The sequence below is a fragment of the Microbacterium sp. NPDC058269 genome (genome assembly GCF_042881445.1).
Taxonomy (GTDB): domain Bacteria; phylum Actinomycetota; class Actinomycetes; order Actinomycetales; family Microbacteriaceae; genus Microbacterium.
Genome location: NZ_JBHVXT010000002.1, coordinates 289,593 through 347,263, shown reverse-complemented (window position 1 = coordinate 347,263; position 57,671 = coordinate 289,593). Strand labels below are relative to the sequence as shown.

Here is a 57,671-nt window from a genome sequence, read left to right as displayed (position 1 = left end):
CACCTCGGGATTCACGGCATCCGCCAGCAGCACCTTGACGGCGGCCACCCGACGCGGCATGTCCTGTTCGTAGAGGAACACGTCGGCGAAGCCACCGGAACCGAGCGGGCGCACATAGCTGTAACCGGCCAGCGTCGGCGGTGTCGCTGCCATGCGCGTTGCCACTCATGCTCCTCACGGTCGGCGGGGAGACCGTGCCCTGCACTCCTCCGGCACACGGCGCCAGAAGATCCCCCCGGTCACCGATTATATCGAGGGCCTCGACGATCCCGATGACGTCTCTTCGGCGGCCGGCCGTTCAGGCCCGCCAGCACCCCGCGATGTGATCGTCGACCATCCCGCCCGACTGCATCAGCGCATACATGGTGGTGGGCCCCACGAACCGGAACCCTCGACGACGCAGTTCCTTGCTCAGCGCCGTCGATTCCGGCGTGACGGCGGGGACGTCGGCGAAGGACGCGGGACGAGCGCCGGACGCTGCCGGAGCGAACGACCACATCAGCTCGTCGAACTCCCCCTCGGCCATACCGCGCACGATGCGGGCGTTGCCGATGGTCGCCTCGATCTTCGCGCGGTTGCGGATGATGCCGACGTCAGCCATCAGACGCTCGACGTCGGACTCGTCGAACTCCGAGACGACCTCGGGCTCGAATCCCGCGAACACCTCTCTGAACCGCGGCCGCTTGCGCAGGACCGTGATCCACGAGAGGCCGGCCTGGAACCCCTCGAGCGCCATCTTCTCGAACAGCGCCCTGTCGCCGTGCAACGGCGTGCCCCACTCCTCGTCGTGATAGCGACGGTACTCGTCGTCGTCGCCCACCCAGGCGCAGCGGTCGCGGGCATCGGGGCCCGTGAGAAGAGAAGTCATGCGCTCAGGCTATCCGCGACGGCCGACACCGAGCGCGGGTCCGGAGGCGGACGCCTCCCACCGGAATGCTGTGCGCGCGAAAGCTGGTGTCATCGGATCAGTTCCACCAGACTGTGCGCATGAATCCTGTGAACGAGTGGCTGCTGACGTGGGGCGACAACCTGTGGACGTGGATCGTCCTCCCCCTGGTCGTCCTCCTCGGCCTGTACTTCACGATCCGCTCCGGCGTCGTGCAGTTCCGTTTGATCCCGGAGATGTTTCGCACATTGACGGATCGCACCCCGCGCACCGAGAGCGGCGAGCCGCAATCCGTCTCGGCGTTCCAGGCGTTCACCATCTCCGCGGCCTCGCGCGTCGGCGTCGGCAACATCGCCGGTGTCGGCACGGCGATCGCGATCGGCGGACCCGGTGCGATCTTCTGGATGTGGCTGATGGCGTTCATCGGCGGGGCGTCCTCGTTCATCGAGTCCTCGCTCGCGCAGCTGTACAAGACGCGGGACAAGGACGGATTCCTCGGCGGGCCGGCGTACTACATGCAGCGCGGACTCGGCGCGCGTTGGATGGGGGTGCTGTTCGCCCTCATCCTCATCGTGTGCTTCCCGATCGCGTTCAGCTCGCTGCAGGCCAACACCATCCAGGCGACCATCGCGGGGAGCCTGGGCGGCGGGGCCCCCGCATGGTTGCCGTGGGCCATCGGCGCGGCGCTCGCCGTCCTCATGGGCCTGGTGATCTTCGGAGGTGTGCGCCGCATCGCGTCCGTCACCCAGACCCTGGTCCCGGTCATGGCACTGCTGTACCTGCTCCTCGGGCTCGTCATCGTGGCGATTCACATCGAGCGCCTCCCCGAGGTCTTCGCCATGATCTTCACGCAGGCGTTCGGGCCGAACGAGATCGTGGGCGCCGCGCTCGGCTACATCATCCTCACCGGGGTCAAGCGGGGCATGTTCTCCAACGAGGCAGGGCTCGGTTCGGCACCCAACGCCGGTGCGAGCGCTGCGGTGACGCATCCGGTCAAGCAGGGGCTCGTCCAGACCCTGGGCGTCTACTTCGACACGTTCCTCGTCTGCTCGATCACCGCGTTCATCATCCTCGTCTCGGTCCCCGATCTCGCCAACGCCGAACGCGGCATCGGGTTGACCCAGGGAGCGGTGGTCAGTGCACTCGGCAGCTGGTCGAACATCATCCTGATCGTGATCATCTTCCTGCTCGCGTTCAGCTCGATCCTCGGCAACTACTATTACGGCCAGACCAACATCGAGTTCATCACTTCAAAGCCCGCTGTCCTGCTCGGGTACCGTCTCTTCGCCATCGCCGCAGTCTTCGTCGGTTCGATCGTGTCGGCCGACGTCGTCTGGAACTTCGCCGACGGGGCGATGGGCTTCATGGCGATCGTGAATCTCGTGGCGATCGCTCTGCTCTCCGGCGTGGCCTTCAAGCTGCTCACGGACTACACGCAGCAGCGACGCGAGGGACTGGACCCGGTCTTCACCAAAGCGCGGCTTCCCGGGATCCGGGGAATCGAGGTCTGGGAGGACGAGCTCTCGGTCACCGGCCCGATCGACCTGCCGCCGACGCGCCGCCGGTAGGTCGGGGGCCGGCACTCCACACCGAGCTCAGCCGAAGGTGGCGGCGTCGATCACGAACCGGTACCGCACGTCCGATGCCAGCACGCGCTCGTACGCGGTGTTGATGTCGGCGGCGGAGATCACCTCAATCTCGGCCGCGATGCCGTGCTCGGCACAGAAGTCGAGCATCTCCTGGGTCTCGCGGATGCCGCCGATGTTGCTGCCGGCGAGCGAACGCCGGCCACCGATCAGCGACATCACGCCGACCTCGAGGGGCTCGCCGGGAGCACCCACACACACCATGGCCCCACCGACGTCGAGCAGGCTCAGGTACGAGCGCAGGTCGATCACGGCGCTCACGGTGTTGAGGATCACGTCGAACGACGAGCGCAGTTCGCGGAAGGTCTCGCGGTCGCTCGTGGCGCGATAGTGGTCGGCGCCGAGCCGCAGACCGTCGTCCTTCTTGCTCAGAGTCTGCGAGAGCACGGTCACCTCGGCGCCGAGTGCGTGCGCGATCTGCACGCCCATGTGCCCGAGGCCGCCGAGACCGACGACGGCCACACGGGTGCCCGGTCCGACGTTCCAGTGCCGCAGCGGCGAGTAGGTCGTGATGCCGGCGCACAGCAGGGGAGCTGCGACATCCAGAGCCAGCGCGTCGGGGATCTTCAAGACGAATGCTTCGGTGACCACGACCTGCTCGGAGTAGCCGCCCTGCGTGACGGTGCCGTCGCGATCCGTGCTGCCGTAGGTGAGCACGGCGCCTTCGGTGCAGAACTGCTCCTCGCCGCGCAGACAGTTGCGGCACTCGCCGCACGAGTTCACCAGGCATCCGACGCCGACGCGGTCGCCCACCGCATGCCGGGTGACGGCCTCGCCGACTGCGGCGACCGTGCCGGTGATCTCGTGGCCGGGAGCCAACGGGTACTGCTGCGGGCCCCAGTCGCCGCGCACGGTGTGGATGTCGGAATGGCAGATCCCCGCGAAGGCGATGTCGATCAGCACGTCGAGCGGGCCGAGCTCGCGCCGCTCGATGACGGTCTTCTCCAACGGGGCCGCTTCCCGGGGTGCGGCATAGGCGTTCACGGCAGACATCTCGGACTCCTTCTCGTGGTGACCCGGTCCACACTACGCATCGCCTCGGGGAATCCCTCCACCCGGGAAAGGCACGCCGGTAGTGTGAGGCGCAGGGCTCCGGAGGGGGAAGTCACGATGCATCGATCGAGTACGTCCGCACGGCTGATCACCGTCATCATCGCCGTCGTCGTCGCGCCGTTCGGAGCGGGACTGATCGCGACAGGCGGGAGCAGTTGGGTGTTCGCCTACGGTCAGTACGCGCTGGCGGGCATCGACCTCGGCAGGTTCGCGATACCGATCCTGCTCCAGGCCGTCGGCATCCTGCTCCTTTTGCTCGTCACGATGACCGGCATCTGGAGTTCCGCCGGCCTGATCGCCGTCGGGGTGCTCGCCATCGTTCCGCTCGTCATCTCCCTGTTCCCGTCGCTGCTGCTGGAGGCATACCGCCTCGGTGCGGGCGTCCTTCCCGTCGAGTGGCTCGATGGTCTGGCATACGGACTCCCTCTGATCCTGCTCCCGGTGCTCGGCACGATGGGTCTCGTCCTCGCGATGGTGCGACGCCGCCCCGAGGCCCCGGGCGTCGGTCTCTCCGTCGGTGGACTGGTCGTCGCCCCCGTGCTGCTCCTGGCCGGGGTGCTGCTGCTGTCCTGGGGCGTCGGCCGCACCAGGATCGTGGCGCTCCAGCAGTACCGATTCGATTTCGTCCCCGAAGCCGCCGCAGCCATCCTGATCGGAACGCTGGCGATCATCGCCGGCGTCTTCATCACCCGGTGGTCCCGCTTCGCGCTGGTGCTGCCGGCGCTCGCACTCCTCGTCGTGAGCGCGCTGGTGTTCGCACCCCGCGTGCTCCTCCCGGCGCTCTCGGTCCTGCCGATGGAAGGGAGTCGCCCACTGTCCACGCTCATCCTCGTCGGGGGCGGAACCGCCGCGGCGATCCTCTACCTCGGCTTCACGGCCGTGCTCGCACGAGTGCGCGCGCAGGCCGCGACGACTCCCGCCGTGGTTGCGCCAACCGCGCCGTATCCCCCATCCGCGCCGTATCCCCCGGCACCCGGCGCGTGAGAGGGCTTCTCGCCCGTCGTCAAGCCCCCTCGTGTTCAGGGCGCCGTTCCCTAGGCTCGCGCCATGACGACCTCCGACGACACGATCTCCGAGTACCTCACCCGCTATGCGGACAGTCTGACCGCGTTCGATGCCGAGACCGCGGCGGGTCTGTGGTCGACGCCGGGCATGATCGTGAACGACCGCTCCTCCGGCGTGCTGGACTCCCGCGATGCCATGGTCGAAAGCCTGCGGCAGGCATATCCGATCTATCATCGGCTCGGGCTGGCGTCCGTCGGCTTCGACCTCCTGGAACGGCGTGATCTCTCCGATCGACTCGTGCTGGTGCGCGTGCGGTGGCTGTTCTTCGGCGCCGGCGGCGCACAGCTGACCGATACCGACAGCTACTACCTCCTGCGCGACGAAGACGAGGCGGGATTGCAGGCGTGCGTGTGCGTCGAGACCGACGCCGCCCAGAAGCTCCAGGCCCTCGCCGCCGAGCGCGGAGTGGATCTCACGTCGCTCTGATACCTCGCCGCCCTGACAGCGTCCAGGACTCAGGAGAAACCGGCGCCGGACGCAGAAATCCCGCCCCGATCTGAAAGACGGGGGCGGGATTCCTGAACAGCGAACCGCGGGAGGGTCAGCGCTGCTTCTTCTTCAGCGCCTTCTCCTGGATCGGAGCCTGGCCGGTCGCGGCGAGGTCGGCGTAGTACGCGCGGGCCTCGTCCTGACGCTGCTTCTCCAGACCGCTCGCGATGGGCGCACGCACGTGCTCGGGCTCGTAGCCGAACGCGTTCACGAGGTCGAGCGCGTACGGACGCAGGCGAGCGCACAGGCGGTCGATGTAGCTCGAGACCGCCGCGGCGCGCTGCATCGACAGACGCCCGTGAATCAGGTGCCAGGCGAGGTGCTTCTCGATGAGCTGCAGGCCGAACAGGTCGCGCAGCCAGGTGAGGACCTTCTTGGTGTCGGCGTCTTCGATCTGGTGCACGGCGTCGGTGAACGCCTCCCACTGCAGCAGCTCTCCGTGTGCACGGGCGGCCTCGATGAGCTCGGCCTGGTTCTCGTTGAACAGGCGGGCGCCGAGGGCCTTGTCCTTCGCACCGGGGCGCAGGCGGGAGGCGATGTCGGCCACCATCTGCTGCACGCGTCCGGCGAGGAGGTCGTGCTGCTGCTCCTCGCGCAGCCCCCGCTCGACCGAACGGCTCACCTGCCCGAAGTCGGAGACGGCCTGACCGAGCTGGCGGAGACCGGCGCCGTGGAACAGCTTGCCCGCAGTCATGCCGACGGCGAACTTCGCGAGCGCCGCGGCGTCCTTGCCCTGGAACTGCTTGGCGTAGTCGGTGAGCAGACGCTTGCCGACCAGCTGCAGCAGCACGTTGTTGTCGCCCTCGAAGGTCACGTAGATGTCGAGGTCGGCGCGGAGTCCGACCAGACGGTTCTCGAACATGAAGCCGGCACCGCCGGTGGCCTCGCGGGCCTCCTGCAGCGTGTCGAGCGCGTGCCACGTCGACAGCGGCTTGAGGGCTGCGGCCAGGGTCTCGAGGTCTTCCCTGTCGGCCGGGGTGTCGGTGCGACCGGAGAAGACCCCGTCGAACTTCTGCAGGAACTCGTCGTGCGCGAAGATCTGTGCGTACGTGGTCGCCAGCCGCGGGAGCAGACGGCGCTGGTGCTTGCCGTAGTCCATGAGCACGACCTCCTGCCCGTCCGCACCGTCGAACTGACGGCGCTGGGTGGCGTAGGTGATCGCGATGTGCAGCCCCAGCGCCGAGGCCCAGGATGCCGCGCCGTCGAGCGACACGCGCCCCTGCACCAGGGTGCCGAGCATCGTGAAGAAGCGGCGGCCGGGGCTGTCGATCGCGCTGGAGTACGTGCCGTCCGCCGACACGTCGCCGTAGCGGTTGAGCAGGTTGGTGCGCGGGATACGCACGTGGTCGAAGGAGAGGCGTCCGTTGTCGATGCCGTTGAGTCCACCCTTGAGACCGTCGTCCTCGCGGCCGATGCCGGGGAGGTCGACACCGTCCTCCCCGCGCAGCGGCACATAGAAGCAGTGCACGCCGTGGTTGACGCCGTTGGTGATCAGCTGCGCGAACACGGTCGCCGCGATCCCGTGCAGGGCCGCGTTCCCGAGGTACTCCTTCGTCGCCCCGCGGAACGGGGTGTTGATGACGAACTCCTCCGTCTGCGGGTCGTACGTCGCGGTCGTGCCGACGGCCGCGACGTCGGAGCCGTGGCCGATCTCGGTCATCGCGAAGGCGCCGGGGATGGAGAGGTCCATCACGCCGGGAAGCCACTTCGCGTGATGCTCCTCGGCGCCCAGCTGCAGGATCGCCGAGCCGAAGAGCCCCCACTGCACGCCCGACTTGATCTGCAGACTGGGGTCGGCCACCACGAGCTCCTCGAAGCCCGCGATGTTCGCGCCGTTGTTCTCCTCGCCGCCGAGCGACTTGGGGAACGCGCGGTGCACGGCCTTGTTCTCGACCAGGAGGTGCAGCTGGCTCAGCACGCGTTCACGGTGCTCGTCCTTGCCCAGCTCGTCCTTGCGCCAGAACGCGGAGTCCTTGATCATCTCGCGGGCCTGGCGACGCACGTCACCCCAGGTGCCCATCAGGGCGTCGTTGATGCGGGCGACATCGATGTGCAGGTTCGCATCCGCGGTGTCGGTGGAGGTGCGAGTCGTCTTCGGACGGACGGCGGCGTCGACCATGAGCGTTCCTCTCAGAGGGAAGTGGGAATAGTTCCATGGTAGGTCTGCCACAACCAGAGGCGAACTGCCCTGTCCACTTCCTCCAACACCCGGCGGGGACAGCTCCCCGCCGAGTTGTCGTCAGACCACAGTCCGGACCGACATCGCGTGTTCCGGCGTCGCGGGTGGGGATGCCGCACCCGCCTCCTGCCATCGCCTCTTCGTTCCGGCGCTCAGCCGCCCCCACGTCCGGTCGCGGATGAAGATCGAGTCGATCGCGATCATCGTGAGCGAGAACCAGGGCAACCCCATGAGCACCGCGATGCCGACGTGGAAGGAGAGGATGCCCAGCAGGCCGATCAGCCGTGTCGGACGCGTCAGCAGCATGAGCGGGAACGCGACCTGCAGGATGATCGACCCCCAGCTCGCGATCGTGACCATCGGCCCCCACGTGGTGACGAGGTCGCTCAGCACCGGCCACGTGCCGAACCGTGCGGTCTGCAGCGGGTTGTAGACCGCGTACCCCTCTTCCCACGGCGCACCGCCCGCCTTGAACAGAGCGCCCGAGGCGTAGACGAAGCAGACCTGCGCCGTGAGAGCCACGAGGGTCAGGTTGTGGAACATCGTTCCCAGCAGCGCCGGCTGGCTGTTCGGGGCGAACCACTCCCCCGACTTCGCCCGACGTCGGGCATCCAGCGACCACCGGGCCGCGGGATCGGCGAAGAACAGCAGGAACAGCGCGATGCGGAACATGTTGTCGCCCTGATCGCCCACCATGTCGTTGGCCTCGATGAAGCCCACCCAGAGGCAGAAGAAGATCGGGAGCACGATGCGGAAGCGCCAGCCGAGGACGAACAGCACCGCGAGCACCCCGAGGAACAGGTAGAGCGCCGTGTAGAGCACGTCATTCCCCATCGCGGCATGGAACGCGCTGAACACCCAGATCTTCGGGAAGTCGCTCACCGGCTCCGCGAGCTCCCCGTTCCAGGCCGAGCCGGACCCGAAGGTGTACAGGCGGGTGCTGAAGTTCGACGCCAGGAGGCCGATCGCCGTGACACCGAAGAGGATGCGTGTGACGGCGAGTCCGTAGAGGGCCTTCTTCCCGTTGAAGAGCCAGTCGCCGACGAAGGCCGAGATGCGGTCGATGGCTGAGAGCACCATCGCCCAGAGGCCGCCGATCATCGACGACACGAAGGTCAGCAGCCGGGTGATGAACGACCGCGGCGGCACGGTGGTCGCCCGAGCGGGTGCGGGTTCTCGAGGAGGAGCGGGAGGCGTGGAGACCGGAGCGGGTGCCGTCGTCGTGCTCCGCGGCGCAAGATCCTTCTTCTTCTTCGCGTCGCCCTTCCGCGCCGTGGTCTTGACCGGCGCGCTCACGGCTGGATCCTCTCGAACTGGCTGCGGAAGGTGTTCGCGAAGTTCTCGCGGCTCTGTCCTTCCTCTTCTATAGGGAGTCGCCATCCGGTGGTCGAGAACGTGGGGTCAGGACGCTGCGCGCTCGGGTCGTTGCGGTCCTTGTAGGGGACGACGTTCTGGCGACTCACGCGGTACTGCACCTTGACCACGGCATCGGCTCCCCAGATCGCGTAGGCCACCTGGGTCGCGTACGCGGTGGAGAGGTGCTCCTCGGCCATGTAGGCGTCCGTCGACGGGTTGTCGTCGCCCTGCAGCTCGTCGAAGGAGCGGACCATCCACTCCTCCCCGTCGTCCTCCGCGAAGTCGAGACCGACCACGGCCTGCTGGTCGGCGTTCAGCTTGTTGTAGGCGTTCATCTGCCCGCTCGCCACCTCACTGGACTGGATGCCGGCGCGCGGCGGGAAGAGGTTGTAGCGGATCATCGACAGCTCGACGTCGGTGGCGCTGACCCAGCCGGTCTCGACCTGCTCGCCGTCCTTCTCGATGACGGCGCGGACGTTGAAGTGGTAGTCGCCGTTGATGGGCTCCGGTGCGAAGACGCTCCACGACTGGCCGAACATCGGCAGCATGTAGCCGGCCAGCACCTGCTGCGTGGGGATCTCCCGCAAGGCCGAGTACGGCGCGATCCACAGGAAAGAGGCGCCGATGTGCCACAGGGTCAGCAGGCAGGCGGCGAAGGCGATGAGCTTCACCCACCAGGTCGGACGCGGACGTACCGCGGCCGCTCCCTCCGGCGCAGACGCGGCGGATTCCGGTGAGGACTCGAGTTTCGTGCTCATTCACTTCCCTCCGTACCGCCGAGGGTCGGGACCGCCGTGGGGAAACGGTCCCGACCACTCAGCGTTCCTACCTCGCGATCATTCCGTCTGCACTTGGGGACGTCGGGATCTCGCGAGTCTCATCGCCCCCCAGCCGAGCATGAGGAGCGTGGCGGCCAGAGCGATCCATCCGCTCTGCACCTGTCCGCCGGTCGTGGCCAGACCCGACGCCACCACCTGGAACGACGCCGACACACTGCCCGAGGTCGCCCCGGTCAGTGTCACGGTGTGGGTTCCGAGATCAGTGGCGGTGGGAACGGTCCACGTGAAGGTGACCGTTCCCTGCGAGTTGGCGACCTGGCTTCCCAGCGCCACGGGGGCGGAGGTCATGACGCCCGTCACCGTCTCGCCAGGCGTGAAGCCCGTGCCGACCGCGGTCTGCTGCGTGCCGCGCTCGCGCACCGGGTGCTTGATCGCGATGGCGATGTTCCCGGTCGGGTCGGCCGCCGCGTCTGCGGAAGCGGTGGCGGTGGCGGTGGCGGTGGCGGATGCCGCAGCCGTGGCTTCAGCCGACGCGTCAGCCGCCGCCGAAGCCGAGGCCGTGGCCGACGACGACGCGTTCGCCGCCGCTGCCGCCGAGGCGTTCGGATCCGCATCGGCCGAGGCCGAGGCATCCGCCGCACTCGTGGAGGTCGCATCGTTCTGCGCCGCCGCCTGAGCCGCTGCCGCCGCCGAGGCGTTCGCCGCAGTGGTGGCCGTGGTCGACGCATCCGTGGAGGCGTCGGTGGTCGCCGCGGCCTGGGCTGCGGCATTGGCCGATACGTCTGCCGCGGCGGAGGCTTGGCTCGTCGCATCCGCGAGTGCCGCCGCCACTGCCGCTGCTTCGGCCGAGGCGTTGCTGTCGTCATCCGCCTGTGCGGAAGCCGACGCCGACGCGGAGGCGTTGGTGTTGATCTCCGCCGATGCGTCCGCCGAGGCGACCGCATCCGAGGATGCATCCGTCGAGGCGTTCGCGATGGCTGCCGCGCTCGCATTCGCCGCCGCGCTCGTGCTGGCATCCGACGTGGCCGAGGTGTCGGCCGCGGTGTTCGTCGTCGCGTCGGCCAACGCTGCCGCCTGAGCGGCGATCGCCGCACCGGCGTTCGCCGACGAGGTGGCATCCGCCGTGGCCGCTGTGGACGAGGTCGCGGTCGCCGCTGCCTCCGATGCCGCTTCGGCAGCCGGGTCGGCCGCAGCCGATCCTTCCGCCGTCGCGTCGGCGAAGGCCGCCGCCTGTGCGGACGCTTCGGCGACCGCCGCGGTGGTGGCATCGGCGTTGGCCGAAGCCGAGGCCGAGGCTGCCGCGTTCGTGTTGGCCGAGGCCTCCGACGATGCATCCGTGGACGAATCCGTGGTCGCTGCCGATTCCGACGAGGCCGCGGAGTTCGACTCCGCCGCCGTGGAGGCTGCCGCATTCGCGTCGTCCGAGGCGTCGGCCTGGGCCGCTGCCTGGGCGGCGACGGCCGCGGACGCATTGGCCGTCGACGTCACATCCGTCGTCGCGGTGCTCGACGCATCGGTGGTCGCCGCTGCCTGAGCCGCCGATGTGGCATCCGCTGTCGCTGCCGCCGATGCCGCGGAAGTCGCGTCCGCGAGAGCTGCCGCTTCTGCAGCCGCCTGGGCCGACGGGTCGCCGTCCGCCGTCGCATCAGCCGAGGCCGACGCCGAGGCTGCCGCGTTCGTGTTGACGTCGCCCGGGTCACCCGCGGTCACCTCGGTGGTGTCCGATCCGGTGACCGCGCCCGAGGTCGCCGTGAGCGTGTAACCCGTGCCCGGCGTGGTGCCGATCGGAACCGGATAGTTCACCGTGAAGGCCCCGGAAGCGTCGGTGTTCGCCGTCACCGGGCCACCGACGTTCGCGCCCCCACCGGGAGCCGTCAGCTGCAGCGACACCGAGGAGCTCACGGGCCATCCGGAGCCGGTGACGGCAAGGTTGGTGCCCGCAGGAACCGTGGGTGCCGCGTCGACCACGACGGGAGCGGCCGTGACCTCGGTCGTGTCTGTCGCGGTCTGAGCCCCGACCGACGCCGTCACCGTGTACCCGGTTCCGGCAGGGGTGCCGGCCGGAACCGGGTAGTCGAGCGTGAATCCGCCGAGCCCGCCCGTCGTCACCGTCTGGGGGCTGCCGATGTTCGCGCCGCCGGGTGCGGTCAGCTGCACCGACACCTGCGTGTTCGCCGGCCAGTTCGTGCCGGAGACGGGGAGGTTGCTCCCGGCCTGCACGGTCGCCGCCGCGTCGACGGTGGCCGCCGCGGTCACAGCGGTCGTGTCGGTGGCGGTCTGCGTGCCGACGTTCGCCGTCACCGTGTAGCCCGCTCCGGGCGTCGCCGATGCGGGCACCGGGTAGTCGAGGGTGAAGCCGCCGGTCGCATCCGTCGTCACCGTCGCCGGACCGCCGACGTTTCCGCCGCCGGGTGCCGTCAGCTGCACGGTCACCTGCGTGTTCGCCGGCCAGTTCGTGCCGGTGACGGGGAGGGTCGCGCCGGCCTGGACCGTCGCCGCCGCGTCGATCGCCGCCGCCGCCGTGACCGCCGTCGTGTCGGTCGCGGTCTGCGTGCCGACGTTCGCGGTCACCGTGTAGCCCGCTCCGGGCGTCGCCGATGCAGGCACCGGGTAGTCGAGCGTGAACCCACCCGCCCCATCCGTCGTCACCGTCTCCGGGCCGCCGACGTTCCCCCCACCGGGGGCCGTCAGCTGCACCGACACCTGCGTGTTCGCCGGCCAGTTCGCGCCGGTGATCGGAAGCGAAGTCCCCGCCTGCACGGTCGCGGCCGCATCCACGGTCGCTGCGGCCGTCACCTCGGTGGTGTCGATCGCGGTGACCGCTCCTGCCGTCCCGGTCACGGTGTAGGCCGCGCCCGGGGCCGCAGACGCGGGAACCGGGTAGTCGAGCGAGATCACACCGGAGGCGTTGGAGGTCGCCGTCACCGGGCCGCCGACGTTCGCGCCCCCGCCGGGAGCCGTCAACTGCACCGAGACCACGGTGTTCGCCGGCCAATTCGTGCCGGTGATCGGAAGGCTCGTGCCCGCCTGGACGGTCGCCGCCGCGTCGATCGCCGCGACCGGCGCAGCCGTCACCTCGGTGGTGTCGGTGGCGGTCTGGGTGCCGACGCTCGCCGTGACCGTGTAGCCGGTGGCCGCTGGCGTGCCCGCCGGGACCGGATAGTCCAGCGTGAACGTGCCGGAAGCGTCGGTCGTGGCGAGTTCGGGGCCGCCGATGTTCCCGCCGCCGGGAGCCGTGAGCTGCACCGACACCTGGGTGTTCGCGGGCCAGTTCGTGCCGGAGATGCCGAGATCGGTGCCTGCCTGAACGGCGGGTGCCGCGTCCACCGCGGCTGCTGCCGTGACTTCGGTCGTATCGGTCGCCGTGACCGCTCCGGCCGTCGCCGTGACGGTGTATCCCGTCCCCGGGGTCGCCGAGACGGGCACCGGGTAGGAGAGCGTGAGCCCGCCGGACGCATCGGTGGTCGCCGTCACCGGGCCGCCGACCGCTGCGCCCCCCGGCGCCGTCAGCTGCACGGAGACGTCGGTGCTCGCGGGCCAGCCGGAGCCGGTGAGGGGAAGACTGGTTCCCGCCTGCACCGTGGCCGCCGCATCGATCGCGGCGACTGCGGCGATCGCCGACTTCACCGTCGACGACCCGAGGTCGAGGGAGACTCCGCCACCGACGGCGGGGAGCAGGTTCACTCCGAGTGCACGAACGGTGAAGCTGCCTCCGGGGATATCTCCCGTGGCCGGCTGCTCGTTGATGGTGATGGTCGCGACCTGCGACAGCACACCCTGCAACACAGGGTCGAGCGTCGAGAGCACCGGCCCCGTCAGCGCGGCGAGCGCCGGCTGCACGAGCGGGATCACGCTGTTCAGCGCGGTGTTCACGAGCGGACCCGTCGTTGTGGCGACCGCATTGGTCACGGCCGCGACCACCGGGTTGAGAAGGACCCCGATGTTGAGGCCGGCGAGGCTGATGTCGGTCGCGACCACAGGAACCGGCGTCGCGGTGCCGGCGAACTGCGCCAGCGAGCCCTTGACCGTCACGTCACCCGAGACGAGCGGAGTGCCGGTGAGCGGAACCGTGAGGTCGACGCCGACGGTCAGCGTCACCTGGAGCGCATCGAGCGTCGACTTCAGGATCGTGGAGACCTTGCCGTTGAGGCTGTTCGGGTGCGTGCCGGTGAGTGCGGAGGTGATGCCCTGCTGGATCGCGGAGATCGTCGTGGCCGACAGCACCGGGGTGTTCGCCGGAAGGGAGTTGAGGTCGGCGCCGGCCCCGGTCTCGACGAGGATCTTGGCGAGGTCGACGGAGACCGTCCCGGTGCTCAGGTCGACGAGCACGGAACCCGTGGTGTTCTCGAGCGGAGTCTGCAGCACCTGGGTGGTCACGGTCTGGCCGACGGTGTCGAGACCGGCGATCGCGACGGTTCCCCCGCTCGCAGTGAAGGCCGCGACGAGCGGCACGTCCGGGATCGCGTTGATCGTGTTGACGATGGTCGTGGTGAGCGCGGTGAGCGCCCCGCCGGGACCGGCGAGGTTGCTGACGGGAGTCACGGTGCTCTGGATCGCCGAGGCGAGCGTGCCGGAGAGTCCGGCGACCAGGTTGCTGTGCAGATCGAGGTTCAGATCGGCGATGCGGTACTCGGAGGTGACGGTGCCGGTGTTCGACTCGGCACGTGAGGCGAGCGCGCCGATGCCGACCGAGGCCTGGTCGAGGACGGCGTCGGTGAGCCCGGCCACGGCGAGTTGATCGAACAGGTCGGTGAGTTCGAGGGTGCCGGGGTTGACGCTGCCGTCGATGGCGCCGGTGTCGATCGCTCCACCCGAGGTGATGGTGCCCGAGGATGCGATCGACTGCGTCTGTGTCGGCGACGAGCTGAAGCTCTGCGCCGCCCCCAGGTCACCGAGCTGGAGCAGACCCGGCGAACCGGGCGTACCGTCGGACAGCAGCGGCACGTTCAGGGTGCCGACGTCGATGTTGAGCGCCTCGAGCAGTCCGACATCCAGCCCGCCGAGCTCGGAGCCCGGGGCTGCGGGATTGCTGGTCAGCGTGTGACCGAGCGCCGCGATGTCGAGCCCGCCGAGCAGTGCGGCAGGCAGCTGGATGATCTGCCCCTGCGCGACCGACGGATCGTTCGGATTCGCCGCGTCCAGCGCCGTCGCCGCTGTCGGCACCAGTGCACTCGCGAGGACCACCGCGCCGACGGTGACGCCGGCGATGCCTCCTCCTACAGCTCTGCGTCGCCGCAGAGTCCTCTCCTGCAATTCCATTCGCTACTCCCGTGTGATGCGATCTTCCGCGTCACATGGCCCCCCCACGGGTCGACATCTGTCGGCCGAGCGATGTTGGCTCATTCTTACGGGATCGCGGAGGAGAAGTCCAGCATTTGTCCAGGAATCACCCGGCGACCGCCATCGCGGGAGACATTCCGAAACTCGGAGACGGAATGGCGGAGCGGGGCGCTCCCTGCGAGAGGCGCGGGGAAGACGAAGAACGCCCCGCACGCGAAGGCGTGCAGGGCGTTTTCCGAGCCGGATGACCGCTACAGCGAGAGCCCGTGACCGAACCGGAACAGTGGATCGGCGGTGTCGAACGGCACGTCGGGGCGGGAGGCCTCGACGGCTGCCATCGACCGCGGCAGGTCGAACGGCAACGCGCCGCGCGCGGGGAACGCACCACTGAGCACGTCGAGCAGGGCGGCCCCGGACGCACCCCAGTTCACCGTCACCGCAGCGGCGACGTCGACGATCGGCGTCAGGATCGGCGGGCGGTCGGCGAGCACGTCGACGACGGTCGGCACGGCGGCGGCGACCTCGCGGACATGCGCGATCACGTCTTCCGAGAACGCGAGCGAGCCCGCGTGGAAGAAGTTCTCGAACATCGTCGCGCGCTCCTCGAACGGAGCCTGCAGGCGGATGATCGCCAGGTCGGCCTCGCCCGGCGTCTCGACGATCTCGCCGAAGGACGCGGCCGTGTCGACGTCGACGCCCTCGACGTAGAGCTTCCGGCCGCGTGCGAACGGCAGAGTGCCATCGTTCGCGAGCACCGTGATCGATGCGCGCTGGGCGTCCTCTCCCGCGGTGCGGAACTCGGCGCGACCGACGATGTCATCGGCGGCATCCTCGTCGACGTACGGGTTCTCGAACAGTCCGAGTTCGAACTTCTCGCGCAGGATGCGACGTGCCGAGACGTCGAGTCGGGCCTCGGTCACCTCGCCGTCGGCGATCAGCTCGAGCAGCAGCTCCGGGTTCGCCTCGCCGCCGAACTGGTCGACCCCGGCATCCAGCACCTTCTTCATCCGCTCACGCGGCGTGAGGTCTTCCACACCCCAGGCTCGTGCCGGGAAGGGCTGGCCGAAGATCTCGGAGTCGCTGATCAGGCCCCAGTCGGTGCACACGAGACCATCGAAGCCGTAGCGCTCACGCAGCAGGCCGGTGATCACGGACTTGTTGAACCCGAATCCCACCTCCTCGTACTCGGTGCCGACGGGCATCCCGTAGTACGGCATCATCTGCCTGGTGCCCGCGGCGAGCGCGTCTTCGAACGGCTTCAGGTGAAGCTCGAACTCACCGCCAGGGTAGACCTGCTCCCGGCCGTACGGGAAGTGCGGGTCTTCGCCGTCCTTCTGCGGTCCACCTCCCGGGAAGTGCTTCGTCATGGTCGACACCGATCCGGGGCCGAACGATGCGCCCTGGAACCCGCGGATGTATGCCGCACCGAGCTTTCCCGACAGCTCCGCGTCCTCGCCGAACGTCGCGGTCTGCCGCGCCCAGCGTGGCTCCGTCGCGAGGTCGACCTGGGGGTGCAGGGCCACTCGCAACCCGACCGCCGTGTACTCCTGGCGGGCGATGTCCGCGAAGCGCTCCACGAGGTCTTCGTCACGGGTCGCGGCGAGACCGAGGGTCTCCGGCCACTGCGAGAACGGGCCGGCGAGGATCGACGCGCCGGGGTTCTCGCTGAACGAGTGCCGAGGGTCGGTGGACAGCGTCACCGGGATGCCGAGTCGGGTCGACGCCGCGAGCCGCTGCAGGGCGTTCTGCCATGCCGCGATCTCCCGACCGGTGGGCGCGGCGCCGAGCAGGTTGAAGTGCGTCATGCGCTTGGTCTCGAGGAACTCGCGAGCCGACGGGGTCGCGAAGATCGGGTTCGGCTCTTCGAGATCGCCGATGGCGATCATGGTGTGGAAGAAGAGTCCGGCCTTCTCCTCGATCGTCATGGCGTCGAGCAGCAGCTGCACCCGTTCGTCGACGGAGAGGTCGGTGTCGAGCCAGGGGCGCGCGGTGATGGTGTCGGTCATGGTCACTTGACTCCCTTGATGCGGTAGACGAGAACGGCACCAGCCAGCGCGACGACGGCACCGAAGAGGTACCAGGTGGTGTAGCCGCCGAGCGGGGTGGCCGCGCCGATGGCGATGATTCCGGGCGCGATGGCCGGGGCGATCGACTGGGGCAGGGCGTTGGCGATGTTCAGCACGCCGAGGTCCTTCGCCACGTCGTCGGGGTTGGGGAGCACCTCGGTCGCGAGGGCGAGGTCGACCGAGAGGAAGGACCCTGCGCCGAGTCCGATGATCGCCTGCGCGATGATCACGGTCGTGACATCGGGGGCGATCGCGAGGATGACCAGTCCGACCACCATGATCACACCGGCGATGGCGACGAAGGGGCGACGCTTGCCGATCTTGTCGGAGAGGAATCCGCCGAGCGGGGAGGAGATCGCCATCGCGGCCATGGAGGCGAGGTTGGCGGCCAGGATGATGCCGACCGCGCCCTGCTCATCGAGACCGAACTTGGTGACGAGGTAGAGCGGCAGGAACGTGGCGATGCCGGCGTAGCCGAACATCACGAAGAACTTGGTAAGCCAGGTCCAGCCGAAGTCGGGGTGCTTGCGCGGGTTGAACACGAACGAGCCGAAGAACATCGCGACCGTGAACTTCTCGGCGGGCTTCTCCACGAGGCGGCGATCCTTGAGAATCAGGACGAACACGACCACCAGGATCAGTGCGATCACGCCGGGGACGACGAAGCGCTCGAAGTCGCCGGGCAGGAAGTTGACCAGGAAGCTGCCGGCGAGGATGCCGATCGGGGTCGTGATGCCGATGATGCCGGAGACCTTGCCGCGACTCGTGACCGGCACCTGATCGGGGAGCGTCGCGTTGGCGGCGGCGAGCACGGCGTTCATCGAGGTCTGCACGAGGCACCAGGCGAGCAGGATCATCCACACGGAGGTCGCGGCGCCGATGAGGACGAAGCCGCCGAGACCGACGATCGCGCCCCCGAGGATCCACGGCCGACGCATGCCCCAGCGCGAGGTGGTGCGGTCGGAGAGTCGGCCGACGAGAGGGTTCGCGATGAGAGCGAAGATCGCGCCGACGCCCATCACGAGCCCGAGGCTGCCCTCGGTGTTCACCGGGTCGATGTGCTGGACCTTGAACGCCATCGACACCATGACGGGCGTGAGAAGCGCGAGATAGACACCGAAGTTCACGGCGGCGAGGCCCGGCGTGTAGCCGCGCGGGGTCTTCAGCGGCGTGGTCCCGGGGGCTTTGAACCCGGTGGTGCCGACCGCGGCCGCGGAAGCGGCGGATGACAACTCTGTCATGACAGTCCTTTCGATTCGCCGCACGTCTTCGGGCGACGCGGCTCTTCGATGAAGATACACGAATCTCGACCATTTGGTAAGTGAATCTAGACCGCTTGGTAATGAGCGAGGATAGGATGAGGAGGGAGGATGCGATGACGACGACGGCGACCGGTTCGCGGCACGCGCGCGCCGCCGCCACGCGCCAGCGCATCCTGTCCGCCGCGCACGACCTGTTCGTCGAACGCGGCTATCGCTCCACATCGCTGCGCGACATCGCCGCAGCCTCTTCCGTCAGCCACCCGGGGCTCCTCGGGCACTTCTCGTCCAAAGACGATCTGCTCGCTGAAGTCGTCGCCGCGCTCGAAGCCGAGAACGAGACGGTGTTCAGCGCGATCGCGGCGGCGTCCGAACCGGGCGAGCTGGTATTCGCCGGCATCGCCGCGCGGAACGAGCGCACCGCGGGCTACATCGAGCTGTTCGCCGCGCTCACCGGCGAGGCTTCTGCTCCCGGCCACCCCGCGCACGCGCGGATGCGCGAGCGCTACTGCCGTCTCCGCTCGCTGAGCATCGACGTGTTGGAAGACGCGAAGTACCACGGCGTGATCGCGGCGGATCGCGACGTCGACGGCGAGACGGTGCGGCACACGGCCGGGTGGGACGGTCTGCAGCTGCTCTCGCAGTACCTTCCGGATCGGGTCGATGTGGTGGAGATGCTCGAGGAGCGCGAGAACCTGTGGGCGACGCCGCTCGCGTGGCGGGACTCCGACGACGAGCCCTCATCCGACAGCACGGATCCGGCCGGCCCCCTGCCCGAGCTACGCACGACCGCGGTCCCCGACACCGACCCCGGCTACGCGGTCGGCCGCCGCCGTCGCGCGCAGATCCTCGCCGACGCGACGCGCCTCTTCTCCCGCGACGGCTACGGCGACACCAGCCTGCAGGACATCGCCACCGCGGTCGGGGTGTCGAAGTCGACGCTGCTGCACCACTATCCGTCGAAAGAGCTGCTGCTCAGCGCCGTCCTCACCGAACGCGACAGTGCCATCAACGAGAACCAGGCGTTCACGGGCGCCGCCTCGGCCGGAGAGGTGCTCCGCAGCATCCCCGATGGAGCCGCGCTCAGCGCGCACGACGAGCCGGGACTGATCGAGGTGTACGCGGTGCTGTCCTGCGAGGCGGTGCCCGCCGCCCACCCCGCGCACGAGTACTTCACGGCCCGGTTCGCCAATGCGCTCGACTACTTCACCGAACTCTTCCGGCTCGCCCAGGTCGACGGCGACCTGCCCGAGCACCGCGACCCCGTGCACGAGGCCACCTGGCTCATCGCGATGTGGGACGGCCTGCAGTACCAGTGGCTCTACGACAGGGAACGACTCGACATCGCGACGCACCTGCGCGCCCACCTCGACGACGTGCTGCCTCCGCGCTGAGCGCGCGAGGAGTCAGGCGGCACGAGGATCAGGGCTCGGGTCAGGCGGCGGCACTCAGGCCTCGGCGATGACCGCCAGCACGCCCTCGCCGTAGGCCTCGCGCTTCTTGGCCCCGATGCCGGTGATGCCGTCGAGGTCGGCGAGGGATGCCGGGCGGTGCTCCGCGAGCGCACGCAGCGTCGCATCTCCGAACACGATGTATGCGGGCACGCCCTGCTCGCGCGCGGTCTCGGCCCGCCACGCGCGCAGTGCCTCGAACAGACCCCGGTCCCCGGCGTCCAGGGCATCGGCGGCACTGGCCTTGCGGGCACGACCGGACGAGGTCGGACGCCCGATCGTGTCCTTGCGCAGCGGCACCGCGGTCTCGCCCTTCAACACTCCGGACGCCTGCTCGCCGGGAGCCAGGGTGCCGTAGTCGCCCTGCGCGACCAGGATGCCGCGGGCGAGCAGCTGCCGCACGACGCTGCGCCAGTCCTGATCGGAGAGGTCGTTGCCGATGCCGTACGTCGCGAGCGTGTCGTGCCCCTGCTGGCGGATGCGCTCGGTCGAGGCTCCGCGGAGGATGTCGATCAGGTGCCCGGCCCCGAACGCCTGATTGCGCTCGCGCTTCAATCGCACGATCGTCGACAGCAGCTTCTGCGCGGGAACGAGGCCGTCGAACGTCTCGGTGTCTTCGAGACAGGTGTCGCAGTTGCCGCAGGGCTGCGACTCCTGACCGAAGTAGCCGAGCAGATTCTGCCGTCGGCACTCGACCGTCTCGCACAGCGCGAGCATGGCGTCGAGGTGCTGCCCCATCCGCATCTTGAACGTCCGGTCACCAGGGCTCTGGTCGATCAGCCGGCGCTGCTGCACCACGTCGCCGAGCCCGTACGCCATCCACGCCACCGACGGCTCGCCGTCGCGCCCGGCTCGACCGGTCTCCTGGTAGTACCCCTCGACCGACTTCGGCAGGTCGATATGCGCGACGAAGCGCACGTCGGGCTTGTCGATGCCCATCCCGAACGCGATGGTGGCGACCATGACCACACCGTCTTCCCGGAGGAAGCGCGCCTGGTTGGCCGCGCGCACCTCGGCGGGCAGACCCGCGTGGTACGGCAGCGCGTCGAGGCCCTGGGCAGCGAGATAGGTCGCCGTCTGCTCGACCGACTTGCGGCTGAGCGCGTACACGATGCCCGCGGGCTGCGCGCCGTCGTCGGTCACCGGGGTCTGCGACTTGATGAACGCGACCAGCTGCTTGCGCGGATCGACCTTGGGCACGATCCGGTACTGGATGTTCGGGCGATCGAAGCTCGCGACGAAGTGCGAAGCGCCGTCGAGGCGCAGACGTTCGGTGATCTCCTTGTGCGTCGCCGCAGTGGCCGTAGCCGTGAGCGCCATGCGCGGCACCCCGGGGAATCGCTCGCCCAGATCGCCGAGAGCCAGGTAATCGGGGCGGAAGTCGTGACCCCACTGCGACACGCAGTGCGCCTCGTCGATCGCGATCACGCTGAGCGTTCCGCGCTGGAGCAGCGCCGTGGTCTGCGCGTTCGACAGCCGCTCGGGGGCGACGTAGATGAGGTCGAGCTCGCCGGCGACGTACGCCCGCTCGACCTCACGGCGCTCGTCGATGGCCTGCGTGGAGTTGAGGTACGCGGCGTTGACGCCGTTGGCCCGCAGTGCGTCGACCTGGTCGTGCATGAGCGCGATGAGCGGGCTGATCACCAGCCCCGTGCCCTCGCGCACGAGCGCGGGAACCTGGTACGTGATGCTCTTTCCGCCGCCGGTGGGCATCAGCACGACGGCGTCTCCCCCGGCGATGACCTGCTCGACGATGTCGGCCTGATCGCCGCGGAACTCGTCGTACCCGAAGACGGTGTGCAGCGCCTCGCGCGCGGTCGGGTAGCGGCTCGGTGTCGCCCGACGCACAGCGGGTGCACGGCCCGCGGCGGGTGCGCCACTCGCGGTGGACGAGGTCACCGGCGTGATCGGCCCCTGCCCCCAGTCGAGCGGTGGCTCGAAGCCCGCGCCCTGGGGCTCCCAATCCATCGGCTCCGGCGGGATGGACGACTCCCAGCCGTCGTCGTAGGGCTCGTCGGCGTACGGCAGATCCGCGTACGGGTCACGGGGAGTCTGCGGCATCTCTCCAGCGTAACGACCTCCGCCGACGCGGGCGGCGCCTCATCCACAGGTGAGGGCGGGATCAGCTCGCGGTCGACCGATCGTAGGCGCGGATGAGGTCGTCGAGGAACCTCGCCACCGTCGCGCGCTCTTCCTCGCTCATCGCGGCGATCTGCGCCTCGACCTCGCCGATGAGCGGTTCCACCAGGCGCTCGGCCTCGGCGGCGGCATCCTCCGACGCGGTCACGATGAGCTTGCGCCCGTCGGACGGATGACGGTCGCGACGCACGTGTCCGCGGTCCTCGAGTCGGTTGAGGACGAGGGTCATGGCCGCGGTCGAGATCTCGACGCGATGCGCAAGCTCGGTCGGCGTGGTGGGACCGCGGGAGATGAGGTGGTCGAGCACCTCGAGACCCGGAGCATCGAGTTCGAGCTGCTTGGCGATCGACCGCTCGAAGCGCTGCTGCCGCATCGTCAACTGCTGCACCCGAGTGCGGATGTCGTTCTCGTCGATCTCACCGGCGTCGTGCCGACGCGTCGGGTCGTACCTCGACGCCGTTTCCGATGCCCGCTCGGACCGTTTGACATCCATGCGAGCAATGGTAATACTTCATATTGCTAATTTGATTGATAATCAAGAATTGAGATGACATGGCAGACGCGACCGAAGCCCCGTACCGCTGGCGCTGGGCGATCCTCGGGGTGATGCTCGCGGCCGAGATCATGGACATGCTCGACGCGACGATCGTCAATGTCGCCGGTCCCTCGCTCGAGTCGTCGCTCGGCACGAACGCCCTGGGACTGCAATGGGTGATCGGCGGCTACGCGCTCGCGTTGGGAGCAGGACTGATCCTGGGCGGCCGCCTCGGTGATCGCTACGGACGACGGCGGATGTTCCTGCTCGGGCTCACGGCCTTCACCATCGCGTCGCTGCTGTGCTCGCTCGCCCCGACCGCCGAGCTGCTGATCGTGTTCCGCCTGCTCCAGGGAGCGGCCGGCGCGCTGCTGCTCCCTCAGGGGCTCGGTCTGCTGCGCGAGAACCTCTCCGGCGCCGAGCTCGCCGTCGCCTTCGGCATCTTCGGACCGGCGCTGGGCCTGGGCGGCATCCTGGGTCCGATCATCGGCGGCGGGCTGATCGAGGCCGACATCCTCGGACTCGGATGGCGCTCGGTCTTCCTCGTGAACATCCCGATCGGCATCGCCGCGCTGATCATCGCGTGGCGCATCCTGCCCCGGCGAAGCGGTGACCGCGCTGTGCGTATCGACATGCTCGGAGCTGCCGTGATCGTCGCGTCGTCCGGCATCCTCGTGCTCGGGCTCACCTTCGGACCCGAGCTGGACTGGCCGGTGTGGGCCTGGGCATGCGTGGCGGCGGGTCTGGCCGGGTTCGTCCTGTTCGGCTGGCAGCAGCGGCAGCTCCTCGCGCGCGGTGGCGTCCCTCTCGTCACGGCGACCATGTTCAGCCGCCGCGCCTACACGTTCGGGCTGGTGGGCATCGCCCTATTCTTCAGCAGCCTGACCGGCACGCAGCTCGTGCTGACGCTGTTCCTGCAGGTGGGCAACGGCTTCAGCGCGGGCGAGGCCGGCCTGAGCAACCTGCCGCTCGCACTCGGTTCTGCGGTCGGTGGCGCGATCAGCGGCGCGTGGCTCGCCGAGAAGATCGGTCGGTCCGTGCTGCAGCTCGGAGCCGTGACTCAGCTGCTGGGCGCGGGTCTGCTGTGGTTCGAGCTGCAGCAGCCGGGCGACTTCAGCATCTGGACCATCGCCCCCGGCATCGCCCTCTTCGGCGTCGGTGGTGGCGCGATCATCGCCGCGCTGTTCAGCACGATCCTCGCAGCAGTGAAGGACGACGAGATCGGTTCGGCCTCCGGCGTGCTCACGGCAGTGCAGGCCATCGCGAGTGCGGTGGGGGTGGCGATCTTCGCCTCGGTGTTCTTCGATGCCGCCGCATCCGGCACTCCGGCTCAGGCCTATCAGCAGACCCTCGTCGTGCCCGCGATCATGCTGATCGCCTTCCTCGCACTGACCTTCCTCTTTCCCAAGAAGAGCCGGGAAGATGCGCACGGGGTGGCGGTGAAGGAGACGGTGGGCTGACCGGGCACCCGGCCCCTCCCCTCACCCGCGGGCGTAGGTTGGAGGCATCCCGTTCGAAGGAGCATCCGATGACCGACATCACCGTGACCCGCAACGACGAAGAGTCGCGCTACGAGATCCGCTCCGACGACGTGCTCGCGGGCTTCGCGGCGTACGACCTGCGCCCCGGATCCATCCGCTTCATCCACACCGAGATCGACCCGGCGTTTCAGGGCCAGGGGCTGGCGGGCACGCTCGCATCGGCGGCGCTGGCGGATGCGGCGGGACGCGGTGACGCGATCGTTCCCCTGTGCCCGTACATCGCGAAGTACCTCGAGACGCATGAGGTGCCCGGTGCCGAGATCCGCTGGCCGAAGGCCCCTTCCGGACCTGCGGGATCCGCCGGCGAGGACCCGACGGGCCGAGCCGAATGATCGGGCAGCACCGCCTCATCCTCGAACCGCGCGAGGTTCCGCTCGGCGGAGTGCGCGGCATGAACGTGCTGCGTGCCCTGCCGCACCGCAACCTGCCGACGATCGGCGCCTGGTGCTTCCTCGACCGGTTCGGTCCTGCCGACACGAAGATGCGGGTCGAACCGCATCCGCACATCGGGCTGCAGACGGTGACCTGGCCGCTCGTCGGCGAGATCCGTCACCGCGACTCGATAGGCAGCGATGCCGACCTGCGCCGTGGACAGCTGAACCTGATGACGGCCGGCAACGGCATCTCGCACTCGGAGTACTCGATCGGCGAGGGTCCGGTGCCTCTCGACGCCCTGCAGTTCTGGGTCGTGCTCCCGGATTCCGCCCGCCACGGTACTCCCGGATTCGAACGGCACACCGAGCTGCCTTCCGTCGCGCTCCCCGCGGACAGCGGGGCCGATGCCGAGGCCACGGTCGTGCTCGGCGAGTACGCGGGCGTGCGCTCGCCCGCCACGGTGCACACCCCGATCGTCGGTGCGGAGATCGTGCTCGCCCCGGGTTCCCGCGTGCGCCTGCCGCTGCGTTCGGACTGGGAGCACGCGCTGATGCTGGTCGAGGGCGATGCCGTGGTGGCCGCGCATCCACTCGACCGGAACGGCCTGCTCTATCTGGGCGACTCCCGCGACGCCGTCGAGGTGTCGAGCGACGAGGGCGCCCTGCTGTTCCTGCTGGGCGGTGAGCCGTTCGAGGACGACATCGTGATGTGGTGGAACTTCGCCGGCCGCACGCACGACGAGATCGTCGAGGCGCGCGAGGAGTGGGAAGCGGCATCCGACCGCTTCGGTACCGTGGCCGGGCACGACGTGCGCATCCCCGCCCCGCCGCTTCCGCCCGTGAGGCTCATGCCCCGCAGCCGGAAGCTCTGACTCAGCTGCGCTCGGGAGTGTGCACCCGGGCGAGGAAGCGGTCGGTGCGCGGCGACGGACCCCGCGAGTCGAGGAGCGAGACGATCACGGTCACCGCGGTGGCGAGAGGGATGGTCCAGGCGGCCGGCTGCGCGAGGTAGGGCGCGGCCACTCCGATTCCCCCGACCGCCGCGTGCACGAGCAGTGCGAGACCCGCGGCCAGCCCGCCGGACAGCATCCCGGCCACCGCCCCTCGAGCAGTGAGCCCGCGCCACCACACGCCGAGCAGCACCACCGGCGACAGCGTCGACGCCGCCACCACGAACACCACGCCGACGCTCGATCCGAGCCCCGCCGGCGCCGTGAGCAGCGCGACCACGAGTGGCACCAGGGCGCAGAGCACGGCCGACAGGCGGAACGAACGCACCGACCCCGAGAACACGTCCTGGCTGATCACCCCCGCGAGCGACACGACGAGTCCGGCCGAGGTCGCCAGGAACGCGGCGAACGCCCCGGCGACGATCAGCGCGGTCAGCAGCTCGCCGAACGCTCCAGGGAACACCCGCGACGGCAGCAGCAGCACCACCGTGTCGGCGACACCGGGAACCGCGAGGTCGGGAGCGGCGATGCGCGCGAGCAACCCCATCGTGCTCGACACCGCATAGAACGCGCTCACCATGCCGATCACGATCACCGTCGTGCGACGGGCCGATACCCCGGTCGGGCTCGTGTAGAACCGCACCAGCACGTGCGGCAGACCCATCGTGCCCAGCAGCAGCGCGAGCAGGAGGGAGGCCGTCTCGTACACGTCGAAGCCGGAGGGACCAGCCTCAGCGGGGAACACGAGCGCCGGATCGAAGTCGTGCGGTCCCCCACTGAGGGCAAAGGCGATGAACACCACCGGCACCAGCAGGGCCGTGAGCTTGAGCCAGTACTGGAACGCCTGCACGTAGGTGATCGCCCGCATCCCGCCCGCCGCGACCGCCGCCGCCACGAGCACCGCAACGGTCACCGCGCCCACCCATTCGGGAAGGCCGGCCACGACGAGCAGGGTGAGCCCGGCGCCGTGCAGCTGCGGCACGATGTACAGCCAGCCGATCACCAGCACCGCGATGCTCGTGACGCGCCGAGCCGACGTCGACTCCAGCCGCGCCTCGATGAAGTCGGGGATCGTGTACGCGCCGCTGCGCCGGAGCGGGGCGGCGACGAAGGCGAGCACCAGGAGGTAGCCCGCGGCATAGCCGATCGGGAACCAGAACCCGCGGGCGCCGTCGAGCAGCACGAGGCCCGACAGCCCGAGGAAGGTGCCGGCGGACAGATACTCGCCGCTGATCGCCGACGCGTTCCACACCGGTCGCACCGTGCGCGAGGCGACGAAGAAATCTCCCGTCGTGCGCGAGATGCGCAGTCCGTAGACGCCGATCAGCAGCGTCGCGACGATGACCAGCGCGACCCCGATGAGGTCGAGCACCGCGTTCATTCGCGGTCTCGCAGCGCCCGGTACCGGCGCTCGTTGCGGGCGGCCGTGCGCACGTGGAGCACGGCGAAGACGACGATGATCGGGTAGAACGCGTACGCCTGCAGCAGCCACGACAGCGGCAGTCCCCACACCAGGACCCGTCCGATCTCGGGGATGAGCGCGATCGCCAGGGTGAGTGCGACGACCACGACCACGAACCCGGCGACCGTCCCCAGCGCGAGGCGGAGTTGGCTGCGCATCAGGGCCCGCGCGTACACGGCATCCGCCTCATCCACGGGGGCACCCGGCAGCGCGATGCCGCGGGTGAGGGTCGCCGGCCGCCGGTCGGGGAGGTCGGCGGTGACGCGGACCCGCTTCGGCTTCTCGGTCATCCCGCCCCCTCGCCGCGCACCAGCGCCTCGCGCACGGCCGGTACCATCCTCCGACTCACCGGAAGCGAGAGCCCACCGATCGAAACGGCGGCATCCGCGCCGGAGAGCCGAGCCTCGGTCACGGCGGAGATGCGCACGAGCGACGAGCGGTGGATGCGCAGGAAGCCGGCATCCGTCCACCGCGTCTCGAGCTCGGAGATGGGGATGCGTACCAGATGCCCCGCGCCGTCCACGGTGTGCAGCCGGGAGTAGTCGCCCTGCGCCTGCACCCAGGTCACGTCGCTGCGCCGCACGAACCGCACCGCGGAGCCGACGGTGACCGGCAGCACCTCGTCGTCGCCGGATGCCGCGGTGTCGCCGCCGGCCTCGACCACACGGTCGACCGCCTGACGCAGCCGCGCGGCCCGCACCGGCTTGAGCAGGTAGTCGGCGGCTCGCAGCTCGAACGCCTCCACCGCCTTGGCATCGTCGGCCGTGACGAACACGACCGCCGGCGGCACGGCGAGAGTCAGCAGCGCCCGCGCGAGGTCGGTGCCGCTGAGCCCCGGCATGTGGATGTCGAGGAACGCGATCCGCACCGCGCGCTCCGACAGCAGCCGCAGCGCGTCCGCACCGGACGATGCCGTGAGGATCTCGCCGATTCGGGCATCGGTGCGCAGCAGGTGGACCAGCTCGTCCAGGGCGGGCTTCTCGTCATCCGCGACGAGCACATCGATCGGGGGTGCGCTGTTCGTCATGATCGTCAGTCGTTGTCCGGGTCGTGCTGCGGCTGGGATTTCGGGACCCGCATGCGCACCAGGGTACCGGCGCCGGTGTTCGTCTCGACCACCAGGCCTCCGTCCGCACCGTAGAGCTGGCGGAGCCGGGTGTCGACGTTGCGGAGCCCCACGTGCACGCCGTCGTCGCCCGCCGTGAGGGTCGCCCGCAGTGCCTCGGGGTCCATGCCGACACCGTCGTCCTCGACCGTGATCTCGGTGTGGGTGCCGTCGTCGCGCGAGGCGATGCGGATCTCCCCTCCCCCCTCGCCTGGCTCGAGACCGTGACGGACGGCGTTCTCCACCAGCGGCTGCACCGAGAGGAACGGGATGACCGTCGCGAGCGTCTCCGGAGCGATCTGCAGCGTGACCCGCAGGCGGTCGCCGAAGCGCGCACGTTCGAGCTCGAGGTACGAGTGGATGCTGCCCAGCTCCTCGGCGATCGTGGTGAACTCCCCCTGGCGGCGGAAGGAGTAGCGGGTGAAGTCGGCGAACTCGAGCACCAGCTCTCTGGCGCGCGTGGGGTCGGTGAGCACGAAGGACGCGATCGCCGTGAGGGCGTTGTAGATGAAGTGCGGGGAGATCTGCGCCCGCAGCGACCGCAACTCCGCCTCGGCCAGCTGCGTCCTGGACGCATCGAGTCCCCCGAGCTCGACCTGGGCCGCGCACCAGTCGGCCACTTCTTCCGCCGCACGCACGAGGGCGGCTCTGACAGGTGCGGCGAAGGCCACGACGACACCCGCCACGCGGCCGTCCACGAGGATCGGAGCCCCGACCGCCTCCAGGTCGTCATCCCTCCCCGGCGCCGGGAACACCTGCCGCCGACCCGAAGCACCGACCTGGGTGGCGATGCGGCGGGCGGCGGACTCCAGCCCGTCGGACGGACCGTCGAACGACACGGTGCCCTCGGCACTCACGATCGCGACCGCCGCACTGCCGAGCAGCACCCGCAGATGCCGTGCGGCCTTCACGACATCGGGGGCGGAGAGACCTGCCCGCAGATGCGGTGCGGCCAGGCTCGCCTGATGCAGGCCGGTGAGGGCGGCCTGTTCGGCATCGCTCCCCAGATCGGCGGCCCCGCGCGCGAGTCGACGTGCGAGCAGGAGGAGCACCGAGAGCACGATGCCGCCGAGCACGCCGAGGATCGCTGCGAGAACGACGTCGGTCATGGGATCAGCCTACGGAGCCGCACGACGCGTCAGCAGCAGCGGGCACCGGGGTTGCGGTCCTGGTCGTCCATCCGCTCCCGCCAGAACTGCCGCTCAGTCATCGGCTCCTCGTCCGGGTGCACGCGGCGCTGATGGGCGACATAGGTCGCGTAGGCGCTGTCGCCCATCAGGTTCGTCATGTACCAGCGGATGCCGCGGCCCACCCGTCCCACGGCGCCCCGCAGAGCGCGCAGGAGGGTGGTCGCGGCATCCGTCCGACTCATGGTGTCGGCCATCTCAGTGGGTCGAGGCCTTGCGCTCATCGGCGAGGATCGGCTCCCACTGCTTCTCGAGCTCGCGTTCCTCGGCGCTCGGCAGGAAGCCCGCGGGGGCGAAGCGGCGCGAGGCCACGGGGGCGTCCTCGGTGTTCTCACCCCCGCCGTTGCGGATCGCCTTGATCGTGACGATCACGGCCATGACCATCACGATGATGGCGAGGGTCACGAAGATGATCGACAGTGTGCCCTGCACGGCCGTGTTGCGGATGACCGCGTCGAGAACCGCCGGCTCACCGAGCGCGGTATCACCGGAGTCGCGGGCCGCCACGTACTTGAAGTGGTTCGCCCAGTAGCCGATGGCGGGGACCGGGGAGAGGATCTTGTAGAGCGACGCCGTGATGGTCACGACCGCGGTGAACGCGAGCGGCAGCGCGATGATCCACAGCCACTTGAAATAGCTGCGGCCGCGCTTGGCGACGATGGCCAGCACCACGGCGAGCGCGATCGCGGCGAGCAGCTGGTTGGCGATGCCGAACAGCGGGAAGAAGGTGTTGATGCCGCCGAGCGGGTCGGTGACACCGAGGATGAGGATCGCACCCCAGCCGGCCACCATGATCGCCGTGCAGATCCAGACGCCGGGGCGCCACGAGACGTCGCGGAACTTGGGGAACCAGGCGCCGATCGAGTCCTGCAGCATGAAGCGGGCGACGCGTGTACCGGCGTCCACTGCGGTGAGGATGAACAGCGCCTCGAACATGATCGCGAAGTGGTACCAGAACGCCATGAGCGCCTGACCGCCGAGGGCCTGCTGCATGATGTGCGCGAGTCCGAGCGCGAGTGTCGGGGCGCCACCGGTGCGGGACACGATCGACTCCTCACCGACCGCGGCCGCCGTGCCGGTGAGCATCTCTGGCGTGAGGTTCACCCCCGTCAGGCCCAGCGAGTTCACGAAGGCGACGGCCCCTTCGACCGTGCCGCCCGTCGCCGAGGCCGGTGCGTTCATCGCGAAGTAGATGCCCTGGTCGATCGAGATCGCGGCGACGAGGGCCATGATCGCGACGAACGACTCCATGAGCATGCCGCCGTAGCCGATGAAGCGCGTCTGGCGCTCCTTCTCGATGAGCTTCGGTGTGGTGCCCGAGGCGATCAGCGCATGGAACCCGGAGAGCGCTCCGCACGCGATGGTGACGAAGAGGAAGGGGAAGAGGGGACCTGCGAACACCGGCCCCATGCCGTTCTCGCCGAAGATGCTGACGGCGGGGACGGTGATCTCGGGGCGCACCAGGACGATGGCTCCGGCGAGCATGACGATCACGCCGATCTTCATAAAGGTCGACAGGTAGTCACGCGGGGCAAGCAGCAGCCAGACCGGGAGCACGGCGGCGATGAAGCCGTAGATGATGATGCCCCAGGCGATCGTGGTGCGGTCGAGGTGGAAGATCGCCTGACCCCACTCGGTGCCGGCGACCCAGCCGCCCCCGATGATGGCGGCCATCAGCAGCACGAAGCCGATGATCGAGACCTCGGTGACCTTGCCGGGACGCAGGTAGCGCAGGTAGACGCCCATGAAGAGCGCGATCGGGATGGTCATCGCGACCGAGAAGACGCCCCACGGGCTCTCGCCGAGTGCGTTGACGACGACGAGGGCGAGGATCGCGACGATGATCAGCATGATCAGCAGCGAGGCGATAATCGCGGCGGTGCCACCGATCTTGCCGAGCTCCTGCCGGGCCATCTGGCCGATCGTGCGTCCGCCGCGGCGCATCGAGAAGAAGAGGACGGTGTAGTCCTGCACGGCTCCGGCGAGCACGACGCCCACGATGATCCAGATCGTTCCGGGCAGGTAGCCCATCTGCGCGGCGAGCACGGGTCCGACGAGTGGTCCGGCACCGGCGATGGCGGCGAAGTGGTGGCCGTAGAGCACGCGCCGGTCAGTGGGGACGTAGTCCTTGCCGTCCTGGCGGACCTCGGCGGGAGTGGCCCTGCGGTCATCGGGGCGGGTGATGTACTTCTCGATCACCTTGGAGTAGAACCGGTAGCCGATCAGGTACGTGCAGACCGCCGCGAACACGAACCAGATCGCGTTGACGGTCTCGCCGCGGACGATCGCGAGCATGGTCCAGGCGACGGCGCCCAGCAGGGCGATCGCGGCCCACAGGATGATCTTCGGCAGGGTCCAGCGGTTCGCCTTCTCGTGGTGCTCCTCGGTGAGGGCGACGGAGGGGAGTTTCGGATCGGTGACGATCACGGGCTCGTCGTCGACGAGTCCGGCGCCGTCGCGGCGGCGCGACGAAGGTGCGGTCATGGGGGTCTCCTCGGGATACGCGACGTTGCGTTCCCCCACGTTAGGAAGGTGATGCCGTCGGAGGGGCCGAGGAAAGCGGGTGCTGCGACGAGCGGCGCCGATCACGCGATGAACGGAAGCACACCGACAGCACAGCACCCCGCGGTCGAAGGACCGCGGGGTGCTGTGCTGTCGTGCTTACGGGGCTACGGCCGCTTCTCCCCTCGGGGCGCCGGGGTCTCCGGTGCCGGTGTCTGAGGCGCGGGCGTGGCCGGCGCGCTCGACTCGGGTGCCGGAGTCTGGGGTGCCGGAGTCTCGGGTGCCGGGGTCTCCGGTGCCGGGGTCTCCGGTGCCGGAGTCTCGGGCGCCGGAGTCTCCGGAGCCTTCGCCTTCGGCACGTCGACGGTCAGCACGGTGCGGACATCGGAGTCGCCGTACTGCACGAGCCCGAGGTAACGCGTACCGGCGGTCAGGCCGGTCCAGCTGAGGTCGTACGACGTCTGCGTGCCGCGCACCACAGCGAGCGGGTTCGGCGTGGCGGTGAGCTCCCCCTCGCCGTCAGGCAGCACGTTGGCGTAGGACATGTCCCACGTCATCGGACCCGTCGTCGAGTAGATGTTCGCCACCACGAGGTACGTACCCGCCGTCGGCGAGGGGATCGTGACCTGCTCGTCCGCCGAGCCGGTCGCCGAGCGCCAGCGCTGGTAGTACTGCAGGTCGTCCGGGCTCACCACCCGGTACACGGTGAGGTCGAGGTCGCTGCCCTTGTCGTCGGACGAGTCGAGATCGAACCGCGAGAGCGTCGTCCCCTCCGGCACGTTCACGATCCACGACACGTCCTTGTTCGCATCGCCCGACTTCTCGTCGCCCGAGTGGCCCTCGACGGGGTTGTCCGCGTCGGCGAGCAGCTCGAACGCGGTCAGACCCGAGAGTCCGAGCGCGAGGTCTCCGGTGAGACCGGGCGTGATGTCGACCGAGGTGCTGCCGTCGACACCGGTGCCCGTGACCTCGGCCGGCGCGTCGGCCGTGACCGGGAACAGTGCGATCGGCGAGCGCACCGTGTTCTTCGCGCTCGTCCAGGTCAGCGAACCAGTGGCCCACTGCTCCACCGGAGCGTTGGCGTTGTCGAACGTCACCGTGAAGGTCTTCGTCTGGCCGGGGCGGTCGAACTTGAGCTGCTGCGGTGTGACCTTGACGTTCACGCCCGGAACGGAGGCCTTGGCGGTGAAGGTGCCCTTCTCGGTCGAGGTGACCGTGCGGGTGACCGTCTGCGCGCTGGTCAGCGAGCCGATCGAGATCGACGCCTGGTTCAGATCGCTGCCGTCGATGGGGTCGATGCCGGGGAAGTCCGACAGGCCCTTCCCGTCGAGGAACGCCGCCCAGTCCTTCACGCCGTTGAGGTACAGCAGACCCGGGTTCAGGTACCGCTTCGGGTCGACCTGACCCGCGCCCTGCTCGAACGGGTTCGTGTTCTTCGATCCGTCGGGCAGCACGGTGTCGTAGGCGGTGGTCATCATCGCCGACTTGATCTCGGCAGGTGTCGCCTTGGGGCGCTCGCCGAGGTAGAGAGCCGCGAGGCCCGCGACATGCGGCGACGCCATGGACGTGCCGGAGAGGATGCCGAAGGTCGGCTTCTCACCCGGGGCGTTCTCGGTCGCCGCGAGGATCGCGACACCGGGAGCCGCGACATCCGGCTTCATCACGTCACTGCCGTCCGCCAGCATCGGCCCGCGGCTGGAGAAGCCCGCGATCTGCGGCGTCGGGGTGGTCACGCCCGTGGTGTTCTCACCGACGAGGGTGATCGGACGATCCACTCCACCCTGCACGTATGCGAGCACGGCGGCGCGGTGCACGGCGTTCAGGTGCACGGTCGGCACCGCGTGGAAGTCGTTGTCGAGCGAGTCGGCGCCACCGGGCACGTTCACGAGGACCATACCCATGCCGCCGGCATCCTTGACGACCTGCGACTTCTCGGCGCGGGCGTTGCCGCCGCGGTCGCAGACCACGATGTGTCCGGCGACCTTGGCCGGGTCGAGGGTGCCCGGCGTGCAGAGCTGCGGATCGACGGCTCCTGCGGCGGCGGCGTCGACGGCGGCGATGGACGGGCCGGTGATCGTCTGTCCGAACGGCACGCTCACCGAGGCTCCGGCCTGCGCGAACCCGTCGAACTGCACGGTGCCCTCCCAGGTCGGGATGGTGGATGCGGCGACGGTCGTGTACCAGGGCGACGCGTGGTCGGCAGTGACCGGGTCGGGCCCGTCGTTGCCGGCGCTGGTCGCGACGAAGACGCCGGCTGCGGCGGCGTTGAAGAATGCGAGGTCCTCCGGAGCCATCACGGTGCTGGCGGCTCCGCCACCGATGGAGTAGTTGATCACGTCGACGCCGTCGGCGACGGCCTGGTCGATCGCGGCGATCAGGTCGCTCTGTGCGCAGATGTCGTCGGTGGTGACCGTCGTGTCAGGACCCACGTAGCAGGCCTTGTAGGCCGAGATCTTGGCCGCGGGCGCGACTCCCGAGATCGTGCCGAAGTCGACGTTCTCGATGCTGGCCTTGACCTTGAAGTTGCCCGCAGCGGTGCTCGCGGTGTGCGAGCCGTGGCCATCGCCGTCACGCGGCGAGAGGTAGTCGTACTGGAAGTCGAACCCGGCTGCCTCGGCTCCGGCGGAGAAGTACTGTCCACCGATGAGCTTCGTGGAGTAGTCGCTCGCATCCCAGTCCTGGCCTTCGACCATCGCGGCCTGGAATCGACTGCCGTCCGACTTGTCGAAGTAGACGTACGTGCCGTCGGTGTAGGGCTGGCCGCTCTTCTGCTTCTTCTGCTTCTTGAGCTTCTTGCCCTCGAACGAGGGGTGCTCGGGCGCGATCCCGGTGTCGATGACCCCCACCACGACGCCCTCGCCGGCCTTGTCGACCCCTCCGGTCTGCTGCCAGACACCACCGCGTCCCTTGCGGTCATCGCCGAGTCCGAGGTAGTCGGTCGAGGTCTGCGCATCGGGGTGACGGATCTCATCCGGGTACACGCCGAGGACGTCTTTCGACGCCCGAAGCGCGTCGACCTGCTCGCCGCTGAGGTCAGCGCTGAACCCGTTCAGCGCGACCTGATAGGTCGTGTCCGGGGTGACGCCGAGATCACTGACGAGGTCGGTCTGCTCGGTCTGGAGGTGCTCCACATACCGCTGCGAGTCCTGCGACTGCGCCTCGAGCTGCTCGCCCTCTGCGGGTTTCGTCGCCTTCAGCCCCTTGACATCGCCTTCGTAGGTGGCGAGCGGATCCGCCTTCATGACCACGATGTAGTGACCTGGGGTGCCTGCGACGGGGACGGGGGTTGTCACCTCCTCCGTCGCCGCGTAGCCGGTGGTTGCCGTCGATGCGATGAACAGCGTGGCCAGGGTGGTGGCCGCTGCCATCCGGAGGGGTGTTCGACCCATGTGGTGCTCCCGATGATCAGGGTGCAACGCATTGCTGCACCGCGGCCAACATAGCCCCGCCCTCGGCGCTCGACGCGAGATCTGGCCGATCGACCAATCGGCCATCGCCGATCGACCAGGGTTATCCACGGCCGCCCTCCCGATAGGTCGACAGTAAGCTGGAGAGGTGGCCCGTACCTCCGTCCTGTCGACCCGAATGCTGCTCGTCTGCGCGGCGATCGGCGTCGCGACGGGCATCCTCGCGGGCATCGCGGGATGGGTGACGCCCGTGCTGCTGGCAAGTCCTCTGCTGTTCCTCTACGGGCTCGTGCTCGGCTCGCACGTGCTTCCGGGCATCATCGCGCAGGAAGTGCTGCGTCTGCCGCTGGTCGCGCTGATCACGCATGTGTTCGCCGCCCTGATCGCGAGCGCCTTCAACCCGGCCTGGGCACTGCGCTTCATCGGCACCGCGCTGCTGTTCGGCCTGATCCAGGAGGGGGTGGCCGCCCTCACCCGCTATCGCTCCTGGGGGCCGTGGCGCTTCTTCATCTCGGCGGCGATCATCGGCGTCTTCGTGGCGGTCGTGGTGTTCTTCGCCGCGCACCTCTCGGTCATGCCGGTGTGGGCACAGATCCTCTACCTCGCAATCTCGGTGCTCGGACCGATCGCCTGGACCGCGGTCGGCCTCGCGATCGGTTCGGCACTCCGTCGCGCCGGCGTCGCCCGCCGGTAGCCTCTCCTCGAGCGTGGTGAATCAGGTAAGGCTCAGCTAAGTTAGAGGGGTACGATCCACCGACCCGGGACTTCGCCGTGCGCCCATCCGCGCCCCTGCTCCGCGTGCGTGACCTCTCCCTCACCCACGCCGATGCGGCGCACCCCTCGCCGAGCGATGTGACCTTCGACATCGATGCCGGCGAGGTCGTGCTGCTGCTCGGACCCTCCGGCTCCGGCAAGTCGACACTCACGCTCGCGCTCAACGGACTGATCCCCCATGCCCTCCCGGCGACGATGGTCGGCGCCGTCGAAGCCGGCGGTATCGACACGGCGAACGCGCAGACGGCCACGCTCAGCACGCACGTCGCGATGGTCTTCCAAGACCCCGATGCGCAGATCGTGACCGGCAGCGTCTACGACGAGGTCGCGTTCGGCCCCGAGAACCTGCGTCTTCCACTCGACGTCGTCGAGAGTCGCGTCGAGGAGGCTCTGCGTCGGGTCGGACTCTGGGAACGGCGCGATGAGAACCCCGATCATCTCTCCGGCGGCGGACGTCAACGACTCGCGATCGCGAGCGCCCTGGCGATGGGCTCTCCGCTGATCGTGCTCGACGAGCCGACGGCCAACCTCGACCCGCAGGGCATCGACGACGTGTACGCCGCCCTCGCCGAGGTCGTCGCGGCCGGCGACCGGGCCATCCTGCTCGTGGAGCACAACCTCGACGCGGCGATGGCGTTCGTCACGCGCACGATCGTGCTCGACCGTGAAGGTCGCGTCGCGTTCGACGGACCGGCCGCCGACATCATCCGCGACCATGCCGACGAGCTGGTCCGGGTGGGCGTGTGGCTTCCGGCGGCGACCCTGGCGGCACTCCGCCTTCGGGGGCGGGGATTCGCGCTCGACCCGCTACCGCTGTCGCCGCAGGAGCTCGCCGCCGCGCTCGATCGAGAAGGCGCCTCGTCCCGTGCCGCTCCCGCCACAGCCGACGAGAACTCTCTCCCTTCAGGCGAGGAACCGGCGATCGCCGAGCCGATCATCCGCGCCCGTGGGCTGACCGTGCGCCGACGCCGCACCGAGATCCTGCACGGGATCGACCTCGACCTCGCACCCGGCAGCCTCACGGCCATCGTCGGCGCGAACGGCGCGGGCAAGACCACGCTGATCCAGGCGCTCGCCGGCGTCGTGCCCCCACCACGCGGCCAGGTGTCGGTCGACGGCGTCGATCCGGGCACGGCGTCCCCGCGCGATCTCGCCGCACGCATCGGGTTCGTCTTCCAGAACCCGGAGCACCAGTTCATCGCGCCCACGGTGTTCGATGAGCTCGCGCACGGACTTCGGCTGCGACATGTGCCGGACACCGAGATCTCGACCCGTGTCGACGAGATGCTCATCCGCTTCGGGCTGGAGCACAAGGCGGACGTGCATCCGTTCCTGCTCTCCGGCGGCGAGAAGCGGCGCCTGTCGGTGGGAACCGCGCTGATCACGAGGCCCCGTGTGCTGGCGCTCGATGAACCCACCTTCGGACAGGATCGCGCGCGGGCCGCCGAGCTCCTCGATCTGCTGCAGAGCCTGCGGGCGGAGGGCACGACCGTCGTGATCGTCACGCACGACCTCCAGCTCGTGGCCGAGCACACCAGCCATGTCGTGATCCTCGCCGACGGACGCGTGCGGGCGGTCGGCCCGACGGCCACCCTGCTGCGGGACGAACAGTTGTTCGCGGATGCGGGTCTGCGCCTGCCGGCGTTGCAGCGCGTGCTCGCCTCGGCCGGTCTCGAGGTGACCTCGTGACGGCATCGGCGTTCGACCCGTACGCACGGATGACGGCGACGTCACGGCGGCAGTTCCTGTATGCGCTGAACCCGCTCGCGAAGGTCGCCGGCTTCGCGCCCGCGATGATCTTGCTCGTCTTCGTACGGGATCTGGCCACCCCTGCGGCCTTCCTCGCGCTCGCCTACGCCCTGATCCTGATCGGGGCACGCCTCACGGGTCGACTCTTCGCCCTGCTACTGCTCGGCCTGCCCGCCGGCATGCTGTTGATCGGCGTGGGGTTCTCGCTGTGGGTGGATGTCGGACTCGTCGCGGACACCTCCCCCGTCCTTCGGATCGGCGGCTGGACGCTCTACAGCGGGGCGCTCCTGATCGGCTTCGCGACGGCGCTGCGGCTCGGATCGATCGTCGCTCTCGCGCTCGTCGGCGGGCTCACGACCAGTGGACCCGACCTCGTGCGCGCCAGCGTGCAGCAGCTGCGGGTGCCGTATCGGATCGGCTACACGGCACTGGCGGCCTTCCGGTTCGTGCCGCGGTTCGGGCATGAGCTCGCCGTGATCCGAGCAGCCCACCGGGTGCGCGGGTACCACGGCGGACGCGGGCCGTTCGCCCGCATCGCCCGCGGGTGGGGGTACATCGTGCCGCTCCTCGCCGGAGCGATCCGTCATGCCGAGCGCGTGGCGCTGGCGATGGACTCGCGCGCGTTCGGCGCGCATCCGACCCGCACCGAACGGCACCTCGTGCCGTTCCGCAGACGCGACACCGTCTTCACCCTCGCGACCCTGCTGGCGTCTGCGGCCATCTTCGTCGCGTTCTTCCCCTGGCAGCTTCCCTGAAAGGCGCCCGATGGCATTCAGCAAGATGGTCAAGCCCGAATCGACCGAGCTCATCCACCTGGTGGTGCTGCGCAGCGAACGGCTGTCGGCGCACTGGATCAGGGTGACGCTCGGCGGCGGCGAGATCGAGAAGTTCCGCCCGATGGGGTTCGACCAGTGGTTCCGACTGTTCCTGCCGATCGGCGGCGACGCGGGGCTCGACCGGGTACCCGCCAAGGCGAACAAGATGTTCGGATATCTGAAGTTCCTGCGCATCCCCGACGGCGAGCGTCCGGTGATGCGCAACTACAGCGTGCGCGCATACCGTCCCGCCGCCGGCGAGGCCGGCGCCGAGATCGACGTGGACTTCGTGCTGCACGGCTCGGCGGTCGATGGCACGGCGGGTCCCGCGTCGCGCTGGGCCGAGACCTGCCGGCCGGGCGAGCACGTGCTGATCATCGACGAGGGCCTCACCTTCAACCCGCAGCGCGGTACGGATCGGGTCGTGCTGGTCGGCGACGAGACGGCGCTGCCCGCGATCTCCTCGATCTGCGCCTCGCTGCCGGTGGACGCCGTGGGCACCGCGATCGTGGAGACACCGAGCGACGAGGATGCGCTGGAGTTCGCACATCCCGCCGGCGTCGAGGTCGTGTGGATCGTGCGTCCGCACGATGTCGCCCCCGGTTCCCTCGCTCTGGAGACCCTCGGCCGCACAGTCCTGCCCGAGGCCCCGTTCCATGCGTACGCGGCGGGTGAGCAGGCGCTCGCCTCCGGTGCCCGCAAGCACCTCGTCGGCGAGCGCGGGGTGGACAAGAACGCGGTGAGCTTCTGCGGATACTGGAAGATCGGTGCGGCCTCCCCCGCGTCGAAGGCCGCCCGCGAGGCCGCGGCGGAGCCCCTGGCATGAGCGCGGATGCCGCGGGCCGGACGCCCCGCACCGGCGGACGGTTCCGCTTCCCCACCGCCATCCTGCTGACCTGCGCGGCATTCGGCGTCGCGGGAGCGGTGCTGCTCGCACCGATGAACTGGTTCTCAACCCTGTTGACCGGCCCGCTGCCCTTCGTCGGCATGGCGCTCGCCGGTCTCTGGCTGCTGCCGTCGGTGACAGCGCTGCGACTTCTGCGTCGTCCGCTGGTCGGACTGCTGGTGGCGCTGATCGCCGGCCTGGTGATGGTGCCGTTCTCCGGATACGGCTTCCGCAGCGTGCTGACCAACCTCTGGTGGGCGGCATTCACGGAGTTACCGTTCCTCTTCGTGCTCTGGCGCTATTGGGGCACGTGGATGCACTATCTCGGTGCAGTCGCGGTCGGCATCGTGTACCCGATCTCAGCGTGGGCATGGTTCGACCTCGGGTCGATGTCGCTCTTCGCCCAAATCGCGTTCTTCGCCGTGACGATCGCGAGCTGCGTTGGCGGCACGACCCTCGGCATCCTGATCGCCGACCGCCTGCGCAGGGCGGGAGTCGGTGCGACCGGTCTCGGCAGGGCCGGAGTCGGTGCGACCGGTGGCGACAGGGCCGGAGTCCGCAAGCACCGCTGAACCTTGCGAGCGCAGCCGCAGACGTCACGCATCGACGTCATCGCTCGCGTCGTCATCACTCGCGGCGTCGTCAGGCGGGCGTTGAGTCGTCAGGCGGCGATGTCGAAGCGTGCGCGCCCGCCGAGCCTCGGGGTTCGCGCGGGGTCGACATATCGAGGCGGGATGAACCACACCCGCCCTCCGCTCCCGCTCCCACTTCCACTTCCGCTCGCGGTCCCGCTCCCGGCAGCGTCGATGCGGATCTCCCACCCGTTGTCGTGGATGCGATGGTGACAGGTCTCGCACAGCAGCACTCCGTTGGAGAGATCGGTCGGCCCGTGATCGCGTTTCCACCAGCGGATGTGATGCGCCTTCGTCATCTCCGGTGGCAACCCGCACATCGCGCATCCCCCATCCCGCTCCACCAATGCCAGGCGTTGCGCCCGGGTGAACAACCGTTTCTCCCGACCCCAGTCGAGAATCTCACTGTCGCCGCCGAGAACACAGGGGATCACCCCACCCCCGGCCGCCATCCGCCGTGCGGCTCCGATACTGACCGGCTGATCGACACCGTCCACGGTCGCCGATCCGGTGCCGGCTTCCAGGTCGTCGAGGTCCATCCGCACGATCACGGTCGCTCCGGCCACCGGAACGCGCTGCTCGCACCCGAGCACGTGCGCGCAGAACACGGCGAGAGCATCGGCCTGGATCATCGGCACCGTCCGCCGATCCGCATCGGGCGCGTCCCCATCGGGCGCATCCTTGCGCGCAGCGAATGCCGCCGTCACGAACCCCCGGATCGCCGTCACCACCGGCGCCGCGGTCTCCACATCGAGCACCGCGTTCAGATGCACCATGCCATCACGCTCGAACAGCGACAACGCCCGCTTGCCACGCCGCTCTTCCTCCTTCGGCTCCAACCCATCCGGGTCGAGCCATGCTTCCACCCGGACCACGAGCGTGCGCACATCATCAAGCGCGAGCCCTGCCGCCTTCTCCGCCAGCATCCGCTCCCCCTCGGCGACGCGATCCACCCCCGCGGCAACCCGGCACCGATCGAGCGCCGCGATGATCAACGCCGCCGCCGGAGCACCCAGCGCACCCGCATCCAGCGCCGCACTCACCAACGGATACTTCGCCGGCAGACGCGCCCCCAGAAGATCACTCCGCGGGGCCGTCGCCTCACCCACCTTGACCAGACGCGACGCATCACCCGTCGACACCCCCGTGGCTACGGCGATCAACGTCGCCGGGTTGCGGAAGCCCTGCTGCTTGGCTAGGCTCTCAGCCCCGAGCTCCGGGCGGGATTCGCGGGAGATACACGCCGCCACCGAGACATGCACCGCATCCAACCGACGCCGCAGCACTCCGATCGACTCACTCACCTCGATCAACTGCTCACGCGACAGCTCTCCCGAGTCACCCGCATCCGACCACGCCTCATCGAGACGGGACATCGCCTCGTGCAACGCGGTCAGTTTCGACATACTTGACTTTACCGCGACCACGACCGACATTCGAAGCTGTGTTCGAATGAATACCGGTGCACCGGCATCCTGAGAACATCGAGCGACGCCTCGCCGGCAAGAGTGCGCCAGTCGGATGCCCCATGGCGCCGGAGAGCGTCACTGCACGTCGGCGAACAGCCCCATGATCTCCGGGCCCATCTCGACCTGACTCAGCACGACGCGATACGAGCCATCCGGATCGATCCAGAAGTCTGTCCCTTGCCCGCCCGACCAGCCGTAGCGACCCGCGTGCTCTCCCGCGGTCTGCACCGCGACGCCGAATCCCCACCCCGTGCCCTCCCAGAACCCCGGGAAGAAGCTGTCGTCGGTCTTCGCGCTCGACGACACCTGGTCGGTGCGCATCAGAGCGAGCAGTTCGGGGTCGATGATGACGTTGCCGTCATGCCGTCCCCCTGCGGCGAGCATCCCCGCGAAAGCCGCATAGTCGGCTGCGGTGGACACGAGCTCCGAATGACTGAGGTCGAACGGAGCGGGCGCGACGGAGAATCCCCCGGCGGCGGGCTCGATCTCGACCAGTGTCCCACCATCGTGGCGATACGCGGCGGGCAGCCGGTGCGCCCGATCGAGGGGCACCGTGTACCCGGTGTCGACCATGCCGAGCGGGGCGAAGAGGTCGCGTCGCAGATGATCTTCCAACGAACCGTCGACCACCCGCGAGAGCAGGATCCCGAGGATCCCGAAGGAGTGGTGGTACCGCCATCCGGTGCCGGGTTCGAATGCGAGCGGGAGCGTGGCGATCGCCTCCAGCCATTCCTGAGCCCCCATCGCGACCGGCTCCTGCCCCGCAGCCGTCCGGTTCCCGATCATCGCCTCCGCCAGCGGCGACGGAACGACCTGCACGCCGTACCCGGAGGTGTTGGTGAGCAGGTGCCGCAGCGTGATCGACGTCGTCGCGGGCTCGGCGACATCGAGAGGAGCATCCGGTGCGCGCAGCACCCGGCGGGCGGCGAGCTCGGGCAGCCACCGCTCCACGGGGTCGTCGAGTCCGAGCCGCCCCTCCTGCACGAGACGCAGGGCCGCGACCGCGAGGATCGGCTTCGTCATCGACTGGATGCGAACGATCGCATCCGCCGGGAGATCGCCGGCCGTGACGATCTCGACCCGCCCGCCCGGGTCTCCGTGCACACCGATGATCCCCGGAGCGGTGCCTCGCGCGACGTGGTCATCCAGGATCTGCGGGAGCGCGTGTGTCATGTCCTCGATTGAACCCGGCCGCACCGCCCTTGTCCACGCCTCGACGGCGATCCCGAGACGTGAAGAGGCCCCGGACATCGCATCCGGGGCCTCTTCACGATCATGGCGTCAGCGCTTGCCGACGATCTGACGGCCGACGAGGTCGCGCATGATCTCGTTCGTGCCGCCGTAGATGCGGTGCACCCGAGCATCGGTGAACGCGCGGGCGATCGGGTACTCCATGATGTAGCCGTAGCCACCGTGCAGCTGCACGCCGGTGTCGAGCACCTCCCACTCGCGCTCGGTGGCCCAGAACTTGACCTTCGCGGCGTCCTCGGCGGTGAGCGTGCTGTTCTTGTAGGCGAGCAGCGCGCGGTCGATGTACGCCCACATCGCGTCGGTGGTCGCCGCCATGTCGGCGAGCCGGAAGCGGGTGTTCTGGAAGTCGGCGATGCGCTCGCCGAACGCTTCGCGGTCCTTCGTGTAGGCGACGGTCCAGTCGAGGGCGGCCTGCGCGGCCGCGGCCGCGGCGACGCCGATCGAGAGACGCTCGAGCGGCAGGTTGAGCATCAGCTGGATGAACCCCTGACCCTCCTTGCCGCTGATGAGGTTCTCGTCGGGGATGAACACGTCGGTGAAGCTGAGCTCCGCGGTGTCCCAGCCGTGGAAGCCCATCTTGCTGAGCTTCTTGCCCTGGTCGAAGCCCTCCATGCCCTTCTCGACGAGCAGCAGGCTGAACGCGTCTGGACGGTTGCCCTCACCGGTCTTGACGAAGGTCACCACGACGTCGGCCGTCGTGCCCGAGGAGATGAACGTCTTCGCACCGTTGAGGATGTAGCCGCCGTCGACCTTCTTGGCGTTGGTCTTGATGCCACGCAGATCAGACCCCGCGCCCGGGTCGGTCATGGCGAGCGCGCCGAGCACCTCACCCGTGGCCATGCGGGGCAGCCACTTCTCCTTCTGCTCCTGCGTTCCCATGTGTACGAGGTAGGGCACGGCCAGGTCGTCCTGGATGCCGAAGGCACCGGCCAGCGAACCCGCACCGGAGGCGATGACCTCCTCCATGACGATCGTGCGGAAGCGGTAGTCCTGCAGCATTCCGGCGCCACCGAACTCCTCGGGGACCGACAGTCCGATCAGACCGGCCTCGCCGGCCGCCAACATGGTGGCCCTGTCGATCTCTCCCGCGGCATCCCACCGCTCGATCGCTTCGCCCGTCACGTGGCGCTTGACGAAGTCCTTGACCAGGTCCCGGAATGCCTCGTGATCCTCGTCGTAGATGTCGCGTTCCATGCCGTCCTCCTGAACGTCTCATGCATCGTTGCTCCGGCGATTCTATGTCGCAGAGGGAGTCGAGGACAGGACGTTGTGAGAATGCATCCCATAAACGGTGACACTGGGTACCGCGGTTGTCGGATGCCGCAACCGGAGCGCTCCTCCCCGATTCAGTGCGAGTAATCAGGGGCGGCGGGCAGCGCGAAGAACTCCTCGAGCGTGTGGAATCCGCCCTCGTGATACGCCGCGGCGAGGTCGACCCCGACATAGCGGAGGTGCCACGGCTCCGGCGCGTAGCCCGTGACCGGAGTGCCGACCTGCTCGTAGCGCACGATGAATCCGTACTCCCAGGCGCGAGCTGCGACCCAATCGCTCTGTGCCGTCCCGCCGAAGCCGTCGAGCCCGCCACACGCCGAGCCGCATGCCACCACGTCGAGCGCGAGACCCGTCTGATGCTCGCTGTGACCGGGACGCGCTGAGCCGGCATCCGCATCCGCCTGCCCCTGCGAGCGCACGTGGGAGCCGTAGGTCGTCACCTGCAGCCCGTAGGAGCGGTAGCCGTTGTTCGCACCGATGCGTCCGACGCCGGCAGCGGCCGCCGCATCCGCCATCTGGCCGACGGCGTCGGCGACGTCGGAGCGCACGCGTCCGGACGGAGTCGTCAGCTGCAACGGTATCGAGGCGAGGTTCGCCGGTTCGTACTCGGGCGGGTTCAACGGCAGCGATTTGTTCACCACGACCCAGAGGCGCGCAGGATCAGTGAGCGAGATACAGGGAGCATTCCCCGCGACGACCGCGTCGCGGAAAGCCACGCCGCCGCCGAAGCCCGCGATCGTGCCCGCATCGTCACCGTTCGCGATCGCCTGCTGCACCGACGGCTCGGCACAGGGATCGGCGGCTGTCGTCGCAGCGACCTTGACCGGCGGGACCTGCATGACCGCGACCGGCACCGGCATCGGGTCGGCGCCGGAGGACGGCACCGGACCGGAACCGATCGACAGCAGGACGCCGATTGCGGTCACGGCGACGCCGATCGGCAATGCGGGTCCGCGGATCGGGGACCGCGGAGCCGCATGCTGAGCGTGCGGCAGGAAGGGCATTGGTCCATCTTCTCATTCGAAGATATATCGCAGAGTCGCTTGCGTTAACCTCGTCTTTCTGTTCGAATTGTCGAATGAGGTGGCAGGGGCAGAAACTCGGAGAGACGGATGCGGCGGCGCTCCCCGGTCTCGAAGACCGGTCGAGCGTGCTGCGGTCGGTGACCACGCCCGAGTTCGCCGGCATGACGTTCCACGAGGTGCTGTCAAAGTCGGCCCTGAATCATGTACCCGGCGCCTCGCGCATGCCGTTCGCCTGGACGATCAACCCCTATCGCGGATGCTCGCATGCCTGCGTCTACTGCGTATCGCCCGACACCATGATCCTCTGCGCTGACGGCCGCCAACGTCCGCTCAGAGACCTCGAGATCGGCGACGAGATCATCGGCACCGAGAAGGTGGGCAGGTACCGGCGATACGTGCGCACATCGATCCAGGCAAAGTGGTCTACGCGGAAACCTGCGTATCAGGTGACCCTCGCCGACGGTACTCAGATCGTCGCGAGCGGTGACCACCGATTCTTGACGGAACGCGGGTGGAAGCACGTCTCCGATACGGAGTCGGGACAGCGCCCTCATCTCACGACGAACAATCGACTGATGGGTTTCGGGATCGGGAGCGCGCATGGAGACATCGACCATGCCTCCGTCGAGTATCGCCGCGGGTACCTCGCCGGCATGATTCGGGGCGATGGGATGATCTTCCACGGCACCTACCCGAGCACGACCCGGACTCGGGAGATCAACATGTTCCGACTCGCGCTGATCGACCGGGAGGCGTTGGAGCGCACCCGCGAGTATCTCGACACGGAAGGAGTGCCCATGAGACTGCGCCCCTTCACTGCGGAGAGCGCGAACCGAAGCCCCGCGGACGCGATACACACCGCCGCGCGAGCAGGCGTGACGAAGATCGAGCGGCTCATCATCACTCCCGATGAACCGGACGATCACTGGTTCGCCGGGTTCCTCGCCGGCGTCTTCGACGCCGAGGGAAGCTGTTCCCGCGGGGTACTTCGAATCTCGAACAAGGACGCCGACATCATCGGCCTCATCGATGACGGCATGAGCAGGCTTCGCATTCCTCACATCGTCGAGCCCGTCCGCCCCAATGGAGTTCACAACGTCCGTGTCGTCGGCGGACTGCCGAGCCGACAGCGGTTCTTCGCGATGACAGCACCCGCGATCACCCGGAAGATGACGCTCATCGGCACCGCCGTGAAGACGGCATCGGATCTGCGAGTGACCGCGATCGACCCGCTCGGGGAATCGCAAGACCTCCTCGACATCACGACGGGGACCGGCGACTTCATCGCGAACGGCGTGATCAGCCACAACTGCTTCGCCCGCGGCACGCACGAGTACCTCGACCTCGACGGCGGGTCCGACTTCGACTCGCAGATCGTCGTGAAGGTGAACGTCGTCGAAGTGCTCGCACGCGAGCTGCGCAAGGGCAGCTGGGAGCACGAGACCGTGGCGTTGGGCACGAACACCGATCCGTATCAGCGGGCTGAGGGGCGCTACAAGCTCATGCCGGGGATCATCGAGACGCTCGCGGCATCCGGCACCCCGATCTCGATCCTCACGAAGGGCACGCTGATCCGCCGAGACATCCCGCTGCTCGTGAAGGCCGCGAAGCGGGTGCCGATCGATGTGCAGATGTCGATCGCGATGTACGACGATGAACTGCAGAAGGCGATCGAGCCCGGGGCGCCGACGACGCAGGCCCGGCTCGACACCGTGCGGGCGCTGGCCGATGCCGGATTCCCCGTGACGGTGTTCCTCATGCCGATCATGCCGCACATGACCGACTCGCTCGCCGCGATCGACAGCGCCCTCGTGCGCATCAAAGAGGCGGGGGCGCGCAACGTCATCTACGGAGCCCTGCACCTGCGACCGGGTGTGAAGCCGTGGTTCTTCCAATGGCTCGACGCGAATCGCCCCGACCTCGTCTCGTCGTACCGGGGGCTGTATCCGGGAGCTTCGGCCGAGGCACCCAAGGGGTACCGACAGTGGCTCGCCAAGCGGACCCGTCCGCTCATCCGCGCCCACGGACTGGACGGCCGCCACGAAGACGACTACTCCCGCCGCGGGTTCCGACCGGGGCAAGGCCACGTGCAGACGAGTCCGGCGACCGCGGCTGCGGCGGCAGCAGCGGTGAGATTCACACCCAGTGCCCGAGCCGAGGCACCGCCCGCACAGCCGATGCTCTTCTGACCGTGCGGTCGGGCTCCCCTCCCGCAGCCGCGTAGGCTCGGGGATCATGGCGATCGGTTCGACAGTCCACACATTCGAGGTGCAGCTCGCTGACACTGATCGCGGCGTCTACGAGGACTACTCGCTGCGCGCGGCGCGGCATCCGTCCGAGACCGATGCCTACATGCTCACCCGCGTGCTGGCCTACGGACTCGAGTTCGCGGACGGCATCGCGTTCGGTGGCAGCATCTCCTCGACCGAGGAGCCTGCCGTGCTCGTGCGCGACCTCACCGGTCTCATCACCGCCTGGGTCGAGATCGGGGCGCCCGACGCCGAGCGACTGCACTACGGCAGCAGACTCGCCGAACGCACCGTGGTCTACACCCACCGCGACCCCGCCAAGGTGATGGCGCAGTGGACGGACAAGCGCATCCATCGCCGCGAGGACATCCGCGTGTACAGCTTCGACCCCGGGTTCATCGAGACCGCGTCCGCGCTGATCGAGCGTCGCAACACCATGACCCTCACGCGGGCCGAGGGCGTGATCTACCTCGACCTCAACGGCACGAGCCTGACCTCGACCGTGCACATGCACGAGCTGTCCTGACCGACGCTCCCTGCTGCGGTCTCGCGATGAGACCGCAGCCCTGGCCTCCCGTCAGACGGATCCGTGTGGAGTGAACGGGCTCGTGGGACCGTGGTGGCGGCGGGTATCAGGGTCGATCCAGTTGCCCGAACCGGTCATCCGGTGCCAGCGCTTGTGGAACGCGAGATCGGTGCCGTCGGCCTCGACGACAGCCGCACCGCACAGATCGCAGATACGCAGCATGACGATGTCTCCGTCTGCGGTCGTGATCGAGAATGACTCCGCTGGGAATACGACGCCCATCGTGTTCCTCCTCTCGCGCCCGCACCGACCGCAGAGGTCAGGTTTCCGAGACCCTCTCAGGGTAGCTTCGCATGACCCGGGACGACACCGCGACTCCCGAGAGACGACGGCGAAAGGCCCCGGGAACCGCGTTCCCGGGGCCTTTCGGCAGGCTCGTCCTGAGTCGTGCGCGGTCGGCGACCGACCGAATCAGGAGGTGAGGTCCGCCGCGGTCGGCACGCGACCGGCGATCTCCTCGATCACGTCATCGTCGAGACGGGCGTTCTCGAACGGTGCGTCGATCTCGGCCCGGTCGAGCAACTCGGTCATGCGACGCTGACGCTGACGCGTGATGAGCGTGACGACGCGGCCCGAACGACCGGCACGGCCCGTGCGACCCGAACGGTGCAGGTACGTCTTGTACTCGTCGGGGGCGTCGGCCTGGACGACCAGGTCGATGTCATCGACGTGGATGCCGCGGGCGGCGACATCCGTGGCGACGAGCACGTTCACGCGACCCGAGGTCAGACGCTCCAGGTTGCGCGTGCGCTTGGCCTGGTTCAGGTCGCCGTGCAGCGAGACGGCCGGGATGCCGGCATCGTCGAACTGCTCGGCGAGCATATCTGCGTAGGCGCGGGTGCGGGCGAAGACCAGGGTCTTGCCGTCACGGTCGACGAGCGACGTGAGGATGTCGGCCTTGTCGCGGTGCTCGATCACGAGCACGCGGTGCTCGATCGTGCTGGAGTCCTGGTCTTCCCCTGCCACCTCGTAGACGGCCGGGTCGACGAGGAACTCGTCGACGAGAGCCGCGACCTCACGGTCGAGCGTGGCCGAGAACAGCAGCTTCTGGCTGCCGTCGGCGGTGTGACGCAGAATGCGCTGCACGGGCTCGACGAATCCGAGCTCGCACATGTGATCGGCCTCGTCGAGCACCGCGATGCGGCAGTCCGAGAGGTCGAGCTTGCCCTGGTTGATCAGATCTTCGACACGGCCCGGGGTACCGATCACGATGTCGACGCCCTTCTTGAGCGCACCCACCTGGCGGCCCTGCGGCACACCACCGTAGATCTGCGTGGTGAACAGGCCGACGCTGCGGGCGATCGGCTGGATGGTGCGGTCGATCTGCAGCGCGAGCTCGCGCGTCGGAGCGAGGATGATCGCACGCGGCGACCGTCCGAACTCACGGCGCTTGCCGGCCTGCGACTGCAGCACGCGCTCGACGAGCGGCGCACCGAAGGCGATCGTCTTGCCGGAGCCGGTGCGGCCGCGGGCGAGCACATCGCGCCCGGCGAGGACGGCCGGGATGCTGGCGGCCTGGATCGGGAACGGCGTGGCCGCGCCCATGCCGACGAGAGTTTCGACGATGTTCGAGCCGAGCCCGAGGTCGCCGAAGGTCACGCCATCGACCTCGACGGCCGCGACGGACTTCGCCTCCAGGCGCTCGTGCACGACGTCGTCGCCGGGTGCGAACTTCGCTCCGGTCGAGGCGGGACGACTGGTGGCGTTCCAGTCGTTGCGGCTCGGACGCTCGTTGCGGGCCGGACGACCACGCGTGTCGGAGGTCAGCGGGCGCGGACGCTCGGTGCGGTAGGCGCCACCGGTCGACGGACGCGAACGCTCGTCGCGGCCACCCTCGTACGAACGCTGCGTGCGGTCGCGGTCGAAGGCACGGCGCGCACGATCGGCGTCGAACGAACGCTCGGGTCGCTCGGCACCACGGTCGTTCGAGCGGGTGCGGTCACCTGCACGGTCGTCGCGGCGCGGACGCTCGTCGCGGTTGAAGCGGGGACGCTCGGCGCCACGTCGGTCGTCGCGAACCGGACGTCCGCCGTCGCGGTGGTCGTTGTCGCGGAAGCCCTGACGCTGGCTGCCGGCACCGCGGTCGTCGCGACGCGCGCGGTCGTCACGGTCGAACCGGGGGCGATCGCCGCCACGCTCGTCGCGGTACGTTCCCGGTCCGGTCGGCCGCTGTCCGCCACGATCGTCCCGACGCGGGCGGTCGTCGAAACGGCCGCCGGCGCTCGGCCGGTCGTTGAAGCGCGGGCGCTCGGAGCGCTCGTCGTTGCGGTGGTGCGGCGCCTCACGGCGACCGGACTCGGCGCGGTTGCGGATGCCACGGGCCTCGTCACGGCCGGCACGCTCCGAGGCGCCCCAACGCTGCTTGGGCGCGCCCGACTCGGCCTCGGCCGGACGGTAGCCGCGGTGACCGGCACTGCGGCTGCCGGGACGACGGTCGTAGCCGCCTGCGGCGGGAGCAGTGCGGCGGTCGCCGGCATCCGCTCGTCCGCCGCGCTCATCGCGCGCACCGTCACGGGCGGGGCCGCCGTTGTGACGATCGTGGAAGGAGGTCTTCTTCGCGCCGTAGCGCGGCTCGAAGTTCGCGGACGGACGTCCGCCGCGGGGCTTCTTGTTCTTCGGCATTGCGTGTCTTTCTGTGTTCTCGCACGAGAACAGCGCCGCGCGCACGCGCAAGCACCCTGCGCCTGGTCGAACTCGACCAGCGGGGTTCCGGACTGTCAGCGGCCGGGGCCATTCATGTGATGGTTGATTAGCGTCGAGCGACGCTCACCATCGGCCCCTGGACTCACACTTCACACACATAAAACGTCCGCGCCAACGCGCGGGTGTCCGAAGCCGACCGGTCAAGTGTAGCCGACGCTCCTGAGAGAGTGCCGACCCGATCGTGGCCGTACGATGTCGAGGTGAGTACCGCTTCCCCCACCGGCGCCCAGATCACCCTCCGACTCGGCGAGGTGGACGCGCAGATCGCTCAGGTCGGCGCCTCCCTGCGTTCGCTGCGTATCGGTGGGGTCGACCTCGTGCCGCCGTATCCGCTCGCCCTGCCCACCCCGGCCTGTTCCGGCGTGGTCCTCGCGCCCTGGCCGAACCGCGTGCGCGACGGAGAATGGAACGACGACGGCACCGCACGGAGGCTCGCGATCACCGAGCCGAAACTGAACAACGCGAGCCACGGCCTGCTGCGGTTCACGGCGTACGAGGTGTCGCACAACGACAGCGAAGCCGTGCTGCGTGCGACCGTCTTCCCGCAGACGGGATACCCGTATCTGGTCGAGACGACCGTGACGTACACGCTCACCGCCGACGGCATCGAGGTGACACACGCGCTCACGAACCGTTCGACCACGCCCGCGCCGGTCGCCCTCGGCACGCACCCGTTCGTGACGGTCGGTGACGTCGACCCGCACGACCTCGTCCTGCGCATCCCAGCCGATACGGCTTTCGAGACCGACGAGCGGATGCTCCCCACGGGTACCCGTCCGGTCGAGCCCGCCCTACGCGACGGCATCCGGCTGGGAGATGTCACCCTCGACACGGGCTTCACCGATCTCACGCGCGACTCCGACGGCCGTGTGCGTCACTCCCTCACCACCCCGGATGGCCGCCGGGTCACGCTCTGGCAGGGCGAGGGCTTCGACTACGTGCAGGTGTACACGACGCCCGCCTATCCCGGGCAGAGCCTCGCGGTCGCGATCGAGCCCATGACTGCGCCGGCTGATGCGTTCAACAGCGGCCGCGGCATCCGTCGCCTCGCTCCCGACGAGACCTGGACGCTGCACTGGGGCATCACCTTCTCCCCCGCTCGCTGAGCGCAGCCGCCGGGTCTCCCCCGTTCACAACTCAGGAGCACGCAACCGAAAGGCCCCGAATCACGCACCTGAATGCGGATCCGGGACCTTTCTCCTGAGTTGTGACCGGTCCAGAGGTATGGCCGGCGCTGACGGGCGCGACCTACTCGCCGCGCTCGCGCATCTCGCGCCGGGTGAGCTGCGGTGCGTGCGGCAGGCCCGAGGCGTCGATCAGCACCGGCTGAGCAGTCGCCGCGGCGGCACCCGACGTCCCGGGGCCGACCGGAGCATCCGGCTTCGGCGTCTCGCCGGCATCCGAGCCACCGGCCTTGCGCGCACGACGCCGCTCCTTGGCTCCCTCGACGAGGTTGTAGAGCGTCGGCAGCACGATCAGCGTCAGCACGGTCGACGAGATCAGGCCGCCGATCACGACGATCGCGAGAGGTTGCGAGATGAACCCGCCGTGACCCGTGATGCCGAGGGCCATCGGGGTGAGGGCGAGGATCGTAGCGAGCGCGGTCATCAGGATCGGCCGCAGACGCTTCTCGCCACCGGCCTTCACCGCCTCGATGGTCGACAGACCCTTCTCGCGGTACTGGTTCACGAGGTCGACGAGCACGATCGCGTTCGTCACCACGATGCCGATCAGCATCAGCACACCGATCAGAGACGCGACGCCGAGCGGCACGCCCGTGATGATCTGCAGCAGGATCGCACCGGTCGCCGCGAACGGCACCGACACGAGCAGCAGCAGCGGCTGGCGCAGCGACTTGAACGTCGCGACCATGACCACGTAGACGATCAGGATGGCCGCGAGCATCGCGAGGCCGAGCTGCGAGAACGAGTCGGCCTGCTGCGACGCGACGCCGCCGACCTCCGCGGATGCACCGTCTGGCAGGTCGACCGCCGCGAGCGCTTCGTTCACCGACTGTGTGGCCGTTGCCAGGTTGTCGGATGCCGGGGGCACCGTGATGGTCGACGTGCGACGCCCCTGCTCGGTGGTGATCGAGGTCGGTCCGTTCTGCTGCTCGACGGTGGCGATGTCCTGCAGCTGCACGATGCCGGTGGGGGTCGGGATCGTGAGGGCCTTGAGCGCGTCGACCGTGGTCGGCGGGTTCGGCGTGACGATGTAGACCGTCAGCGCGGTGTCGTCGATCTCCACCGAGCCGGCTTGCTGCGGGCGCATGGTGCCCGAGACGATGGCTCCGACGGCGACCTCGGAGAGTCCGCGCTGGGCGGCCGCTTCCCGATCGACCACGACGGCGATGTACGGCAGCGACGCGGCGAGGTTGTCCGTCACCTGACCGACGCCGTCACGTCCGTCGAGTTCCTTGACGAGAGCCGTCGTCGCGGTCTGGAGGTCGTCGGAGTTCGACGCGCTGACCGTGATCTCGATGTCACTCGAGCCGAAGCCGGCGGATGCCGATACGGCCACGTCGCCCACATCGTCGCCGAGACCGTCGATCGCGTCCTGCACGTCGGTACGGAGCTTCTCCTGGTCGGCGTCCGCGTCGGTCAGCACGGAGTATGTGACACCCGCCCCGCCGGAGAAGGCGTCGCTGAGCGCCGAGCCGCTGGTGCCGATCGAGGCCTGCACGTGCTCGATGCCGTCGATGTCGAGCAGCGCGTCCTCGACCGCGACCGCGGCATCCGACTTCGCCTGCAGGCTCGCCGTCGGACCGAGGTCCTGCGTGATGGTCATGGTGTTCTGACCGGAGTCGCCGAGGAAGTTGACCTTCATCAGCGGCGCGGCGGCGAGGGTGGCGCCGAGCACGACGACCGCGAGGATCACCGTGATGCCGGAGTGCTTGAGCGTCCAGCCCAGGATCGGGCGGTACTGCCGCTGCAGCCAGGTCGGCGGGGCATCCGGGTGCTCGGGGTCGATCGCATCGCCGTGCTCGTCGAGCAGCGGCTTGCCGGGCTTGAGGAACCAGTACGCGAGCACCGGCACGATCGTCAGGGCGACCAGCAGCGAGGCGACCATCGCGATCGTGACGGTCATCGCGAACGGCCGGAACAGCTCGCCGACCATGTCGCCGACGAAGACGATCGGCAGGAACACGGCGACGGTCGTGATCGTGGATGCCGTGATCGCCATGGCGACCTCGCGCACGGCGAGACGGATGGCATCGCCCTTGTCGGCATCGCCGACGTAATGACGTTTGATGTTCTCGATCACGACGATGGAGTCATCGACCACTCGACCGATCGCGATCGTGAGCGCGCCGAGCGTGAGCACGTTCAGCGAGTAGCCGAACGCCTGCAGCCCGATGAACGTGATGAGCACGCTGGTCGGGATCGAGATCGCGGTGACGAGTGTCGACCGCACCGACAGCAGGAACAGCAGGATCACGAGCACCGCGAACACCAGGCCGAGAAGGCCTTCGGTGGCGAGCGTCTCGATGGACTGCACGATGAACGGCGCCTGGTCGAAGATCACCGTGAACTGGGCGTCGGGGAAGGCGTCGCCGATGGTGTCGAGCGCGGCGAGCACGCCGTTGGACACCTCGACCGTGTTCGCGGCCGGCAGCTTGGTGATCGAGATCGAGAGCGCGTCCTTGCCGTCGACCCGCGAGATGGAGGTGACGGGATCGGACTCCTGCGCGACCGTCGCCACGTCGCCGATGGTGACGTCGGAGCCGACCAGCGGGAGCGCCGCGATCTCTTCGACCGAGGTGATCTTCGCCCCGGTCTGCACCGTGAGCGTCTGCCCGTTCTCGGTGATGTCGCCACCGGGGAAGAGTGTGCCGTTCTGCTCCAGCGCGTCGTTGATCGCCGAGGTGCTCTCTCCCGCGGCCGCGAGCTTCGCGACGTCGGGCGTGATGCTGATGCGCTGCCCGACGCCACCGACGATCTCGGCGGCGTTGACACCGTCGACGTCTTCGAGTTCGGGGATCGCGACCGATTCGAGTTCAGCCTGGGCGTTGTCGGCATCCTCGAATCCGGTGACCGCGACCTGGATCACCGGGAAGTCGTCGATGGAGACCGACAGCACCTGCGGGGTCACATCCTCCGGCAGCTGCGACGAGATGCGGTTGATCGCCTGCTGGATCTTCTGCTCGGCGGTGGCGAGGTTCGTGCCGTATGCGAACATCGCCTGCACGATCGAGGCGTTGGTGGTGCTGGTCGCGGTGGTCGATTCCAGACCGGGCACGCCCTGGATCGCCGCTTCGACCGGCGTCGAGACGTCGTTCTCGACGACCTCGGGTGAGGCACCGGGGTAGGTCGTCATGACGACCAGCGCGGGCAACTCGAGCGAAGGGATGAGCTCCTGCTTGAGGTTCGTGAGCGCGAGCCCGCCGAACACCGCCGCGACGATGGTGATCAGGGCGATGAGCGCGCGGTTCTTGAGGCTCAGGATGGCGAGTTTCGACAAGGCGGTTTCCTCGGTGTCAGGGTGTGGCTGTCGCTGCGGAGGGGGTGGAGACGTCGTCTCCGAGGATCCGCGCCAGTGCGGACTCGATGAAGGACTGCGCAAGACGGTCGTCGCGGATCTGCATGTTCCACATGACGCCGTCGATGAAGATCATCGCTGCTCTGGCACGGTCTTCGCCATAGGTCGGCGTGAGCAGTTCGACGAGACGGTCCGACAGATGGCGGGCGAGATCCCGCAGACGCGGGTCGTGCACGGCGGCGGTGACCACGGCACGGTCGGCCTGCACGGCATGGTGGTCGTCCATGCTCTCGAACACGAGCGCGGCGATCACGTCGGGGCTGTCGCCGCGTTCGGCGATGGTCTGACGGACGCCGTCGAGACGGGCATCGACCTCTTCGGCGAGTGCGCGGAAGGCGGCAGCCCTGAGGTCGTCGAGCGTGTCGAAGTACTGGGTCGTCGCCCCGAGGGGCACCCCGGCGCGCGCGGCGACCATCCGGTGTGTGACGGCCTCGGCACCCACCTCGACGATGAGTTCGGCGGCGGCGGTCACGATCTCGAGGCGGCGCGCTTCAGGGTCACGTCGACGACGCGCAGTGTGCTTCATCCCGCCCCCTTGGACATCCGTACATGTACGTTTGTACATTTCGGGATTGTGAGGACGCTGGGAGGAGGGACGACGCGCCCTCGTCCGTACCCGCCGCCTGGCCCTGACAGCGCGGTCAGGCCGGTCGGTCCGGTCAGTCCTGGCTGCTCTCCGCATTCACGTCCACCCGGCGGAACCTCATCCGGATGACGACGAGCATTCCCACGATGGTGAGCGCGATACCGAAGACCTGAAGCGCCTCCGGCGGCGCGGCGAGTCCGAGCAGCACCGAGGCGATGCCCACCAGCGGCGGCACCGCGAGCCCGAGCAGGGCGGCGTAGGAAGGGCCCGCCGTGAGGATGATGCGGTGCTGCACGAGGTACGCGGGTACGTAGATGCCGAGTCCGAGCAGGGCCAGCACCGCGATGCTGACCGGCTCGATCGTTCCGCCGAGTGACACCTCGATGACAGCCCACACCAGCAGGGGCACACTCCCGAGGGCGAAGATCGGGAGGATGCGCGGAGTGATCGCGCCGGAGTGACCCCGGTTCACGTGAGCGAACAGCAGGCCGTAGACCGACATCGACAGCATCGCGCCCAGTGCGGCGAGAACGCCCCCGACGACGTCCGCCTCCGCTGCGCCGTCGATCCTCGGGACGATGTACAGGACAGCGCCGGTGATCGCGACGAGGGTCGCAGCGAGCACGAGCGGATGCACGCGGATGCGCGCCAGGGCGCTCTCGAGCAGCAGCACGGCCACGGGCGTGAGCGCCAGGACGAGGCTGGGGATCGTCGGCCCCGCACGAGCGATCGCGAGGGTCGAGAGCATCGTGTAGCCGGCGACGCCCGTGACGGCGAGGATGGCCAGTTGCCAACCGACATACCGCGGAGCTGTCCGCAGCGAGCGCCCCCTCGCCAGAGTCGCCACCGCCAGGAGGCCGAGCGCAGCGAACGCGGTGCGACCAGCCGACACCACTCCGACGCCTGCCCCCTGCAATGCGATCCCCGCGACCACCCAGGTCGCGGCGAGGAGCACGACGAGCGCGAGCGACCCCAGTGCGAGCCGCACGCGGTCGGTGCTCGACGAGATCGACGGCGCCGTCCCCCGCGAGTCACTCACACCAGTGCGGCCTCGATCTGCCCGCGCTCGAAATAGGCCACGAGGTCGGGATCCAGCGGGGGGACCTCGATCGCCGACCCGTCACCCCGCAGCGACGCGGTGGCGAGGATGCCCGCTGCCACGGCCTCACGGGCCGCGACGGGTGACGTCTCGGTCAGCCCGCCGTGCCTCACGAACCGCAGGAACTCGGCGACGAGCAGCGCATCGGCGCCGTCGTGACCCGCATCCGGCACCTCGGGGACGATGAAGGTCTCATCGGCGGCCGCCGCACCCGCATGCCGCCGATTCCACAGCCCGACCTCGCTGCCGGCCACGTCGCCGAAGTTCTCGATGCGACCCTCGGTACCGATCACGGTGTAGTTGCGCCAGTAGTCGGGCGTGAAGTGGCACTGCTGGTACGACGCGAAGATCCCGCCCTCCAGCTGCATGTTCACCATCGAGATGTCCTCGACGTCGACCACCGGATGCAGTCCCGTGAGCGCGGCCGGCGGCCAGTTGTCCATGCTGAACCAGTCCGGCATCCGCTCCCCCGTGCGGTCGCGCCGGTCGGTGATCTCGCCGTAGACGCTCAGCGCCCCCATCGCGGAGACCCGCTCGGTGTAAGCGCCCGCGAGCCAGTGGATGATGTCGATGTCGTGGGCGCCCTTCTGCAGCAGCAGTCCGGTCGTGCGGCGGCGGTCGGCGTGCCAGTCCTTGAAGTAGAAGTCGCCGCCGTGGCCGACGAAGTGCCGCACCCAGACCGCCTTGACCTGTCCGATGCGTCCACTCCGGATCAGATCGCGCATCAGGGTGATCACGGGCATGTGCCGCATGTTGTGGCCGATGTAGAGGCCGGTGCCGGTACGACGGGCAGTCTCGAGCATCGCGTCGGCGTCGGCGAGGTCGATCGCGAGCGGCTTCTCGCAGAACACCGGCACGCCGGCTTCGAGGGCCCGGATGCTGAGCGCTGCGTGCGTGTCATCGGGCGTGAGGACCATGACGGCGTCGACGCCCGAGGCCAGCAGCTCGTCGAGAGAGTCGGTGATGAGCGCGTCCGGCACGAGCGCGCGGGCGTCTTCGCGAGCGCGCGGGGCGAGGTCGCACACGGCGCTGATGCGTGAGCCGTGCCCAGGGCGATGCACCTCTTCCTGCAGGGTCGAGCGCGCGCCGAAGCCGATGATGCCGATCTGGAGATCCACGATGGTCCTTCTGTGTGATGAGTCTGTGCGGGATGCCGATGTCAACGGGCCCGCGGTGCGGGGGCGTCGAGGTCGGTCGATCCGCCGGGGAAGAGCGTCCATGCGAAGTCGTGCAGGCGCCCGGGGGTGGGGTCGGTCTCGAGCGCGCGATCGACGATGATGCGTGCCTGCCGCTCGTAGAAGTCGGTCGGACCGACGGTGGTGAGG

At 69.0% G+C, this 57,671-nt stretch carries 44 protein-coding genes (2 of these 44 cut by a window edge); 15 read left to right on the top strand and 29 right to left on the bottom strand.

Going from position 1 to position 57,671, the window contains the following annotated elements:
• Both ACFVWL_RS09835 and ACFVWL_RS09830 read right to left on the bottom strand, forming a co-directional pair.
• Positions 1 to 165: the 5' end (the start) of a serine/threonine-protein kinase gene (locus ACFVWL_RS09835; protein ID WP_387181770.1), read on the bottom strand. It extends 969 nt beyond the left edge of the window; 165 of the gene's 1,134 nt are visible here — the first part of the coding sequence; it begins with the start codon at positions 163 to 165; its stop codon lies beyond the left edge, outside the window.
• A 133-nt stretch (positions 166 to 298) separates the two neighbouring features.
• On the bottom strand, positions 299 to 868 hold the full coding sequence (locus ACFVWL_RS09830; RefSeq protein ID WP_387181768.1) for a DNA-3-methyladenine glycosylase I: 570 nt from the start codon (positions 866 to 868) through the stop codon (positions 299 to 301).
• A gap of 119 nt (positions 869 to 987) precedes the next feature.
• Here ACFVWL_RS09830 and ACFVWL_RS09825 point away from each other — a divergent pair, with 119 nt between their 5' ends.
• Positions 988 to 2,454 carry an alanine/glycine:cation symporter family protein gene (locus tag ACFVWL_RS09825; RefSeq protein ID WP_387181765.1) on the top strand — a complete coding sequence of 489 codons (1,467 nt, stop codon included), beginning with the start codon at positions 988 to 990 and terminating at the stop codon, positions 2,452 to 2,454.
• A 27-nt stretch (positions 2,455 to 2,481) separates the two neighbouring features.
• Here the strand turns inward: ACFVWL_RS09825 and ACFVWL_RS09820 are convergent, their stop codons facing one another.
• Positions 2,482 to 3,525 (bottom strand): NAD(P)-dependent alcohol dehydrogenase, encoded by a 1,044-nt coding sequence (locus ACFVWL_RS09820; protein WP_387181762.1) that lies wholly within the window; start codon positions 3,523 to 3,525, stop codon positions 2,482 to 2,484.
• Between the two features lie 117 nt (positions 3,526 to 3,642).
• Here ACFVWL_RS09820 and ACFVWL_RS09815 point away from each other — a divergent pair, with 117 nt between their 5' ends.
• Positions 3,643 to 4,569 (top strand): hypothetical protein, encoded by a 927-nt coding sequence (locus ACFVWL_RS09815; RefSeq protein WP_387181760.1) that lies wholly within the window; start codon positions 3,643 to 3,645, stop codon positions 4,567 to 4,569.
• A 63-nt stretch (positions 4,570 to 4,632) separates the two neighbouring features.
• Positions 4,633 to 5,076 (top strand): hypothetical protein, encoded by a 444-nt coding sequence (locus ACFVWL_RS09810; protein ID WP_387181757.1) that lies wholly within the window; start codon positions 4,633 to 4,635, stop codon positions 5,074 to 5,076.
• Positions 5,077 to 5,191: 115 nt separating this feature from the next.
• Here ACFVWL_RS09810 and ACFVWL_RS09805 read toward each other — a convergent pair whose 3' ends face one another.
• The 6 genes from ACFVWL_RS09805 to ACFVWL_RS09780 form a co-directional block, all read right to left on the bottom strand.
• Positions 5,192 to 7,258: an acyl-CoA dehydrogenase gene (locus tag ACFVWL_RS09805; protein WP_387181754.1), complete on the bottom strand. Its 2,067-nt coding sequence runs from the start codon at positions 7,256 to 7,258 to the stop codon at positions 5,192 to 5,194.
• A 120-nt stretch (positions 7,259 to 7,378) separates the two neighbouring features.
• Complete coding sequence (locus tag ACFVWL_RS09800; RefSeq protein ID WP_387181751.1) at positions 7,379 to 8,614, bottom strand: HTTM domain-containing protein; 1,236 nt, start codon at positions 8,612 to 8,614, stop codon at positions 7,379 to 7,381.
• Positions 8,611 to 9,432 carry a DUF5819 family protein gene (locus tag ACFVWL_RS09795; RefSeq protein ID WP_387181749.1) on the bottom strand — a complete coding sequence of 274 codons (822 nt, stop codon included), beginning with the start codon at positions 9,430 to 9,432 and terminating at the stop codon, positions 8,611 to 8,613. Before ACFVWL_RS09795 ends, ACFVWL_RS09800 begins: the two co-directional genes overlap by 4 nt.
• 78 nt (positions 9,433 to 9,510) lie before the next feature.
• Positions 9,511 to 14,712, bottom strand: coding sequence for a choice-of-anchor G family protein (locus tag ACFVWL_RS09790; protein WP_387181747.1), 5,202 nt, complete (start codon positions 14,710 to 14,712; stop codon positions 9,511 to 9,513).
• A 272-nt stretch (positions 14,713 to 14,984) separates the two neighbouring features.
• Entirely contained in the window at positions 14,985 to 16,739 is a 1,755-nt protein-coding gene (locus ACFVWL_RS09785; RefSeq protein ID WP_387181744.1) for a glycoside hydrolase family 3 protein, read from the bottom strand.
• Positions 16,740 to 16,741: 2 nt separating this feature from the next.
• On the bottom strand, positions 16,742 to 18,040 hold the full coding sequence (locus tag ACFVWL_RS09780) for an MFS transporter (protein ID WP_387181741.1): 1,299 nt from the start codon (positions 18,038 to 18,040) through the stop codon (positions 16,742 to 16,744).
• Between the two features lie 134 nt (positions 18,041 to 18,174).
• Here ACFVWL_RS09780 and ACFVWL_RS09775 point away from each other — a divergent pair, with 134 nt between their 5' ends.
• Positions 18,175 to 19,452 carry a TetR/AcrR family transcriptional regulator gene (locus tag ACFVWL_RS09775; protein WP_387181738.1) on the top strand — a complete coding sequence of 426 codons (1,278 nt, stop codon included), beginning with the start codon at positions 18,175 to 18,177 and terminating at the stop codon, positions 19,450 to 19,452.
• 54 nt (positions 19,453 to 19,506) lie between these two features.
• On the opposite strand, the gene recQ is transcribed toward ACFVWL_RS09775, so the two are convergent.
• Together recQ and ACFVWL_RS09765 are read right to left on the bottom strand one after the other, a co-directional pair.
• Positions 19,507 to 21,570, bottom strand: coding sequence for a DNA helicase RecQ (gene recQ / locus ACFVWL_RS09770; RefSeq protein ID WP_387181735.1), 2,064 nt, complete (start codon positions 21,568 to 21,570; stop codon positions 19,507 to 19,509).
• 61 nt (positions 21,571 to 21,631) lie between these two features.
• Positions 21,632 to 22,141, bottom strand: a complete 510-nt coding sequence (locus tag ACFVWL_RS09765; protein WP_387181731.1) for a MarR family winged helix-turn-helix transcriptional regulator — start codon at positions 22,139 to 22,141, stop codon at positions 21,632 to 21,634.
• Positions 22,142 to 22,200: 59 nt separating this feature from the next.
• Here ACFVWL_RS09765 and ACFVWL_RS09760 point away from each other — a divergent pair, with 59 nt between their 5' ends.
• The 3 genes from ACFVWL_RS09760 to ACFVWL_RS09750 all read left to right on the top strand — a co-directional run bounded on the left by ACFVWL_RS09760 (position 22,201) and on the right by ACFVWL_RS09750 (position 24,970).
• A complete protein-coding gene (locus tag ACFVWL_RS09760) occupies positions 22,201 to 23,643 on the top strand; it encodes an MFS transporter (protein ID WP_387181728.1) in 1,443 nt (480 codons plus the stop codon).
• A gap of 68 nt (positions 23,644 to 23,711) precedes the next feature.
• Entirely contained in the window at positions 23,712 to 24,056 is a 345-nt protein-coding gene (locus ACFVWL_RS09755) for a GNAT family N-acetyltransferase (protein ID WP_387181725.1), read from the top strand.
• Positions 24,053 to 24,970 (top strand): pirin family protein, encoded by a 918-nt coding sequence (locus ACFVWL_RS09750; RefSeq protein WP_387181723.1) that lies wholly within the window; start codon positions 24,053 to 24,055, stop codon positions 24,968 to 24,970. Before ACFVWL_RS09755 ends, ACFVWL_RS09750 begins: the two co-directional genes overlap by 4 nt.
• A gap of 1 nt (position 24,971) precedes the next feature.
• Here the strand turns inward: ACFVWL_RS09750 and ACFVWL_RS09745 are convergent, their stop codons facing one another.
• The 7 genes from ACFVWL_RS09745 to ACFVWL_RS09715 form a co-directional block, all read right to left on the bottom strand.
• A complete protein-coding gene (locus ACFVWL_RS09745; RefSeq protein ID WP_387181720.1) occupies positions 24,972 to 26,429 on the bottom strand; it encodes a cation acetate symporter in 1,458 nt (485 codons plus the stop codon).
• Positions 26,426 to 26,800 (bottom strand): heavy metal transporter, encoded by a 375-nt coding sequence (locus tag ACFVWL_RS09740; protein ID WP_387181717.1) that lies wholly within the window; start codon positions 26,798 to 26,800, stop codon positions 26,426 to 26,428. Before ACFVWL_RS09740 ends, ACFVWL_RS09745 begins: the two co-directional genes overlap by 4 nt.
• Positions 26,797 to 27,537, bottom strand: coding sequence for a LytR/AlgR family response regulator transcription factor (locus ACFVWL_RS09735; protein WP_387181714.1), 741 nt, complete (start codon positions 27,535 to 27,537; stop codon positions 26,797 to 26,799). Before ACFVWL_RS09735 ends, ACFVWL_RS09740 begins: the two co-directional genes overlap by 4 nt.
• 5 nt (positions 27,538 to 27,542) lie before the next feature.
• On the bottom strand, positions 27,543 to 28,724 hold the full coding sequence (locus tag ACFVWL_RS09730) for a sensor histidine kinase (protein WP_387181711.1): 1,182 nt from the start codon (positions 28,722 to 28,724) through the stop codon (positions 27,543 to 27,545).
• A 29-nt stretch (positions 28,725 to 28,753) separates the two neighbouring features.
• Entirely contained in the window at positions 28,754 to 28,999 is a 246-nt protein-coding gene (locus ACFVWL_RS09725) for a YbdD/YjiX family protein (protein ID WP_301113181.1), read from the bottom strand.
• A gap of 1 nt (position 29,000) precedes the next feature.
• Positions 29,001 to 31,286 (bottom strand): carbon starvation CstA family protein, encoded by a 2,286-nt coding sequence (locus tag ACFVWL_RS09720; RefSeq protein ID WP_387181708.1) that lies wholly within the window; start codon positions 31,284 to 31,286, stop codon positions 29,001 to 29,003.
• A 185-nt stretch (positions 31,287 to 31,471) separates the two neighbouring features.
• Positions 31,472 to 34,693: a S8 family serine peptidase gene (locus ACFVWL_RS09715; protein ID WP_387181706.1), complete on the bottom strand. Its 3,222-nt coding sequence runs from the start codon at positions 34,691 to 34,693 to the stop codon at positions 31,472 to 31,474.
• Between the two features lie 166 nt (positions 34,694 to 34,859).
• On the opposite strand from ACFVWL_RS09715, the gene ACFVWL_RS09710 reads away from it, so the two are divergent.
• The 5 genes from ACFVWL_RS09710 to ACFVWL_RS09690 all read left to right on the top strand — a co-directional run bounded on the left by ACFVWL_RS09710 (position 34,860) and on the right by ACFVWL_RS09690 (position 39,507).
• Positions 34,860 to 35,405, top strand: coding sequence for an ECF transporter S component (locus tag ACFVWL_RS09710; RefSeq protein ID WP_387181704.1), 546 nt, complete (start codon positions 34,860 to 34,862; stop codon positions 35,403 to 35,405).
• Between the two features lie 77 nt (positions 35,406 to 35,482).
• Complete coding sequence (locus tag ACFVWL_RS09705) at positions 35,483 to 37,174, top strand: ABC transporter ATP-binding protein (RefSeq protein WP_387181701.1); 1,692 nt, start codon at positions 35,483 to 35,485, stop codon at positions 37,172 to 37,174.
• Positions 37,171 to 37,989, top strand: a complete 819-nt coding sequence (locus ACFVWL_RS09700; protein WP_387181699.1) for an energy-coupling factor transporter transmembrane component T — start codon at positions 37,171 to 37,173, stop codon at positions 37,987 to 37,989. The genes ACFVWL_RS09705 and ACFVWL_RS09700 overlap by 4 nt, the downstream gene beginning before the upstream one ends.
• A gap of 10 nt (positions 37,990 to 37,999) precedes the next feature.
• Complete coding sequence (locus tag ACFVWL_RS09695; RefSeq protein ID WP_387181696.1) at positions 38,000 to 38,875, top strand: siderophore-interacting protein; 876 nt, start codon at positions 38,000 to 38,002, stop codon at positions 38,873 to 38,875.
• Positions 38,872 to 39,507, top strand: coding sequence for an ECF transporter S component (locus ACFVWL_RS09690; RefSeq protein WP_387181692.1), 636 nt, complete (start codon positions 38,872 to 38,874; stop codon positions 39,505 to 39,507). Before ACFVWL_RS09695 ends, ACFVWL_RS09690 begins: the two co-directional genes overlap by 4 nt.
• A gap of 89 nt (positions 39,508 to 39,596) precedes the next feature.
• Here the strand turns inward: ACFVWL_RS09690 and ACFVWL_RS09685 are convergent, their stop codons facing one another.
• The 4 genes from ACFVWL_RS09685 to ACFVWL_RS09670 form a co-directional block, all read right to left on the bottom strand.
• The gene (locus ACFVWL_RS09685; protein ID WP_387181689.1) at positions 39,597 to 40,973 is read right to left on the bottom strand and encodes a DUF222 domain-containing protein; all 1,377 of its coding nucleotides are present in this window, start codon (positions 40,971 to 40,973) and stop codon (positions 39,597 to 39,599) included.
• A gap of 138 nt (positions 40,974 to 41,111) precedes the next feature.
• Positions 41,112 to 42,209 (bottom strand): serine hydrolase domain-containing protein, encoded by a 1,098-nt coding sequence (locus ACFVWL_RS09680; RefSeq protein WP_387181686.1) that lies wholly within the window; start codon positions 42,207 to 42,209, stop codon positions 41,112 to 41,114.
• Positions 42,210 to 42,317: 108 nt separating this feature from the next.
• Complete coding sequence (locus ACFVWL_RS09675) at positions 42,318 to 43,481, bottom strand: acyl-CoA dehydrogenase family protein (RefSeq protein WP_387181683.1); 1,164 nt, start codon at positions 43,479 to 43,481, stop codon at positions 42,318 to 42,320.
• Positions 43,482 to 43,633: 152 nt separating this feature from the next.
• On the bottom strand, positions 43,634 to 44,563 hold the full coding sequence (locus tag ACFVWL_RS09670) for a M15 family metallopeptidase (RefSeq protein ID WP_387181680.1): 930 nt from the start codon (positions 44,561 to 44,563) through the stop codon (positions 43,634 to 43,636).
• A gap of 74 nt (positions 44,564 to 44,637) precedes the next feature.
• On the opposite strand from ACFVWL_RS09670, the gene ACFVWL_RS09665 reads away from it, so the two are divergent.
• Positions 44,638 to 46,773, top strand: a complete 2,136-nt coding sequence (locus ACFVWL_RS09665) for an intein-containing Rv2578c family radical SAM protein (protein WP_387181677.1) — start codon at positions 44,638 to 44,640, stop codon at positions 46,771 to 46,773.
• A gap of 46 nt (positions 46,774 to 46,819) precedes the next feature.
• Positions 46,820 to 47,359 (top strand): YaeQ family protein, encoded by a 540-nt coding sequence (locus ACFVWL_RS09660; RefSeq protein WP_387181674.1) that lies wholly within the window; start codon positions 46,820 to 46,822, stop codon positions 47,357 to 47,359.
• A gap of 51 nt (positions 47,360 to 47,410) precedes the next feature.
• On the opposite strand, the gene ACFVWL_RS09655 is transcribed toward ACFVWL_RS09660, so the two are convergent.
• Both ACFVWL_RS09655 and ACFVWL_RS09650 read right to left on the bottom strand, forming a co-directional pair.
• Entirely contained in the window at positions 47,411 to 47,641 is a 231-nt protein-coding gene (locus ACFVWL_RS09655; RefSeq protein WP_387181671.1) for a histidine ammonia-lyase, read from the bottom strand.
• A gap of 189 nt (positions 47,642 to 47,830) precedes the next feature.
• On the bottom strand, positions 47,831 to 50,041 hold the full coding sequence (locus ACFVWL_RS09650; protein ID WP_387181668.1) for a DEAD/DEAH box helicase: 2,211 nt from the start codon (positions 50,039 to 50,041) through the stop codon (positions 47,831 to 47,833).
• Positions 50,042 to 50,322: 281 nt separating this feature from the next.
• Between ACFVWL_RS09650 and ACFVWL_RS09645 the strand changes: the two genes are divergently transcribed.
• Entirely contained in the window at positions 50,323 to 51,228 is a 906-nt protein-coding gene (locus tag ACFVWL_RS09645; RefSeq protein WP_387181666.1) for an aldose 1-epimerase family protein, read from the top strand.
• 142 nt (positions 51,229 to 51,370) lie between these two features.
• On the opposite strand, the gene ACFVWL_RS09640 is transcribed toward ACFVWL_RS09645, so the two are convergent.
• From ACFVWL_RS09640 to ACFVWL_RS09620, 5 genes are all read right to left on the bottom strand, one after another.
• Positions 51,371 to 54,583: an efflux RND transporter permease subunit gene (locus ACFVWL_RS09640; RefSeq protein ID WP_387181663.1), complete on the bottom strand. Its 3,213-nt coding sequence runs from the start codon at positions 54,581 to 54,583 to the stop codon at positions 51,371 to 51,373.
• Between the two features lie 16 nt (positions 54,584 to 54,599).
• Complete coding sequence (locus ACFVWL_RS09635) at positions 54,600 to 55,187, bottom strand: TetR/AcrR family transcriptional regulator (protein ID WP_387181657.1); 588 nt, start codon at positions 55,185 to 55,187, stop codon at positions 54,600 to 54,602.
• A gap of 133 nt (positions 55,188 to 55,320) precedes the next feature.
• Positions 55,321 to 56,286 carry a DMT family transporter gene (locus ACFVWL_RS09630; RefSeq protein ID WP_387181654.1) on the bottom strand — a complete coding sequence of 322 codons (966 nt, stop codon included), beginning with the start codon at positions 56,284 to 56,286 and terminating at the stop codon, positions 55,321 to 55,323.
• The gene (locus tag ACFVWL_RS09625) at positions 56,283 to 57,464 is read right to left on the bottom strand and encodes a Gfo/Idh/MocA family protein (RefSeq protein ID WP_387181653.1); all 1,182 of its coding nucleotides are present in this window, start codon (positions 57,462 to 57,464) and stop codon (positions 56,283 to 56,285) included. Before ACFVWL_RS09625 ends, ACFVWL_RS09630 begins: the two co-directional genes overlap by 4 nt.
• 41 nt (positions 57,465 to 57,505) lie before the next feature.
• Positions 57,506 to 57,671, bottom strand: partial view of a LacI family DNA-binding transcriptional regulator gene (locus ACFVWL_RS09620; RefSeq protein WP_387181650.1) — the 3' portion only. The gene runs 893 nt beyond the window's last position; only the last 166 of its 1,059 coding nucleotides appear in the window; its start codon lies beyond the right edge, outside the window — the gene reads right to left on this strand; the stop codon is at positions 57,506 to 57,508.

Bases quoted from the DNA above. Each gene is read 5' to 3' on its own strand.
- ACFVWL_RS09650 (WP_387181668.1), bottom strand. From the start codon at position 50,041: ATGCCGAAGAACAAGAAGCCCCGCGGCGGACGTCCGTCCGCGAACTTC.
- ACFVWL_RS09790 (WP_387181747.1), bottom strand. From the start codon at position 14,712: ATGGAATTGCAGGAGAGGACTCTGCGGCGACGCAGAGCTGTAGGAGGA.
- ACFVWL_RS09660 (WP_387181674.1), top strand. From the start codon at position 46,820: ATGGCGATCGGTTCGACAGTCCACACATTCGAGGTGCAGCTCGCTGAC.
- recQ (WP_387181735.1), bottom strand. From the start codon at position 21,570: ATGCCGCAGACTCCCCGTGACCCGTACGCGGATCTGCCGTACGCCGAC.
- ACFVWL_RS09825 (WP_387181765.1), top strand. From the start codon at position 988: ATGAATCCTGTGAACGAGTGGCTGCTGACGTGGGGCGACAACCTGTGG.
- ACFVWL_RS09760 (WP_387181728.1), top strand. From the start codon at position 22,201: ATGGCAGACGCGACCGAAGCCCCGTACCGCTGGCGCTGGGCGATCCTC.
- ACFVWL_RS09635 (WP_387181657.1), bottom strand. From the start codon at position 55,187: ATGAAGCACACTGCGCGTCGTCGACGTGACCCTGAAGCGCGCCGCCTC.
- ACFVWL_RS09830 (WP_387181768.1), bottom strand. From the start codon at position 868: ATGACTTCTCTTCTCACGGGCCCCGATGCCCGCGACCGCTGCGCCTGG.
- ACFVWL_RS09675 (WP_387181683.1), bottom strand. From the start codon at position 43,481: ATGGAACGCGACATCTACGACGAGGATCACGAGGCATTCCGGGACCTG.
- ACFVWL_RS09805 (WP_387181754.1), bottom strand. From the start codon at position 7,258: ATGGTCGACGCCGCCGTCCGTCCGAAGACGACTCGCACCTCCACCGAC.
- ACFVWL_RS09740 (WP_387181717.1), bottom strand. From the start codon at position 26,800: ATGACCGAGAAGCCGAAGCGGGTCCGCGTCACCGCCGACCTCCCCGAC.
- ACFVWL_RS09765 (WP_387181731.1), bottom strand. From the start codon at position 22,141: ATGGATGTCAAACGGTCCGAGCGGGCATCGGAAACGGCGTCGAGGTAC.
- ACFVWL_RS09725 (WP_301113181.1), bottom strand. From the start codon at position 28,999: ATGGCCGACACCATGAGTCGGACGGATGCCGCGACCACCCTCCTGCGC.
- ACFVWL_RS09695 (WP_387181696.1), top strand. From the start codon at position 38,000: ATGGCATTCAGCAAGATGGTCAAGCCCGAATCGACCGAGCTCATCCAC.
- ACFVWL_RS09750 (WP_387181723.1), top strand. From the start codon at position 24,053: ATGATCGGGCAGCACCGCCTCATCCTCGAACCGCGCGAGGTTCCGCTC.
- ACFVWL_RS09715 (WP_387181706.1), bottom strand. From the start codon at position 34,693: ATGGGTCGAACACCCCTCCGGATGGCAGCGGCCACCACCCTGGCCACG.
- ACFVWL_RS09665 (WP_387181677.1), top strand. From the start codon at position 44,638: ATGAGGTGGCAGGGGCAGAAACTCGGAGAGACGGATGCGGCGGCGCTC.
- ACFVWL_RS09735 (WP_387181714.1), bottom strand. From the start codon at position 27,537: ATGACGAACAGCGCACCCCCGATCGATGTGCTCGTCGCGGATGACGAG.
- ACFVWL_RS09815 (WP_387181760.1), top strand. From the start codon at position 3,643: ATGCATCGATCGAGTACGTCCGCACGGCTGATCACCGTCATCATCGCC.
- ACFVWL_RS09810 (WP_387181757.1), top strand. From the start codon at position 4,633: ATGACGACCTCCGACGACACGATCTCCGAGTACCTCACCCGCTATGCG.
- ACFVWL_RS09730 (WP_387181711.1), bottom strand. From the start codon at position 28,724: ATGACCGACGTCGTTCTCGCAGCGATCCTCGGCGTGCTCGGCGGCATC.
- ACFVWL_RS09775 (WP_387181738.1), top strand. From the start codon at position 18,175: ATGACGACGACGGCGACCGGTTCGCGGCACGCGCGCGCCGCCGCCACG.
- ACFVWL_RS09745 (WP_387181720.1), bottom strand. From the start codon at position 26,429: ATGAACGCGGTGCTCGACCTCATCGGGGTCGCGCTGGTCATCGTCGCG.
- ACFVWL_RS09680 (WP_387181686.1), bottom strand. From the start codon at position 42,209: ATGACACACGCGCTCCCGCAGATCCTGGATGACCACGTCGCGCGAGGC.
- ACFVWL_RS09690 (WP_387181692.1), top strand. From the start codon at position 38,872: ATGAGCGCGGATGCCGCGGGCCGGACGCCCCGCACCGGCGGACGGTTC.
- ACFVWL_RS09720 (WP_387181708.1), bottom strand. From the start codon at position 31,286: ATGACCGCACCTTCGTCGCGCCGCCGCGACGGCGCCGGACTCGTCGAC.
- ACFVWL_RS09795 (WP_387181749.1), bottom strand. From the start codon at position 9,432: ATGAGCACGAAACTCGAGTCCTCACCGGAATCCGCCGCGTCTGCGCCG.
- ACFVWL_RS09820 (WP_387181762.1), bottom strand. From the start codon at position 3,525: ATGTCTGCCGTGAACGCCTATGCCGCACCCCGGGAAGCGGCCCCGTTG.
- ACFVWL_RS09785 (WP_387181744.1), bottom strand. From the start codon at position 16,739: ATGACCGACACCATCACCGCGCGCCCCTGGCTCGACACCGACCTCTCC.
- ACFVWL_RS09755 (WP_387181725.1), top strand. From the start codon at position 23,712: ATGACCGACATCACCGTGACCCGCAACGACGAAGAGTCGCGCTACGAG.
- ACFVWL_RS09685 (WP_387181689.1), bottom strand. From the start codon at position 40,973: ATGTCGAAACTGACCGCGTTGCACGAGGCGATGTCCCGTCTCGATGAG.
- ACFVWL_RS09780 (WP_387181741.1), bottom strand. From the start codon at position 18,040: ATGACAGAGTTGTCATCCGCCGCTTCCGCGGCCGCGGTCGGCACCACC.
- ACFVWL_RS09670 (WP_387181680.1), bottom strand. From the start codon at position 44,563: ATGCCCTTCCTGCCGCACGCTCAGCATGCGGCTCCGCGGTCCCCGATC.
- ACFVWL_RS09655 (WP_387181671.1), bottom strand. From the start codon at position 47,641: ATGGGCGTCGTATTCCCAGCGGAGTCATTCTCGATCACGACCGCAGAC.